This window comes from uncultured Methylibium sp., from assembly GCF_902826655.1.
GTDB lineage: Bacteria > Pseudomonadota > Gammaproteobacteria > Burkholderiales > Burkholderiaceae_C > Methylibium.
The window spans coordinates 1-55,174 of the sequence record NZ_CADEFR010000005.1; the positions used below are offsets into that span (position 1 = coordinate 1).

Here is a 55,174-nt window from a genome sequence, read left to right on the forward strand (position 1 = left end):
AGGAGAAGCAGGACATGAGCCGCTTCATCCTCGACGTCAACGACGAGTTCGGCACGACCATCGTGCTGATCGAGCACGACATGGGCGTGGTGATGGACATCTCGGACCGCGTCGTCGTGCTCGACTACGGCAAGAAGATCGGCGACGGCACGCCCCAGGAAGTGCGCCGCGATCCCGAGGTCATCAAGGCCTACCTGGGCACGTCCCACTGATCCGCAACCGAGAACGCGATGGGCTTTTTCCTCGAGACCCTGTTCGGCGGCCTGATGGCCGGCATGCTGTATTCGCTGATCGCGCTGGGCTTCGTGCTGATCTTCAAGGCCAGCGGCGTCTTCAACTTCGCGCAGGGCGCGATGGTGCTGTTCGCCGCGCTGGCGATGGCGCGCTTCGCCGAGTGGATCCCGCGCTGGACCGGGCTCGAGTCGAAGTGGCTGGTCAACGTGCTGGCCTTCGCGGTGGCCGTGGCGGTGATGATCGCGCTGGCCTGGGCGATCGAACGCCTGGTGCTCGGCAAGCTCGTCAACCAGGAGGGCGTCACGCTGCTGATGGCGACGCTGGGCATCACCTACTTCCTCGACGGCTTCGGCCAGACGCTGTTCGGCAGCGACATCTACAAGATCGACGTCGGGCTGCCGAAGGACCCGCTGTTCCTGTTCGAGAAGGTGTTCCAGGGCGGCGTGCTGATCAACAAGGAAGATCTCTACGCCGCGCTGATCGCCGCGGCGCTGGTGGCGCTGCTGAGCCTGTTCTTCCAGAAGACCGCCACCGGCCGCGCCCTGCGCGCGGTGGCCGACGACCACCAGGCCGCGCAGTCCATCGGCATCCCGCTCAACCGCATCTGGGTCATCGTCTGGAGCGTGGCCGGCTTCGTCGCGCTGGTCGCCGGGATCATCTGGGGCAGCAAGCTCGGCGTGCAGTTCTCGCTGTCGCTGGTGGCGCTGAAGGCGCTGCCGGTGGTGATCCTCGGCGGGCTGACCTCGATCCCCGGCGCCATCGTCGGCGGCCTGATCATCGGCGTCGGCGAGAAGCTCAGCGAGATCTACATCGGCCCGATGCTCGGCGGCGGCATCGAGATCTGGTTCGCCTACGTGCTGGCGCTCGTCTTCCTGCTGGTGCGCCCGCAAGGGCTGTTCGGCGAGAAGATCATCGATCGCGTCTGAGCCTCGAAAGACAAGAACATGCTTTACCGCGAGAACGGCCAGTTCAAGACCTCCTACCGCTCGGACCAGCAGGTCTTTCCCATCCTGCAGGACCGCGTCGCCATCGGCCTGCTGCTGCTCTTCGCCTGCGTCGCCGTGCCGCTGCTCGCGCCCGAGTACCTGTTCCGCGCGATCCTGATCCCCTTCCTGATCCTGTCGCTGGCGGCACTGGGCCTGAACATCCTGGTCGGCTACTGCGGCCAGATCTCGCTGGGCACCGGGGCCTTCATGGCGGTCGGCGCCTACGCGGCCTACAACTTCCAGGTTCGCATCGAGGGCATGCCGCTGGTCGGCTCGCTGCTGATGGGCGGCGTGTTCGCGACCCTCGTGGGCGTGCTGTTCGGCATCCCGTCGCTGCGCATCAAGGGCCTGTACCTCGCCGTCGCGACGCTGGCGGCGCAGTTCTTCACCGACTGGGCGTTCCTGCGCATCAAGTGGTTCACCAACAACTCGGCCTCGGGCTCGGTCAGCGTCGCCGACCTCAAGGTCTTCGGCCTGCCGATCGAGACGCCGGTGCAGAAGTACCTGTTCTGCCTGGCCTTCGTCGTCGTCTTCGCGATCCTGGCCAAGAACCTGGTGCGCAGCCACATCGGCCGCGAGTGGATGGCCATCCGCGACATGGACGTGGCCGCCGCCGTGATCGGCATCCGGCCGGTCTACGCGAAGCTGACCGCCTTCGCGGTGTCGAGCTTCATCGTCGGCGTGGCCGGCGGGCTGTGGGGCTTCGTGCACCTGGGCTCGTGGGAGCCGGCGGCCTTCAGCATCGACCGCAGCTTCCAGCTGCTGTTCATGGTGATCATCGGCGGCCTGGGTTCGATCATGGGCAGCTTCTTCGGCGCGGCCTTCATCGTGGTGCTGCCGATCGTGCTGGACAACATGCCGTACTGGTTCGGCATCCCGATCGACACCGCGCTGGCCGCGCACCTGACCTTCATGATCTTCGGCGCGCTGATCGTGTTCTTCCTGATCGTCGAGCCGCACGGACTGGCCCGCCTGTGGTCCATCGGCAAGGAGAAGCTCCGGCTGTGGCCGTTCCCGCACTAACCCTGTATCCCGAGCGCACGCCGATGCGTTGTTGTTCCCACGTTCCGACCCGGCACTGACGAGTGCTCTTTCACCTCTGGAGGCAGACATGAAGTTCAAGTCCCTGGCCATGGCCGTCGCGATCAGCGCGGCCGGCCTCAGCAGTCTGGCCACAGCGCCAGACGCCTTCGCCCAGGCGAAGGAGCAGTTCTTCCCGGTGCTGGTCTACCGCACGGGCGCCTACGCGCCCAACGGCACGCCCTTCGCCAACGGCTACGTCGACTACCTGAAGCTGGTCAATGCGCAGGGCGGCATCAACGGGGTGAAGATCACCTACGAGGAGTGCGAGACCGGCTACGCCACCGACAAGGGCGTCGAGTGCTACGAGCGCCTCAAGGGCAAGGGCGCGACGGTGTTCCAGCCGCTGTCCACCGGCATCACCTTCGCCCTGACCGAGAAGGCACCGGCCGACAAGATCCCGCTGATCACCGCCGGCTACGGCCGCAGCGAGTCGGCCGACGGCCAGGTCTTCAAGTGGAACTTCCCGCTGCTCGGCACCTACTGGGTCGCGGCCGACGTGCTGATCCAGCACATCGCCAAGAAGGAAGGCGGCTTCGACAAGCTCAAGGGCAAGAAGATCACGCTGGTCTACCACGACAGCCCGTACGGCAAGGAGCCGATCCCGATGCTGACGGAGCGCAGCAAGATCCACGGCTTCGACTTCAACGCGATCCCGGTCACGCACCCGGGCGTCGAGCAGAAGGCGGCCTGGCTGCAGATCCGCCAGAACCGTCCCGACTACGTGCTGCTGTGGGGCTGGGGCGTGATGAACTCGACCGCGCTGAAGGAAGCGGTCGCCACCGGCTTCCCGCGCGACAAGATGTACGGGGTCTGGTGGGCCGGCGCCGAGCCGGACGTCAAGGACGTCGGCGACGGTGCCAAGGGCTACAACGCCGTGACCATCCAGCACGGCCAGGAGTACGGCGCCAAGGTCGTGAAGGACGTGCTCGCGACGCTGCATGGCAAGGGCCAGGGCACGGGGCCGAAGGAAGAGGTCGGCCAGGTGCTGTACATGCGCGGCCTGATCAGCGCGATGCTCGGCGTCGAAGGCGTCAAGCGCGCCCAGGAGCGCTACGGCAAGGGCAAGGTCATGACCGGCGAGCAGGCCCGCTGGGGCTATGAGAACCTCGCGCTCGACCAGAAGAAGCTCGACGCGCTGGGCTTCGCCGGCGTGATGCGCCCGGTGTCGACCAGCTGCGCCGACCACATGGGCGCCAACTGGGCGCGCGTGCACACCTGGGACGGCGCCAAGTGGGTCTTCACGTCCGACTGGCTGCAGAGTGACGAGCAGATCATCAAGCCGATGGTCAAGGCCGCGGCGGACAAGTACGCGACCGAGAAGAAGCTGAGTCGTCGCACGCCCGAAGACTGCCAGACCTGATGAAACCGGGGGCTCCGGAGGGAGCCCTCTTTCAAGCGCCGCGTGCGGCGCTTGAAAGAACGAGGACACGATGAGCGCAACACCGAACATCCTGCTGAACGTCAACGGCATCGAGGTCATCTACAACCACGTGATCCTGGTGCTGAAGGGCGTGTCGCTGCAGGTGCCGGAAGGTCGCGTGGTGGCGCTGCTGGGCGGCAACGGCGCGGGCAAGACGACGACGCTGCGGGCCGTCAGCAACCTGCTGCGCGGCGAGCGCGGCGAGGTCACCAAAGGCGCGATCGAGCTGCGCGGCGAGCGCATCGAGGCGCTGTCGACCTCCGACATGGTCGAGCGCGGCGTGGTGCAGGTGATGGAGGGCCGGCACTGCTTTGCCCACCTGACCATCGAGGAGAACCTGATGACCGGCGCCTACACGCGCAAGGACGGCAAGGCCGCGGTCGCGCAGACGCTCGAGAAGGTCTACAACTACTTCCCGCGCCTGAAGCAGCGCCGCGGCTCGCAGGCCGCCTACACCTCCGGCGGCGAGCAGCAGATGTGCGCGATCGGCCGGGCGCTGATGGCCAATCCCAAGATGGTGCTGCTGGACGAGCCGTCGATGGGCCTGGCGCCGCAGATCGTCGAGGAGGTGTTCGAGATCGTGAAGGACCTCAACACCCGCGAGAAGGTCACCTTCCTGCTGGCCGAGCAGAACACCAACATGGCGCTGCGCTACGCCGACTACGGCTACATCCTGGAGAACGGCCGCATCGTGATGGACGGCGAGGCCCGGGCGCTGCGCGAGAACGAGGACGTCAAGGAGTTCTACCTCGGCGTCGGCGGCGGCGACCGCAAGAGCTTCCGCGACGTCAAGAGCTACAAGCGGCGCAAGCGCTGGCTCGCCTGAGATCACGATGAGCGACGAATTCGGCTTCGCACCGCCGCCGTTCAAGGCCGACGAGGCCCTGGCGATGCTGAAACGCCATCTGCGCGACATGCGACTGCTCGAGCGCGCCGGGCGCTTCGAGTGGAAGGGCGATCCGCTGGTCGAGCTGACGCTCGAGGACGGCGCGATCCGCGCCCGCACCGTCAAGCGGCCGGCGCGCTCGCCCGAGTGGACCGTGAAGCTGCTGAAGAGCGCCGCCGACGTGCGGCACTACACCGAGGAATTCAAGCGCCAGTTCGCGCGCTGGAGCGACAGCGATGACTGAGTTCTTTGACGCGCTGGAGACGCGCGACCCCGCGCAGCGCGAGCAGGCGCTGATGGCCGCCCTGCCGGCGCAGGTGGCGCAGGCGCAGCGCGCGAGCACCGCCTTCGCCGAGATCCTGCGCGGCGTCGACGCCGCCGCCGTCACGGGCCGAAGCTCACTGGCCGCGCTGCCCGTGACGCGCAAGCACGAGCTGCTGGAGCGGCAGCAGGCCGCACGTGCCGATCGACCGGCCGGCGACCCGTTCGGTGGCTTCGCCGGCGTCGGCTGGCGCGGCCTGGTGCGGCCGCAGGGCGCGCGCCGCGTGTTCCAGTCGCCCGGCCCGATCTACGAACCCGAGGGGCTGGCGCCCGACTACTGGCGCGCCGCGCGCGCGCTGTTCGCCGCGGGCTTCCGTGCCGGCGACCTGGTGCACAACAGCTTCAGCTACCACCTCACCCCGGCCGGCTCGATGATGGAGACCGGCGCCCATGCGCTGGGTTGCACCGTCTTCCCCGGCGGCATCGGCAACACCGAGCTCCAGCTCCAGGCCCTGGCCGAGTTGCGCACCCACGGCTACGTCGGCACGCCGAGCTTCCTGAAGATCCTGCTCGACAAGGCCGCGGAGACCGGCGTCGCACTGCCCTCGCTGACCCGGGCCCTCGTGTCCGGCGAGGCCTTCCCGCCCTCGCTGCGCGACGCGCTGCGCGCGCGCGGCGTCGACGCCTACCAGTGCTACGCCACCGCCGACCTGGGCCTGATCGCCTACGAGACCGCGGCCCGCGAGGGCTTGGTGCTGGACGAGCAGGTGATCGTCGAGATCGTCCGCCCCGGCACCGGCGACCCGGTGGCGACGGGCGAGGTCGGCGAGCTGGTCGTGACCACGCTCAATCCCGACTACCCGCTGATCCGCTTCGGCACCGGCGACCTGTCGGCCGTGCTGCCCGGTCACTGCCCGACCGGGCGCACGGCCCCACGCATCAAGGGCTGGATGGGGCGCGCCGACCAGACCACCAAGGTCCGCGGCATGTTCGTCCACCCGTCCCAGGTCGCCGAGGTCGTGCGACGCCACCCCGAGCTGCGCAAGGCGCGGCTGGTGGTCAGCGGCGAGATGGCGAACGACCGCATGACCCTGAGAGCCGAGGCGCCGACCGCGGCCGAAGATCTCGCTGCGCGCATCGCCGAGAGCCTGCGCGACGTGACCAAGATGCGCGGCGAGGTCGAGTTGCTGGCGCCCGGCACCCTGCCCAACGACGGCAAGGTGATCGAGGACGCGCGGCGCTACGAGTAAGCCCCGAGCGCCCGCGACCGCGGGCGCTCAGGCGTCGGCCTTGATGCCGCCGGCCTTCACCACCTGCGACCACTTCGCGATCTCGGCGCGGATGAACTCGGCGAACTTCTCGCGCGAGCCGCCGCCGTCCTCGGCGCCGTAGCTGTCGAGCTTCTCCTGCACGTCGGGCATCGCCAGCACGGTGTTGATGTCGGCGTTCATCTTGTCGGCCACCGGCGTCGGCAGCTTGCCGGGACCGACCAGGCCGTACCAGGTGGTGGCCTCGAAGTCGGCGTAGCCCTGCTCGACCATCGTCGGCACCGTCGGATGGCCCTTCGCGCGCTTGGCGCGGGTCTGCGCGATCGCCAGCAGCTTGCCGCCCTTCACGTGCGGCGTGGCGGCGGTCATGGTCTCGAAGCCGTAGTTGATCTGGCCGCCGATCAGGTCGGTGATGACCGGCGCGCTGCCCTTGTAGGGCACGTGGATCGCGTCGACCTTGGCGCGCTGCTTGAAGAGCTCCAGCGCCAGGTGCTGCGCCGAGCCGTTGCCGGCCGAGCCGAAGCTCACCTGCCCCGGCCTGGCCTTGCACAGCGCGACGATCTCCGGCACGGTCTTGGCCGCCTGCGCGGCGTTGCACACCAGCAGGTTGGGCGTGACGCCGACCAGCGCGATCGGCACGAAGTCGCGCTCGACGCTGTAGTTCAGCTTGGGCTGCAGGCTGGGCGCGAGCGCGTGGCTGTTGATGTGCGCCATCAGCAGCGTCGTGCCGTCGCTCGGCTGCTGCGACACGTACTCGGCCGCCAGCACGCCGGCGACGCCGGCCTTGTTCTCGACGACGATCTGCTGGCCCCACATCACGCTGAGCTTCTGGCCGACCACGCGGGCCAGCGCGTCGGTGCCGCCGCCCGGCGGGAAGCCGACGATGATGCGGATCGGTCCGCTCGGCCAGGGCTGGGCAAACAGGCGCGGCGCGCCCAGCGTGGCGGCCAGGCCGGTGGCGGCCTTGATCAGGGAACGTCGTTGCATGTTCGGGTCTCCGTGGGTGGTCGTCGTGTGCGTCGTCGTATCAGGCGGCGGCCTTCAGCGGCTGCTGCTGCGGGTGGCTGGCGAAATACTCCATCGCGGCCTGCACGCCGCTGCCGGCCAGCGCGACGCCGCCGAGCTTGAGGCCCATCTCGCAGCCGGCCAGCGCGGCCATCAGCGTGAGGTCGTTGCAGTCGCCGAGGTGGCCGATGCGGAACATGCGGCCCTTGAGCTTGCCCAGGCCGGTGCCCAGCGACAGGTCGAAACGCTGGTGGATCAGCTTGCGCAGCGCGTCGGCGTCCACGCCCTGCGGCGTGACGACGCCGGTCAGCACCGGCGAGTGCACGGCCGCGTCGGCGCACTGGATGGGCAGGCCCCAGGCGCGCACCGCGGCGCGCACGCCCTCGCCCCAGCGCCGGTGCCGCGCGAAGACCGCCGGCAGGCCGCCGTGCAGCGGGTCGAGCAGCATGTCCAGCGCCTCGTTCAGCCCGTAGAGCAGATTGGTGTTGGGCGTGGTCGGCCAGTAGCCGCCGGCGTTCATCTCGAAGATCTCGTCCCAGGCCCAGAAGGCCTTGGGCAGCGTCGCGGTCTTGCTGGCCTCGAGCGCCTTCTTCGACACCGCGTTGAAGCTGATGCCGGGCGGCAGCATCAGGCCCTTCTGCGAGCCGCTGATCGACACGTCGACACCCCATTCGTCGTGGCGGTAGTCGGCGCTGGCCAGGCCCGAGATCGTGTCGACCAGCAGCAGCGCCGGATGCCGGGCCGCGTCGATCGCGCGGCGCACCGCGGCGATGTCGGAGGTGATGCCGGTCGAGGTCTCGTTGTGGACCACGCAGACCGCGCGGATGCCGTGGCCGGCATCGGCGCGCAGGCGCTGCTCGATCAGGTCGGCCTGCACGCCGCGGCGCCAGCTGGCGGGCAGGCCGGTCTCGGCGTCGATGCCGGGCAGCGCGATGAACTCCGGCTTCAGGCCCAGGCGCTCGGCCAGCTTCTTCCACAGGCTGGCGAACTGGCCGCCTTCGTACATCAGCACCGTGTCGCCGGGGCTCAGCGTGTTGGCGAGCGCGGCCTCCCAGGCGCCGGTGCCCGACGCGGGATAGATCGCGACCGGCTGGCGGGTCTGGAAGATCTCGCGGATGCCGGCCAGCACCTTGAGGCCGAGCTGTGCGAACTCGGGCCCGCGGTGGTCGATGGTGGGCAGGCTCATGGCCCGCAGGATCCGGTCGGGCACCGGGCTGGGCCCCGGGATCTGCAGGAAGTGGCGGCCGCTGGGATGCAGGTCGAGGGCGATCATCGGTCTCTCCTTGGAACCCGTATTTTTGCATACAAAACATGAATGTCAAGCAGATTACCCAGGTAACTCGGGTTTGACCGGGGTACTTTTTGGATACAAAATGGCTTTCGATGAACAAGACGCTGCCCGACAACGTGGTCCCGCTGGCCGGCCAGGTCCTGCACCAGCAGGTGGCGCAGCGGCTGCGCCAGCGCATCGTCGAGGGCCGGCTCGCGCCCGGCGCCAAGCTCAACGAGCGCGAGCTCTGCGAGCAGCTGAACGTGTCGCGCACGCCGCTGCGCGAGGCCATCAGGATGCTGGCCGCCGAGGGCCTGGTCGAGCTGCTGCCCAACCGCGGCGCGGCGGTGCTGCAGCTGTCCGAGCGCGACGTGGCCGATACCTTCGAGGTGATCGCGGGGCTGGAGGGCCAGTCGGGCGAGCTGGCCGCGACGCGCATCACCGAGACACAGCTGGCCGAGATCCGCGCGCTGCACTACGAGATGCTGGCCGCGCACCTGCGGCGCGACCTGTCGACCTACTACCGGCTCAACGCGCAGATCCACACCGCGATCAACGCGGCCGCCGGCAACGCGGTGCTGACGCGGACCTATGGCCAGGTGAACGCGCGGCTTCAGGCGCTGCGCTTCCGCTCCAACTTCGACGAGCGCAAGTGGGCGCGTGCGGTCGATGAGCACGAGCGCATGGTCGCTCTGCTGGCGGCGCGCGACGGGGCCGGCCTGCGCGCGCTGATGGTGCAGCACGTGCTGAACAAGCGCGACGCGGTGCTGGAGCTGATGCGCGCCGGCGAGGTGAGCGCATGACCGGCGAGCTCGCACGGCGCCTGGGGCGCGAGACCCGCGGCGAGGTCCTGTTCGACATCGCCGCGCGCGGCCGCTACGCGACCGACGCGTCGATCTACCAGCAGATCCCGATCGGCGTCTTCGTCCCGACGACCCCGGAGGACGTCGCGACGGCGATCCGGATCGCGCGCGAACTCGGCGCGCCGGTCCTGCCGCGCGGCGGCGGCACCTCGCAGTGCGGCCAGACCACCGGCCCCGCGCTCGTGGTCGACTGCAGCAAGCACCTGCGGCGCGTGCTGGCCGTCGATGCCGAGGCGCGCACCGCGGTCGTCGAGCCCGGCCTCGTGCTGGACCACCTGAACGCCCGGCTCAAGACCCATGGCCTGTGGTACCCGGTCGACGTGTCGACCAGCGCGCAGGCCACGCTGGGCGGGATGGCGGGCAACAACTCCTGCGGCAGCCGGTCCATCGCCTACGGCAACATGGTGCACAACGTGCGCGGCATCGAGGCCTGGCTGGCCGACGGCAGCGAGGTCGCGCTGGGCCCGCTCGCCGGGCTCGGGCCGCGCGAACGCGCGATCGCCGACTTCGTGCGCGGCCTGGCCGAAGCCCACGCCGCCGAGATCGACGCGCTGTGGCCCAAGGTGATGCGGCGCGTCGGCGGCTACAACCTCGACATCTTCCGGCCGCAGAGCGAGCGCCCCTACACCGGCGACGGCAGCGTCAACCTCGCGCACCTGCTGGTCGGCGCCGAGGGCACGCTGGCGTTCACGAAGTCGCTGACGCTGCAGCTCGCGCCGTTGCCGCGCCACAAGCTGCTGGGCGTCGTCAACTTCCCCACTTTCCGCGCCGCGATGGAGGCGGCGCAACACCTCGTGAAGCTGGGCCCGACCGCGGTGGAACTGGTCGACCGCACGATGATCGAGCTGGCGCGCGCGAACCCGGCGTTCCGGCCGGTGATCGAGACGGCGCTGATCGCCATCGACGGAAAGCTGCCCGACGCCATCCTGCTGGTCGAGTTCGCCGGCGACGACCGCGCGGCGCTGCTGCCCCGGCTCGACCGCCTGGCCGAGCTGATGGGCGACCTCGGCCTGCCCGGCAGCGTGGTGGCGATGCCCGACGAAGGCCCGCAGAAGGCGCTGTGGGAAGTGCGCAAGGCCGGCCTCAACATCATGATGAGCCTCAAGGGCGACGGCAAGCCGGTCAGCTTCATCGAGGACTGCGCGGTGCCGCTCGAGCACCTGGCCGACTACACCGACGCGCTGACCGAGGTCTTCGCGCGCCACGGCAGCCGCGGCACCTGGTATGCCCACGCCTCGGTCGGCACGCTGCACGTGCGGCCCATCCTCGACATGCGGCGCGACGGTGCGCAGAAGATGCGCGCGATCGCCGAGGAGGCGGCTGCCCTGGTGCGCCGCTACAAGGGCGCCTACAGCGGCGAGCATGGCGACGGCCTGTGCCGCGGCGAGTGGATCCGCTGGCAGTTCGGGCCCAGGATCGACGAGGCCTTCCGCGCCATCAAGCAGCACCTCGATCCGCTGAACCTGATGAACCCCGGCAAGATCGTCGATCCGCCGAAGATGGACGACGCGAGCCTGTTCCGTTTTGCGCCCGGCTACCGCACGATCCCGCTGAAGCCGGTGTTCGACTGGTCGGCCTGGGACGTGCAGAACGACCCGGTCACCGAGGCGACCACCGCGCCCGGCACCGGCGGCGACACCACCGGCGGCCTGGCCAAGGCGGTGGAGATGTGCAACAACAACGGCCACTGCCGCAAGTTCGACGCCGGCACGATGTGCCCGAGCTACCGCGTCACGCGCGACGAGCAGCACCTGACGCGCGGCCGTGCCAACACGCTGCGGCTCGCCCTCTCCGGCCAGCTGGGCGACGAGGGCTTCACCGGCCCGGCGGTGCAGGAGGCGCTGGCGCTCTGCGTCGGCTGCAAGGGCTGCAAGCGCGACTGCCCGACCGGTGTCGACATGGCGAAGATGAAGCTGGAGTTCACCGCCCAGCACCGCGCCAGGCACGGCCACACGGCGAAGGACCAGCTGATCGCGCGCCTCCCCGACTACGCGCACTGGGCCGGCCGCCTGCCCTGGCTCGCCAACCTGCGCGACACGCTGCCCGGCGCCGCGCGCCTGAGCGAGCGCTGGCTGGGCCTGTCGGCGCGGCGCCGGCTGCCGCGCTTCCGGCGCGACAGCTTCCGCCGCGCTGCGCCCGCGCTGCCGCTGGCGACACGCGACGAAGCGCTCGCGGCCGGGAAGGCCGTCGTGCTGTTCGTCGACACCTTCAACGGTGCCTTCGAGACCGAGAACGCGCTCGCCGCACTGCGCGTGCTGCGCGCCGGCGGCTACGCGGTGCATGCGGTGCACAAGCCCGGCGCCGCGCTGTGCTGCGGTCGCACCTACCTGGCGGCCGGCATGGTCGACGAAGCCAGGGCGAAGGCGCGCGAGCTGCTGGACGCACTCGGGCCCTTCGCCGAGCGCGGGATCGCGATCGTCGGCCTGGAGCCGTCCTGCCTGCTGACGCTGCGCGACGAGTACCTGGTGATGGGCCTGGGCGAGATCGCGCAACGCGTGGCCGACCAGGCCCTGCTGTTCGAGGAGTTCCTGGCGCGCGAGGCGAAGGCCGGACGCTTTGCTGCGCGCTTTCGGCCTGCGACACGGCCGATCAAGGTCCACGGCCACTGCCACCAGAAGGCCTTCGGCGCGATGCCGCCGGTGATGGACACGCTGCGGCTGATCCCCGGCGCGACGCCCGAGCTGATCGAGAGCTCCTGCTGCGGCATGGCCGGCAGCTTCGGCTACGAGGCGGCACACCACGCGGTGTCGATGCAGATGGCCGAGCTGAGCCTGCTGCCCGCGGTGCGCGCGGCGCCCGACGCCATCGTCGTCGCCGACGGCACCAGCTGCCGCCACCAGATCGCCGACGGCGCCGGCCGCGAAGCGCTGCACGCGGCGCGGGTGCTGGCAGATCACCTGGCCGACGACGCCGACACCTCGACGCCGCGCTGAACGGGCCGGCGCCGCCGCCGGCTTACGTAGTTTCCGGCATGGCTGGGGCCGACCCGCGCTCCTAGCATCCTCGCATTCGCACATTCCGCTGCGGAAGGAGACATCATGAAGCGCATCCTGCTGGCGACCGTGGCCGCCTTCACCGTCACCGGCGCCTGGGCCGAGTACCCCGAGAAGCCGATCACCATCGTCGTGCCCTTCTCGGCCGGCGGCCCGACCGACAAGGTGGCGCGCGACTTCGCCGAAGCGGTCCGCAAGCCGCTGGGCAACGCGACGATCGTGATCGAGAACGTCGGCGGCGCCGGCGGCACGCTGGGGGCGACGCGCGTCGCCAAGGCGGCGCCGGACGGCTACACGCTGCTGCTGCACCACATCGGCATGGCGACCTCGCCGGCCCTGTACCGCAACCTCCAGTACAAGACCGAGGAGTTCGAGTACCTCGGCCTGATCAACGAGGTGCCGATGACGCTGATCGGCAAGCCCACGCTGCCGGCCGCGAACTACGCCGAGCTGCTGAAGTGGATCGACGCCAACAAGGGCAAGGTCAACCTCGCCAACGCCGGCCTGGGTGCCGCCTCGCACCTGTGCGGCCTGCTGTTCCAGAGCACCCTGAAGGTCGACATGACCACGGTGCCGTACAAGGGCACCGGCCCGGCGATGACCGACCTGATCGGCGGCCAGGTCGATCTCATGTGCGACCAGACCACCAACACCACCGGCCAGATCGAGGGCGGCAAGGTCAAGGCCTTCGCGGTGACGACCCCCAAGCGTCTGACGACGCCCACGCTCGCCAAGCTGCCGACACTGGACGAGTCGGGCATGAAGGGCTTCAACGTCAGCATCTGGCACGGCCTGTACGCGCCCAAGGGCACGCCGAAGGCGGTCATCGACAAGGTGAACGCGGCGCTGAAGGTCGCGCTGAAGGACCCGGACTTCGACAAGCGCCAGGAAGCGCTGGGCGCGGTCGTTGTCACCGATGCGCGCACCAGCCCGGCCGAGCACAAGAAGTGGGTCGCGGCCGAGATCGACAAGTGGGGCCCCGTCATCAAGGCCGCCGGCCAGTACGCCGATTGATGACGACCCCCCGCTGCGGGGCGGCGGCTAGCTGAACCGGCAGTGGTAGGGGGTGTCGCCGAGCTGGACCAGCCACACCGGCTGGCCGCTCGGGCCGATGCCGTTGCGCAGCACGAAGCTCGCTGACTTCAGCGGCAGGCCCTGGGCCAGCAGGTCGGCCATCACCGCGTCGGAGTCGCGGAAGTTCATCGGCAGGTCCGGCGTGCGGCGGCGCTCCTCGCGCCAGGCGATGGCGCGCTGCGCATAGGCCAGCTTGCCTTCGGCGATGCCCTGGGCGAGCGGGCTGTCGGGCAGCGGAAACGGCTTGAGGACCGCGTCGAAGCACTCGCGGCCGAAGCGGCCGAACTTCGCGTCGCCGTCCAGGTACCACTGGCTCATCATCTTGGCGCGGCGCTCAGGCAGGTCGAAGACGAACTCCCAGCGCCGCGCGGCGCCGTCAGCGGCGGCACCCTGCGGCGCCAGCACATGCTTCAGGCGGGCGTCGCCGTCGTGGCGGTGGGCTTCGCGCACCGCACGCTCCAGCGCCACCGACACGACGCAGGGCACGCCGCCACCCGGCGGCCGGTCGCTGACCGTCACGGCCTCGTGGAGACTGCTGCGGTCGAGCCAGCGGTCGATGTGGTTGAGAAGCTTCCTCGGAGCGCTCATGCCTCGGTCCTTGCCCGATCGATCCTCGTGCCGGCACCGAGCGCACTGCGCAGGGCCGTACCGGCCCTGAGCCCGCCGACCTCGATGCCATTCCAGTTGCGCAGCGTGACTTCGCTCAGCGAATGCACGAAACGCGCCTCCTCGCCGGACAGGCTCACGCAGGCCTCGATCACTGCGGCCATCGCCACCTCGGCCGCGCGCGCGGTGTTGCCGTCGTCGATCTTCAGCGCCACGCCCAGGCCCCGCCCGGGCAGCGCCGCGCAGTAGACGCCCTCGGCGCCGACCTTGACGAAGGCGCGCTCGCCCAGCCGTTCCATCACGCGGGTATCGAAGCGGCCGGTGCCGCCCACCATGAAGGGCGTGGCCGCGACGGCCTGGCGCAGCCGGCGCGCCGCCGCCGCGCGCCGTGGGGCCAGGCCGACGCCGCTGCCGAAACGGGCGAAGCCTCGCGCCAGGTCGCGCAGCGCGATGCCGTAGGTCGGGATCGAGCAGCCGTCGGTGCCGCGTGGCGCGCGGTCCAGGTCGGCGCCGGTGACGGCGGCCAGCGCGCTGCCCACCTCGCGCATCAGCGGGTGCCCGGCCTTCACGTAGCCGCGCAGCCAGCCGGCCACGTCGCCGCTCGCGAGGCCGCAGCCGAAGCAGACGAAGCCGGCGTGCTTGCCCGAGCAGTTGTTGTGCAGGGCGCTCGGCAGCTCGCCGCGGGCCGCGAGCTCGCGCTGCGCGGTGTCGAGACCGGGCCAGTGCGTGCCGCACTCCAGTACCGCGGCATCGAGCCCGGCGCGCGCCAGCATGTCGCTCGCCACCTCGACGTGCCGCGGCTCGCCGTTGTGCGAGGCGCAGGCCAGCGCCAGCGCCTCGTCGCCGAGCTGCAGGCGCTCGGCTGCGCCGCTTTCCACCAGCGGCAGCGCCTGCAGGGCCTTCACGGCCGACCGCGGGAAGATGGGTCGCTCGACGTCGCCCAGCGCGCACAGCAGCGCGCCGTCGGCATCGATCACGGCGAGCGCGCCGCGATGCGCCGACTCGACCATGCCGCCGCGCAGCAGTTCCACCAGCACCGGATTCGTCGTCATCGCAAGGAGTCTGTCATGGGGCCACGAGCATCGGGATCGTCACCGGCCCGTCGTTCACCAGGTGGATTTTCATGTCCGCGCCGAACACGCCCGCTTCGACTTGGGGATGGCGGGCGCGCGCCGTGGCGAGTACGCGCTCGTAGAGCGCGCGACCCTGCGCGGGCGGCGCCGCGCCACTGAAGCCGGGCCGGTTGCCGCTGGCCAGGTCGGCCGCCAGCGTGAACTGGCTGACGACCAGCAGACCGCCCCGCACGTCGACGACGCTGCGGTTCATCTTGCCGGCCTCGTCGGAAAAGATACGCAGCTTGAGCAGCTTGTCGACCAGCTTGTCGGCCACGGCTTCGGTGTCGGCGGGCTGGGCGCACACCAGCACCAGCAGGCCGCTGCCGATCGCGCCGACCGCCCGGCCGTCGACGACGACGCGCGCCTCGCTCACGCGCTGCACCAGCGCGATCAAGGCCGGTCCTCCGTCTCGTCCACATCCACCGCGTCGACATGCGCCTCGACATCGCTGGGCAGCAGCTGGATGCTCGCGCGCAGTCCCGGCACGGCGCTCATCAGCGCCTGCTCGACCGCGTTGCGCAAGGCCGCGGCGCGGTCGAGCGTCCAGCCTGCCGGCAGGTGCAGGTGGAGGTCGACGAAGCGCCGCTGGCCGGCGCGCCGGCTGTGGACATGGTCGAAGCGGATCGCCGGGCCGCGAAAGCGCGCCAGCACCGCGTCGATGTCGCGCAGGACCTCGGGCTCCAGCCTCGCATCCATCAGGCCGTCGACCGAGCGGCGCACCAGCGAGCTGCCCTCGCGCAGGATGTTGATCGCGACCGCGATCGCCGTCACCGGGTCCAGCCACAGCCAGCCCGTCGCCTGCACCGCCAGCACGCCGGCGACGACGCCGGCCGAGGTCCAGACGTCGGTGAAGAGGTGGCGCGCATCGGCTTCGAGCGCCATCGAGCGCTGCTTGCGCGCGTGGCGCAGCATCGCGAAGGCCAGCGCGCCGTTCATCACGGATCCGGCCACGGTCAGCACCAGCCCCAGGCCGACCGCCTGCAGCGGTTGCGGGTCGAGCAGCCGCAGCACCGCGGCCCAGACGATGCCCAGCGCCGCGGCGAAGATCAGGATGCCCTCGAAGCCGCTCGAGAAGTACTCGGCCTTGTGATGGCCGTAGGGATGCTCGGCGTCGGGCGGCCGGCTTGCCACCGTCACCATCCACAACGCGAACATCGCGCCGGCCAGGTTGACCAGCGATTCCAGCGCGTCGGACAGCAGGCTGACCGAGCCGGTGAACCACCACGCGCCGGCCTTCAGCGCGATCGTGGCCAGCGCGACCGCGATCGACAGCTGGAGGTAGGCACCGACCGACATGCGCCGATTGTCGTCGGCGCCCCGGCCGGGGCCGGACTCAGCGCCAGCTCGGCTTCAGGCGCTCGAGCGTCTTCGGGTGGAACAGGCCTTCGACCTTCCAGCCGTCCTTGTCGTAGGCCTCGACCTCGTAGCAGCCGTCGTCGATCTCGATCTTGCGGATGCGCCAGCCCTGGGCCGTGAGCTGCTTCTCCAGGTCGGCCATCGGACGCCACTGCGACTGCGGCCCGGCCTGGCAGCGGTCGCGGTCGTCGTCGGCCAGGGCGGGGACCGCCGCGAGGGACAGCGCGGCCAGCAGGGCGGCACGCGGCAACAGGGACGTCTTGGTCATCGTGAAGCTCCGGTCGATGGGATGGCCGGATGCTGCCGCCGCACCGTGAACCGGACCTGAACCTGGCACGGCCCGCGTTCAGACCCGGTTCAGGGCGCACCGGCACGCTGCGAGAATCCTTGCCACGCATCGCCATGCACCTGCTGCTCCTCGAAGACGACATCGACCTCGGCCAGGCGGTCGTCGACCACCTCGAAGCCCACGGCCACGCCGTCTCGTGGTTCAAGCTGTGCGCGCAGACCGAGGCCGCACTGGCCCAGGGGCTGCCCGCCGACCTGCTGCTGTTCGACCTGCAACTGCCCGACGGCGAGGCGCTGGAAGTGCTGCGCCGGCTGCGCGCCCGCGGCGACCGCCGGCCGGTGATCGCGCTGACCGCACGCGACCAGGTCAGCGACCGCATCCGTGGCCTGCAGGCCGGCGCCGACGACTACCTGGTGAAGCCCTTCGACCTGGACGAGATGCTGGCGCGCATCGACGCGGTCGCGCGGCGCAGCGGCGCACTGGACCCCCAGGCGGTGCAGGCGCGGCAGGCGACGCTGGACTTCGAGTCCAAGCGCGCGCTGCGCGACGGCGCGGCGGTCACGCTGACGGCGATGGAGTGGGCGCTGCTGGGCCGCCTGGCCAGCCGGCCCGGCCGCATCTGGAGCCGCGCCGAGCTGGAGCAGGCGCTGCACGCGCAGGCCGGGCGCGACGAGGTCGAGAGCAACTCGCTCGAGGTCATCGTCAGCCGTCTGCGGCGCAAGCTGGGGCCGGAGCTGATCAGCACCCACCGCGGCCTGGGGTACCGGCTTGAGCACTGAGCGCGGCGCCTGGCAGCTCGAGCGGCGGCTGCGGCGCCAGCTGCTGCTGGCCCTGGCCGGCCTGTGGCTGGCCGGCGCGATCACCGCGCTGGTCGGCCAGCAGCTCGAGCTGCACGACGTGCTGGACGACGCACTGGAGGACACGGCGCAGCGCGCGCTGAGCCTGCCGCTGCGCGACGACGCCGGCGTCGAGGCGCCCGGTCGTCGCGGCGATGACGACGACGAGCACGCGCGGCTGCAGATCTTCGACGGCGGCGGCCGCCTGCTGTGGCGGTCTGCCGAGTCGCCCGACGCGCCGCTCGCCGACCTGCGGCGCGAAGGCACGCGCAACGAAGGCACCTGGCGCGTGTCGGTGCAGCGGCTGGACGACGGCGATCGTGTGGCCGTGGCCGCCGAGCCGCTGGAGACGCGCTACGAGGCGCTGGGCCAGGCCGTCCTGTGGCTGCTGGCCCCCCTGCTCGCGCTGCTGCCGCTGGCCGCGCTGCTGGTGTCGATGGTGCTGCGGCGCGGCTTCCGCGCGCTGGAGCCACTGCGCGAGGGCCTGGCGCGACGCCAGGCCGCGGACCTGTCGCCGCTGCCGGCGGCCGGCCTGCCCGGCGAACTGCAGCCGCTGGTCGAGACGCTGAACGCGCTGCTGGCGCGCGTCGATGCGGCGCTCAAGGCCGAGCGCCAGTTCGCTGCCGCCGGTGCCCACGAACTGCGCACGCCACTGGCCGCGGCGCGCGCGCAGGCTCAACGTCTGGCACAGGAGGCGCGCGGCGAAGGACTGGCCGAGCGCGCCGAGGCGCTGGTGCGTCAGCTCGACCGCCTGTCGTCGCTGGCGAGCCGGCTGCTGCAGATCGCGCGCGTCGAGTCCGGCGTCGCTTTCAAGCGCGAGCCGGTCGACCTGGCGCAGCTGGCGCGGCTGGTGGCCGACGAGTTCGCCGAAGCGCAGCCGGGCGGACGCCTGCGGGTCGAAGGCCTGGCGTCGGCATCGGTCGCGGCCGATACCGACGCGCTGGGCATCGCCGTGCGCAACCTGATCGACAACGCGCTCAAGCACGGCGGTCCCGACGCCCGCGTCACGGTGCAGGTCGGCACTGCCTCGATCGCCGTGCGCGACGACGGCCCGGGCGTGCCGCCCGACAGCCTGGGCCGGCTGGTGCGCCCCTTCGAGCGCGGCACGTCGGCCGCCGAAGGCAGCGGCCTGGGGCTGGCGATGGTCGACACGATCGCCCGCCAGTCGGGCGCGAAGCTGGTGCTGCGGTCGCCGCTCGACGGCGGCCGGGGCTTCGAGGCCGCGCTGCACTTCGGCAGCGCCTGAGCGCTCAGCTCAGCGTCACGCGCGCGAACTTGCGCTTGCCGACCTGGACCACGAAGGTCCCGGCGGCGAGCTTGAGGCCCTTGTCGCTGACCGTGGCACCGTCGATGCGCACGCCGCCGCCATCGATCAGGCGCATCGCCTCGCTCGACGAGGGCGCGAGTCCGGCCTGCTTGATCAACGCGCCGATGCCCAGGGGAGCGCCGGTCAGCGCGATCTCCGCAATCTCGTCCGGGATGCCGCCGCGCGAGCGGTTGATGAAGTCCTGCTCCGCCGCGTCGGCCGCCGCCACGCTGTGGAAACGCGCGGTGATCTCCTTGGCGAGCATCACCTTCGCGTCCTTCGGGTTGCGGCCGGCCTCGACCTCGGCCTTCAGCGCCGCGACCTCGGCCTCGGCGCGCCAGCTCAGCAGCGCGTAGTAGCGCCACATCAGCGCGTCGCTGATCGACAGCAGCTTGGCGAACATGTCGTTGGCCGGCTCGGTCAGCGCGATGTAGTTGCCCTTGCTCTTGGACATCTTCTCGACGCCGTCCAGGCCTTCGAGCAGCGGCATCGTCAGGATGCACTGCGGCTCCTGGCCGTACTCGGACTGCAGCGCGCGGCCGACCAGCAGGTTGAACTTCTGGTCGGTGCCGCCGAGCTCGAGGTCGGACTTCAGCGCCACCGAGTCGTAGCCCTGCATCAGCGGGTAGAGGAACTCGTGCACCGAGATCGGCACGCCGGACTTGAAGCGCTTGGTGAAGTCGTCGCGCTCCATCATCCGCGCGATCGTGTAGCGCGACGCCAGCTGGATCATGCCCCGCGCGCCCAGCGGATCGGACCACTCGGAGTTGTAGCGGATCTCGGTCCGGGCGGGGTCAAGCACCAGGCCGGCCTGCCTGAAGTAGGTCTGGGCGTTGGCCTCGATCTGCTCGCGCGTCAGCGGCGGTCGGGTGGTGTTGCGGCCGGACGGGTCACCGATCATCGAGGTGAAGTCGCCGATCAGGAAGATCACCTGGTGCCCCAGGTCCTGGAGCTGGCGCATCTTGTTCAGCACCACCGTGTGGCCGACGTGGATGTCCGGCGCGGTGGGGTCCAGGCCCAGCTTGATGCGCAGTGGCACGCCGGTTGCATCGGACCGGGCGAGCTTTTGCAGCCAGTCCTCCTGCGGCAGCAGTTCATCGCAACCGCGCAGGCTGATGGCCATCGCCTCGCGAACCCGGTCGGTGACCGGGAATTTCGATGCAGATGAAGGCCGTTGATCGCTGCTTGCAGCGAGTGCCTGATCGGCGGACTGGGACATGGGGAAGATTTCGGGTTTCCACAGTGGCCGCAAGGGGGGTCACCGGTAGAATTTCACGGTCGGAACGCGACGGCATTCTAGAGGACGCCCCGAACCTCGCCGTCGCAGCCAGACCTCACAAGCCGGCCTGCCGGACCGCCCTCGCGGGCTTTCGCGCAGGACCTCCTACACCGTTCGGGACCGTTGGGATTGAAGACCGCTGACTCTCTGCTGCGCCTGGCGCAAGACACCAACGCCATGCTGCAGCGCCATCCCCGGCGCCTGACGGCCGCGGTGGTGACCCTCCTGCTCGGATCGGCCGTGACGGCCTTCGGCGTCGCCCCGCTGGCGCCGGACGCCGCCGACCTGCCGCGCCGCGTGGTGACCGAAAGCGTCACGCTGCTGTCACTCGACGCACAGTTGCAAGCGCTTGAAACGCACGCGGTCGAGCTCTACCGCAGCGACCTGACCCGCAACAGCGACACCGCCGACACCCTGCTGCAGCGCCTCGGCGTGGACGATCCGGAGGCGGCCGCCTTCCTGCGCCGCGACAGCGTCGCCCGCAAGCTGCTCGAGGGCCGTGCCGGCAAGATGGTGCGGGCGCTGACCAGCGAGGGCCGCCTGGCCGAACTGGTGGCCCGTTCGCCCGCCGAGACCAGCGCGCAGTTCTCGACCCACTTCACGCGGCTGACCATCACGCGCGACGCCCTGGGCCTGCAGGCGCGCACCGAGCAGGCCGCGCTGGCCACCGAGGTCAAGCTCGGCTCGGGGACCATCGAGAGCTCGCTGTTCGCCGCCGCCGACGACTCGCGGCTGCCCGATCCGGTGACGATGCAGATCGCCGAGCTGTTCGGCAACGACATCGACTTCCGCCGCGAGCTGCGCCGCGGCGACAGCTTCACGGTGCTCTACGAGGCCCTGACGGCCGACGGCGAGCCCATCACCTGGAACCAGGCCTCGGGTCGGGTGCTGGCGGCGCAGTTCATCAACGGCGGCCGGCAGCACGACGCGGTGTGGTTCCAGGACGCCGCCCCCGGCGGCAAGATGCGCGGCGCCTACTTCGGCCTCGACGGCCGCAGCAAGACCCGCATGTTCCTGGCCTCGCCGATGGCCTTCTCGCGCGTGACCTCGGGCTTCGCGATGCGGCTGCACCCGATCATGAAGACCTGGCGTGCCCACCTGGGCGTCGACTACGGCGCGCCGACCGGCACCGCGGTGCGCGCGGTCGGCGACGGCGCCGTCGAGTTCTCGGGCTGGCAGAACGGCTACGGCAACGTCGTCATCCTGCGCCACCCGGGCGATCGCGAGACGCGCTACGCGCACCTGAGCCGCATCGACGTCAAGCGCGGCCAGCGCGTCGAGCAGAGCCAGACGATCGGCGCGGTCGGCGCCACCGGCTGGGCCACCGGGCCGCACCTGCACTACGAGTTCCGGGTGCGCGGCCAGGTCGTCGACCCGATGACGATCGCCCGCAACTCAGAGAGCTTCACGATCTCGCCGGCGGCGCGCAGCCGCTTCGACGAGATCGCCGGCTCGGCCCGCTCGCAGCTGGCGGTCGCGCCCGCCACCGCAGCAGCCCGCTTCGAGTGATCCACGTCCGCCACGACGCGAAGGCCCGCTCCGGCGGGCTTTTTCGTGGGCGCGGCGCTTAGCATCGACCCATGGACGAGCGCTACATCGGGCTCATGTCGGGCACCTCGATCGACGGGGCCGACGGCGTGCTGATCGATTTCGGCGGCGGTCGCATGCAGGTGCTGGCCCATGCCCACCTGGGCTTCGAGCCTGGCCTTCGCGCCGAGCTGCTGGCGCTGAACGCCGCCGGCGACAACGAGCTGCACCGCGCCGCGCTGGCGGCGAATGCGCTGGCGCGCGTCTACGCCGCGGTGATCACCGAACTGCGCTCGCAGGCGCCGGGCCCGGTGCGGGCCGTCGGCGCGCACGGGCAGACGGTGCGCCACCGCCCCGGCCAGTTCGACGGCACCGGCTACACGCTGCAGATCAACGCGCCGGCCCTGCTGGCCGAGCTGAGCGGCCTGACGGTCGTCGCCGATCTGCGCAGCCGCGACGTCGCCGCCGCCGGACAAGGTGCGCCACTGGTGCCGGCCTTCCACCGCGCGCGCTTCGCGCTGGCCGGGCAGGACCTGGCGGTCGCCAACATCGGCGGCATCAGCAACCTGAGCCTGCTGCCCGCCGACGGCCCGGTGCGCGGCTTCGACTGCGGTCCCGGCAATGCGCTGATGGACCTGTGGTGCCAGCGGCATCGGGGCCGCCCCTACGACGACGCCGGCGCCTGGGCGGCGGGAGGCCGGGTGATCCCGGGCCTGCTGGCCGCGGCGCTGGCCGACCCGTACTTCGCGCTGCCCCCACCCAAGAGCACCGGCCGCGACGACTTCCACGCCGACTGGCTGGACGCCCTGCTGGCCGGCCAGCCGACCGCCTCGCCGCAGGACGTGCAGGCCACGCTGTGCGAGCTGACGGCCCGGGCGATCGCCCGCGACCTGCGCGCGCAGCTTGCGGGTGCCGGCGAGCTGCTGGTGTGCGGCGGCGGCGCCTTCAATGTCGAGCTGATGCGGCGCCTGCAGCAGGCGCTGCCGGGCTGCAGCGTGGCATCGACCGCGAGCCGCGGCCTGCCGCCGCTGCAGGTCGAGGCTTCGGCCTTCGCCTGGCTGGCCCGTGCCTGCCTGCGCGGCGAGGCAGGCAACCTCGCGTCGGTCACCGGCGCCCGCGGTCCGCGCGTGCTCGGCGCGATCTACCCGGCCTGAGCGCTCCCGGAAACGACGAAGCCGCCCGGAGGCGGCTTCAGCGGGACGGGACCGACGCGGATCAGACCGAGAAGCTGGAACCGCAGCCGCAGGTGGTGGTGGCGTTCGGGTTCTTGATCACGAACTGCGCACCCTCCAGATCTTCCTTGTAGTCGATCTCGGCGCCGGTCAGGTACTGCAGGCTCATCGCGTCGATCAGCAGCATCACGCCGTTCTTCTCCATCTTCGTGTCGTCGTCGTTGACGATCTCGTCGAAGGTGAAGCCGTACTGGAAGCCCGAGCAACCACCGCCCTGCACGAAGACGCGCAGCTTCAGCTCCGGATTGCCTTCCTCGTCGACCAGTTGCCTGACCTTGTCGGCAGCGCTGTCCGTGAAGACGATCGGGGCGGGCATTTCGGTCGCGATGGATTCGGCAACGGCGCTCATGAGGACTCCTGGGACTGACGGTCGCCCGCCACCTTCGTATTGTGACCGACGGCTGCGACGTTCGCATTCGCTGCCAGACGAAGTGCGGGCTTGTCCTCCGCATTCAAGGGCTTGAGCTCGCCGTGGACCTGGGCGCCCTGGTGCATCTCGAGGCGCTCGTAGCGCACGTTGCCCTCGATGCGCGCCCGCGGCTGCAGTTCCAGCAGCTCGTCCGACTCGACCGGCCCGCGGACCTCGCCGTTGACGATCACGTGGCCGGCCTTGACCCTGCCGGCGATGCTGGCTTTGTCGCCGATGACCAGCAGGTTGCGCCCGTCGCCGAGCGCGATCACGTTTCCCATGACCCGGCCGTCGATGCGCAGGCCCTCGGTGAAGCGGATCTCGCCCTCGATCACGGTGCCCTCACCCACCAGGGTGCGGATCGGCGGTTGCTTGCTCATTCCGAACATCTTGACCTCCAAGAACCCGGGCCGCCGCGGCGACCGTTCACAGATTGACGTCCTGGCTGGCGCGGATCGCCCCCTGGGCGTCGACCACGCTGACCTGCAGAGCCTCGACCACCACCGCGGCCGGGAACTCGATCACGCCATCCACACGTTGATACTGACGGAACTGCAACGCACGGGCCGTGCCCGCCGGTGCCTGTGACCAAGCCCGTCCGTCGAGCCGCCCCCGCAGCGTCAGCTCGTAGCGCCCCTTGAACTCCGCCGGCGACTTGCCCGGCTGCATCACCAGCAGCTGGTAGCGCAGCTGCCCCTGACCGACGACCTCGGCCTGCAGGCCGCGCACCATCAGGCCCTGCCGGCCGCTGGTCGGCAGCAGGCGCTCGAAGAAGCCCAGGTCGCCCTTGAGTGCCATGTTCTCGGCCTCCAGCGCCCGCACCTGACCGGCCAGCCGGTCGAGCGTCGTCCGCTCGGTCTTCAGCAGGCTCTCGGCCGTGTTGGCGATGCTCTGGGCCTTGTCGCGCTCGCTGCGCAGTTGCTCGACTTCGTCGGCCGCACTGGCAGATTCCGCGCGGCCCCCGCCCCGATCGAGCCCCGCGATGTCCTTGCCGAACTCGAAGGCCCACACCGCGAGCGCGGCCGAGAAACCCAGCGCCAGCGCCATCACGGCCCAGCGCAGCGGCCAGGGCAGATGGCTGCGCACGATCATGCGCGGGGCGCTGATCGACAGACGGCGGCGCAGCAGCTTCCAGCGCATGGTGGGTTCGAGAGGAAAGCCGGATTCTAGGTAGCGAGCTTGGTGCCTCCGGCTCCAAGTTGCAACGGCTGATGAAGTCGGCACGCGAATGAAAAAGCCGCCCGAAGGCGGCCTTTTGTCTCGCTTGCAGCGCGATCAGCGCTTGCTGAACTGCTTGCGACGGCGCGCGCCGTGCAAACCGACCTTCTTGCGCTCGACTTCGCGCGCATCGCGGGTCACGAAACCCGCGCGGCTGAGCTCGGGCTTGAGCGCCGCGTCGTAGTCGATCAGCGCCCGCGTCACGCCGTGGCGCACCGCACCGGCCTGGCCGGACTCGCCACCACCGTGCACGTTGACCTTGATGTCGAAGGCTTCGACGTTGTTGGTCAGGAACAGCGGCTGCTTGACGATCATGATCGAGGTCTGGCGGCCGAAGTACTGCTCGACCGGCTTGCCGTTGACCGTGATCTGGCCCGAGCCCTTCTTCAGGAAGACCCGCGCCACCGACGACTTGCGGCGGCCGGTCCCGTAATTCCAATTGCCAATCATCGTCTTCCCCTCAGATCGCCAGCGGCTTGGGCTGCTGGGCGGTGTGCGGGTGCGAGGCACCGGCATAGACCTTCAGCTTCTTGATCATCGCGTAGCCCAGCGGGCCCTTCGGGAGCATGCCCTTGACGGCCTTCTCCAGCGCGCGGCCGGGATGCTTGGCCTGCATGTCCTTGAACTTGGTCGCGTAGATCCCGCCCGGGAAGCCCGAGTGGCGGTAGTAGATCTTGTCGTTGGCCTTGTTGCCGGTGACGCGCAACTTGTCGGCGTTGACGATGACGATGAAATCGCCGGTATCGACGTGAGGCGTGTAGATGGGCTTGTGCTTGCCGCGCAAACGGAGGGCCACTTCGCTGGCAACCCTGCCGAGAACCTTGTCGGTCGCGTCGATCACAAACCACTCGTGCGTCACTTCGGCCGGTTTGGCGCTGAAGGTTTTCATGAGGGTCCTGACGGTAAATCCCGGCTCTTTGCAGCGGTCGGTGCCTCTTGTGAAGCCCGTCTCGCGACGGACCCGAGGCCTCTTAGGCTGCATGATCGGCAGCATGGCTGCCGCTGACTTTTCCCGGAGCCGGACGGCGGGAAAGCCGCGGAGTATATCCGCGATCGTCGCGCCCGAGCAACGTCCGGGACCGGCGGCTGGAGAGCCGTTCGAGGCCGGCCTTCACCCGGCCATCCATCGGCAGCGGCAACAGGTCTTGGCGTCTACAATTCAGGGTAAACCCTAGTCTTCTTCCATGGGCTTCCCCGGCGACATCCTCCATCGAAGCTCCCTTTCCGCCAACCGGCACGCCGGTCCGGACTCGGAGCCGCCCCCGGGCGCGGGCGCCTTTCGCTGGGTGCCGATCCGCTCGTTGGCACAACGCCACCGCGAACGCATCGTCGCCCACCTGCTGGCCCTGCCCGCCCACGACCGCTACCTGCGCTTCGGCTACTCGGCCAGCGATGCCCAGATCGTCGCGTACGTCGACACCATCGGCTTCGAGCGCGACGAGGTGTTCGGCATCTTCAACCGCCGCCTCGAGCTGATCGCGATGGCGCATCTGGCCTACGAGCGGCCGGCGCAGCTGCAGTCGCGCCCGCCGATGGTCGAGTTCGGCGTCTCGGTGCTGCCCCAGGCGCGCGGCCGCGGCTACGGCGCGCGGCTGTTCGAGCATGCGGTGATGCACGCGCGCAACCGCGGCATCGACACGCTGTTCATCCACGCGCTCAGCGAGAACACGGCGATGCTCAAGATCGCCCACCGCGCCGGCGCCGTGGTCGAGCGCGACGGTGGCGAGGCCAGCGCCTGGCTCAAGCTGCCGCCCGACACGCTGGCCAGCCAGGTCGAGGAGCTGGTCGAGACCCACGCCGCCGAGGTCAACTACCAGTTCAAGCGCCACGCGATGCGCCTGGAGCAGCTGATCGACGCCGTGGGCGAGGTGCGCGCGCAGATCGCTCGCAGCACCGGCGCCGCGAGCGAGTGACGCGTCGCCCGGCAGCGACGGCCCCCAGGTGGGGGGGCGCTGCACTGCGGCCCCGGGCTAGCATCCCTGTCCGACTGCGCCCCGCCTCGGCCTAGACAGTCTCTCGGCCGGCCTCGCTGATGACCTCGTCCCCCTGGATGCTTCTGCTGCTTGCCGGCGTTGCCGTGATCGGCGCGTTCTGGCTCGGCCGCAGGTCGAACGCGCGCAACACGCAGACGCCGCTGCCCGGCGACTGGGCGGTGATGGCGCGGCCGGTGCTCAACGCCGACGAGCGCCGCACGATGCGCATGCTGCGCGACGCGATGCCCCAGTACGTCGTGCTCGCCAAGCTGCCGCTGGTGCGCCTGTGCCAGCCGCGCGACCCGCAGAAGGTGCGCTACTGGTTCGACCTGCTCGGCCCGTTGCACGTGAGCTTCGCGGTCTGCAGCCCCAACGGCCGCGTGCTGGCCGTCATCGACCTCGAACCCGAGCGCGGCTTCTCGCGCCGCGCGGCAAAGATCAAGCAATCGGTCCTCGACGCCTGCCGCATCCGCTACCTGGCCTGCCGCGCCGACAACCTGCCGCCGGCCGGCGAACTGCAGCTGCTGCTGCGCCCCCAGGGCGTGGTCAGCAGCCCGGTGCCGCTGGCCCCCACGCCCACCTTCGTCGCGGCGCGCAGCACGCTGTCGGACACCGTGCGCACCAAGCGCGCCGAACGATCCGCGCGCTGGGCCGACTCCAACTTCCCGCAGGATTCCTTCTTCGCACCGGACAGCCGCCACGACGGCAGCCCGAACAGCGAGTTCTCGCCGCTCAGCATGGCGCGCGAGGACCTGCGCTGAAGCCTGCGTGAGACCATCGCGGCATGGAAGATGCCGCGAGCGCCCCGCAACCCTTTGCCGACCTGACACCGCACGCGGTGCTGGACGCGCTCGCCGATGCCGGCCTCTACGGTGACGGCCGGCTGCTGCAGCTCAACTCCTACGAGAACCGCGTGTTCCAGGTCGCGCTGGAAGACGGCGGCTTCGTCGTCGCCAAGTTCTACCGGCCGGGCCGATGGAGCGACGCGCAGATCCTCGAGGAGCACGCCTTCGCCCTGGAACTGGCCGCCGCCGAGGTGCCTGCGGTCGCGCCGCTCCCGCTCGATGCCGGCCGCATCGTGGCCGGCACCACCCTGCTCGGCACCCCGCCCACGCTGGCCTGCCGCGGCGACATGCGATTCGCGGTCGCCCCGCGTCGCGCCGGCCGCGCGCCCGAGCTCGACGACCCCGAAGTGCTGGAGTGGATCGGCCGCTTCATCGGCCGCCTGCACATGGTCGGCCGCAAGCAGCCCTTCACCCACCGCCGCACGCTCGACGTCGACACGCTCGGCCGCCAGCCGCGCGCCTGGCTGCTCCGGCACGAGGTGCTGGCGCCCGCCGAATCCGCACGCTGGGCCGAGGTCGCCGACCAGGCCCTGGCGCTGGCCGAGCAGCGCTTCGCCGCCGTCGCCCCGCGTCGCCTGCGCCTGCACGGCGACTGCCATCCCGGCAACCTGCTGTGGACCCCCGAGGGCCCGCACTTCGTCGACCTCGACGACGCAATGACCGGCCCGGCCGTGCAGGACCTGTGGATGCTGCTATCGGGCGACCCGGCCGAGGCGCGCCGGCAGCTCGCCTGCCTGCTCGAAGGCTACGAGAGCTTCTGCGACTTCGACCGCCGCGAGCTCGCGCTCGTCGAGGCGCTGCGCACGCTGCGCATGATCCACCACAGCTTCTGGATCGCGCAGCGCTGGGCCGACCCGGCCTTCCCGGCCGCCTTCCCGTGGTTCGGCGGCCCGAGCTACTGGTCGCAGCAGACCGCCGACCTGCGCCAGCAGATCGAGGCCATGAGCCAGGACTGAGATTCGCTCAGGTCAGCAAGCGGTTCACCCGCTGCACGTAGGCCGCCGGATCTTCCAGCTGCCCGCCCTCGGCCAGCACCGCCTGGTCGAACAGCACATGGGCCAGGTCGTCGAAGCGCTCGCTGCCGTCCAGGCGCTTCACCAGGGCGTGCTCCGCGTTCACTTCCAGGATCGGCTGGCCGGCCGGTGCGGCCTGCCCGGCCTGCTTCAGCAGCCGCGCGAGGTGGCCGCTCATGTCCCCTTCTTCCACCACCAGACAGGCCGGCGAATCGACCAGGCGCGTCGTCACGCGCACGTCCTTCGCGCGGTCCTTCAGCGCGTCCTTCAGCCGGTCGAGCACCGGCTTGAAGGCTGCGGCCGCAGCTTCGAGCTGCTGCTTCTCGGCCTCGTCCTGCAGCGTGCCCAGGTCGACCGCGCCCTTGGCCACGCTCTGCAGCGGCTTGCCCTCGAACTCGAACAGGTGCGCCAGCATCCACTCGTCCACACGGTCGGCCAGCAGCAGCACCTCGATGCCCTTCTTGCGGAAGAGCTCCAGTTGCGGGCTGCTCTTCGCCGCCGCCAGCGTGTCGGCGGTGATGTAGTAGATGGCTTCCTGGCCGTCCTTCATGCGCCCGGCGTAGTCGGCCAGGCTCACGCCGGCCTCGGCCTGCGTCGACGCGAAGCGCAGCAGCTTCGCCAGGCGCTCCTGGTTGGCGTGGTCCTCGCCGACGCCCTCCTTCAGCACCGCGCCGAACTCCGCCCAGAAGCTCGCGTACTTGTCGGCATCGTTCGCGGCCAGGTCCTCCAGCATGCCCAGCACGCGCTTCGTGCTGCCCTCGCGGATCGCCTTCACGTCGCGGCTCTCCTGCAGCAGCTCGCGGCTCACGTTGAGCGGCAGGTCGCTGGAGTCGATCACGCCCTTGACGAAGCGCAGGTAGCTCGGCATCAGCGCCTGCGCGTCGTCCATGATGAAGACGCGCTTCACGTAGAGCTTCACGCCGCTCTTGCGGTCGCGGTTCCACAGATCCTGCGGCGCCTTGGCCGGCAGGTAGAGCAGCTGGATGTACTCGCTGCGGCCTTCGACGCGGTTGTGCGTGTAGGCCAGCGGCGGCGCGCTGTCGAAGGCGATCTGCTCGTAGAAGCTCTTGTACTCGGCGTCGGTGATCTCGCTCTTGGCACGCGCCCACAGCGCCGCCGCCTTGTTGACGGTCTCCCACTCGTCCAGCGTGACGTACTCGCTCTTCTCGGCGCTCCACTCCTGCCTGCGCATCAGGATCGGCAGCGAGATGTGGTCCGAGTACTTGGCGATCGTCGACTTGATCTTCCACTGCGACAGCCACTCGTCCTCGCCCTCGCGCAGGTGCAGGATCACGTCGGTGCCGCGCTGTGCGCGTGCGATGCGCTCGACCTCGAACTCGCCCGTGCCGGCGCTGCTCCAGCGCACGCCCTCGTCGGCCGGCAGGCCGGCGCGGCGCGTCTCCACCGTGATGCGGTCGGCCACGATGTAGCCGCTGTAGAAGCCCACGCCGAACTGGCCGATCAGCTGCGTGTCGCGCGCCTGCTCGCCCGAGAGCTTGCCCACGAACTCGCGCGTGCCGCTCTTGGCGATCGTGCCCAGGTTCGCGATCGCCTCGGCCTCGTTCATGCCGATGCCGTTGTCGCTGATGGTGACCGTGCGCGCGGCGGCGTCATAGCTCACCCGCACCTCCAGCGTCGGTGCGTCTTCGAACAAAGCGGCCTCGTTCAGCGCTTCGAAGCGCAGCTTGTCGCAGGCATCCGACGCGTTGGAGATCAGCTCGCGCAGAAAGATCTCCTTGTTAGAGTAGAGCGAATGCGTCACCAGGTGCAGCAACTGTTGCACCTCGGCTTGAAAAGACAGGGTCTGCTTGTTCATGGCGGACTGAAGATTCGTTGGGATGGTCGCTACCGCGATGCCTCGATCGCGCGCGGCGTGGATTGTGGGGCCGCTCGCGCGGCTTTCAAGCCCGGCATCGCCCGCGTCCCGTGACCGGAACTCATGCCCCATCCCCGCGCTCCCACGGTCGGGCCCAGAGGAGACCAGAACAAGATGAACGACAACCCGCTCGCCAACGCCGACGTGCTGCGCGCCCCGCTGTGGACGCTCGAGGGCCTGCGCAGCGCCGACCCGGTGCTGGGCATCGCGCTGCTCATCATCGTCGCGGTCGTGGCCGGCGAGGCCGTGCGCCGCTGGACCCGCCTGCCGCGCGCCTGCGGCCACATGCTGGTCGGCGTCATCGCCAGCCCGCTGGCGCTGCGCCTGCTGGAGCGCACCGACCTCGACCCCTGGAAGCCGCTGCTCGACCTGGCCGTCGGCGTGCTGGTCTTCGAACTCGGCACGCGCATCCGCCCGCGCTGGCTCATCCACAACCCCGCGCTCGCGCTGCAGGGCGTGGCCGAGGCGCTGCTCGCCGGCGCCGCGGTGACCGGCGCGCTCGTGCTGCTGGGCGTCGCCCCGATCTCCGCGGCGCTGGCCGGCGCGGTCGCGATGGCCACCTCGCCGGTCATCACGATGTCGGCGGTGTACGAGTGGCAACCGCGCGGCCAGGTCACCGAACGCCTGCTGATGATGACCGCGCTCAACAGCGTGCTGGCGGTGCTGGCCCTCAAGGGCTGGCGCGTCGTCGCCACCGCCGACGGCCCGCTGCGCGCCGAGTGGCTGCCCGCGCTGGCCAATGCGATCTACGTGCTGTGCGGGTCCTTCCTGCTCGGCGCGCTGCTGGGCCTGCTGCTGACCTGGCTGTCCAAGCCGATGCGCCGCACCACCGCCAGTGCGGTGCTGCAGATCGGCCTGCTGGTGCTGGGCGCGCTGCTGGCCACGCAGTGGACGCTGTCGCCGCTGCTCGCCCTGCTGATCGCCGGCATCGTCGCGCGCGAGCGCATGGGCCACGGCCTCACCGTCGAGCCGCAGCTCGGCACCGCGGGCACGGCACTGACGGTGCTGCTGTTCGTGAGCCTCGGCCTCGTCAGCACCGTCGAGAACATCCTCAGCCTGTGGCCCTGGGTGCTGGCGATCATCGTCGCGCGCGCGCTCGGCAAGGGCCTGGCCATCGTCGCGATGTCGCGCCACAGCGGCCTCAGCCTCAAGCAGGCGCTGGCCCTGACGCTGGCGCTGCAGCCCATGGCGCAGTCCGCGCTGCTGCTGGGCGCCAGCACCTACGGCTGGCCAGGCGACGCACCCCTGGTCGAGGCCGGCCTGCTGCAGGCCCTGCTGATCGCGGTGACGCTGATGCAGCTCAGCGGACCGATCTGGGCCCAAATCGCACTGCGCCAGATCGCCGGCGAAGTGCCGCAACGGAGCTGAGCCATGCCCCTGCAGGACTTCACCCCTTCCGAGGCGCTGACCCTGGGCGTCGAGCTCGAGCTCCAGCTCCTCAGCACCCACGACTTCGACCTCGCCCCGCAGGCCGAGGACCTGCTGCGCGAGACCGCCAGGCATTCCGGCGCCTGGGACATCAAGCCCGAGATCACGCGCAGCATGATCGAGATCGGCACGTCCATCCAGCGCCGCCACGGCCCGCTGCGCGACGAGCTGCGCGACATGCGCAACCAGCTCGCGCGCGCCGCCCGCAAGCTCAACATCTCGATCGCCGGCGGCGGCACGCACGCCTACCAGCACTGGAGCGAACAGCAGATCTTCCCCGGCGAGCGCTTCCACTACATCAGCGAGCTCTACGGCTACCTCGCCAAGCAGTTCACCGTCTTCGGCCAGCACGTGCACGTCGGCTGTCCCGACGGCGACCAGGCGCTGTGGCTGCTGCACGCGCTGAGCCGCTACGTGCCGCACTTCATCGCGCTGTCCGCGTCCTCGCCCTACGTGCAGGGCCAGGACACCGGTTTCGACTCGGCGCGGCTCAACTCGGTGTTCGCCTTCCCGCTGTCGGGCCGCGCACCCTTCGTGCGCAGCTGGGACGAGTTCGGCGGCTACTTCGACAAGATGACCGCCACCGGCGTGGTCCAGTCGATGAAGGACTTCTACTGGGACATCCGGCCCAAGCCCGAGTTCGGCACCATCGAGCTGCGCGTCTGCGACACGCCGCTCATGGTCGACAAGGCCGCGGCGCTGGCCTGCTACCTGCAGTGCATCTGCCGCCAGCTGCGCGAGGAAAAGCCCTTCGAGCCCAGCGAGGACGACTACCTCGTCTACACCTTCAACCGCTTCCAGGCCTGCCGCTTCGGTCTCGACGGCGAGATCGTCGACCCCAAGACCAAGCAGCGCTCGCGGCTGCGCGACGACATCCTGCGCACCCTCACGCGGCTCGACGAGCACGCGCTGGACCTCGAGGCGCTGGACGCCACGCAGCTGCTGCGCGATTCGCTCTTCGAAGGCAACGACGCGCGCTGGCTTCGCAGCCAGCGCGCGTCGTCGCTGCCCTTGTCGGCGGTGGTCGAGGCGGCCGCGCAGCGCTGGGTCGTCTGACCCGCGGCGCTGGCCGTCGCCGGCTCAATGCCGGCCAAAGCGCAGGTGCACCGGCAGGTCGTTGAGATTGACCTTGGGCTCGGCCTGCATCGCCGTGTCGGCCGTCGCGGCCTTCTCGGTCTTCATGCCCATCGAGAAGCCCTCGCCGGCGGCCACGCGCAGGTCGCCCGACGCGGCGGTCGACGCGGCGGCCGGCTTGAACACGCCCACGTAGCGCAGGCTGTTGCCGCCGCCGACCTCGGCCCAGCCATCCGAGTACACCGGGTTCTTCTTCCACGCCTCGAGCTCGGCGAGCACTTCGGCGCGGCTGCGGCCCGGGCCGGCGTGGCCCACGAAGCGCAGGCTGTCGCCGCCGTTGACTTCGGCCCAGCCGTCGGCATGGACCGGGTTCTTGCGCCATGCGGCCAGTTCGGCCAGCACGTCGGCGCGGGTCTTGCCGCTGGCGCCGGGCTGCTCGACGCGCACCAGCGTGTCGCCGATCAGCTGGAAGCCGTCGTGCGACGGGATGCCCTGGGCCGACACGGCCAGCGGCGAGAGGGTGGCCACGGCAGCCAGGATCAGGGTGTTGAGGCGGAAGGACATGATGAACTCCTTGTGGGATGTTGAGGGTCGGTTGCAGCGCTGATTCGTTTCAGCGTGGAGGGAACTTTAGAAATCGACCCCCGACGCGAAGCGCACCGCTCGATTACCTTTGTGCAAGGAAAGTCGCCCGCGGCCGACTGCAGTTCACGCGACACGAATCGGGGAACTGCGATGCGACTGCTGGTGGTGGAAGACGAGCCCAAGCTGGCCGAGTACCTGCGCAAGGGCCTGGGCGAGAACGGCTATGTGGTCGACGTGGCGCACGACGGCATCGACGGCCGCCACCTGGCCACCGAAGGCCAGTACGACCTGCTGGTGCTCGACGTCATGCTGCCCGGCGTCGACGGCTTCGGCGTGCTGGATGCCGTGCGCAAGGTACGCGACACGCCGGTCCTGATGCTCACCGCCCGCGACAAGATCGAAGACCGCGTGCGCGGCCTGCAGGGCGGCGCCGACGACTACCTCATCAAGCCCTTCTCCTTCTCGGAGCTGCTGGCGCGCGTGCAGGCGCTGCTGCGCCGCGGCCGCGCGCCGCAGGAGAGCAGCACGCTGCAGCTCGGCGAGCTGGAGCTCGATCTCCTCAAGCGCAAGGCCAGCCGCGCCTCGCAGCGCCTGGACCTCACGGCCAAGGAGTTCGCGCTGCTGAGCCTGCTGCTGCAGCGCCAGGGCCAGGTGCTGTCGCGCACCGTGCTGGCCGAGCAGGTGTGGGACATGAACTTCGACAGCGACACCAACGTCGTCGAGGTCGCCGTGCGCCGCCTGCGCAGCAAGCTCGACGACCCCTACGCCACCAAGCTGCTGCACACCGTGCGCGGCATGGGCTACGTGCTGGAGCAGCGCGCGTGAGCCTGCCCGGCCCGCGCCGGTCCATCGTCGTCCGCCTGACGCTGGCGCTGGCGGCCATCGCGGTGCTGGTGTTCGGCGCCGCCGGCAGCGCGCTGTACTGGACGCTCGAGCGCGAGCTGATGCGCGTCGAGTTCGACGAGGTGCAGGGCAAGATCGAACAGGTGCAGCAGATGCTGGCCGACAGCCCCAGCGGCATCGACGACGCCTTCCGCACCCGCCTCGACGGCGTGCTGGCCGGCCACGGCAACCTGCTGGTCGCGATCCGCTCGCGCCAGGGCGAGCTGCTGTTCAGCAACTCCGACGACCCGCTGCGGGCCGTCAACGCCGCCACGCCGTCGATGTTCACCCTGCAGAACGGCAGCGCCACGGCCGGCTGCAAGGTCGAGATCCGCGAGCCCGGCCCGGTGCAGGGTGCGCAGGTCACGGTGGCGCTGGCCCACAGCATGCGCGGCGGCGTGCTGCGCATGTACCGCGGCACGGTCGTGTGGATCTGCGTGGCGGGCTTCGCGGCCACGCTGCTGCTGGCCGCCTGGGCCACGCGACGCGGTTTCCGGCCGGTGCGCAAGCTGGCCGAGCAGGCCGCGCGCATCACGCCCGAGTCGCTGTCGCTGCGCCTGCCCGAGGCCGGCGAAGACCAGGAGCTGCAGGCCCTGGCCGGGTCCTTCAACCAGGCGCTCGACCGGCTGCAGCAGGCCTATTCGCGGCTGGAGGGCTTCAACGCCGACGTGGCCCACGAGCTGCGCACGCCGCTGGCCACGCTGATCAGCGGCATCGAGGTCACGCTGGCGCAGCCGCGCGGGCGCGACGAGCTGGAGCAACTGCACCTGTCCAACCTGGAGGTGCTGGAACGCATGCGCAGCATCGTCAACGACATGCTCTTCCTGGCCCGCGCCGACAACGGCGAGCAGGCCGCCGACCGCCAGGAGGTGTCGCTGGCCGACGAAGCCGGCAAGGTGCTGGAGTTCTACGACGGCCTGATCCAGCAGGCCGGCGTGCAGGTGCTGCTGGAGGGCGACGCGCGCGTGCGCTGCAACCCCGGCCTGGTGCGGCGCGCGGTGTCCAACCTGCTGTCCAACGCGATCAAGTACTCGGCCGACGCGGCCCGCGCCGTCCGCATCCGCATCGCCGACGGCGAGGGCAATGCCTCGCTGACCGTCAGCAACCGCGGCCCGACCATCCCGCCCGACACGCTGCCGCGCATCTTCGACCGCTTCTACCGCGCCGAGCCGTCGCGCGGCCGCAGCGAAAGCCACGGCCTGGGCCTGGCCATCGTGCGCGCCGTCGCCACCATGCACGGCGGCAGCGCGCTCGCGCGGTCCGAAGACGGCCTCACCGAAGTGGACTTTCGCCTCGCCAAGTGACCGGTTCCGCTCGGGCTGAGCCTGTCGAAGCCACCCTGCTAGAGTGGCCCGACCCAGGCCCAGCTGCCGCACGAGCAGCCTCCCGCCATGGGCAGGAGACAAGCCATGCAGATGCCGCTGCGGCAGCACCGCCAGGACCAGCGCGAGCACATCGCCACCGTGATGCAGGTGGCCGAGGCCGGCCTCGCCGCGGATGCGGCACGCAAGCACGACCAGATCATCCGCGCCTCCTGGTCGCGCTGCGTGCACGAGCACCGGCTCGACCCCACGCGCATGCAGGAGGCGGTGATCCTGCCCAGCCACCAGCTGCGCGAGCACCAGGACCGCATCGAGGACTTCCTGCACATCGCTCGCCACGGCCTGGAGACGCTGTACCAGCAGGTCGCCGGCCTGGGCTACTGCGTGCTGCTGACCGACGCGCGCGGCGTCACGGTGGACTTCATCGGTGACCTGCAGCTCGACGCCAGCCTGCGCAAGGCCGGCCTCTACCTGGGCGCCGACTGGAGCGAGCAGCATGCCGGCACCTGCGGCGTGGGCACCTGCATCAGCACCGGCGAGTCGCTCACCGTGCACCTGGACGACCACTTCGACGCCACCCACATCCCGCTGACCTGCACCACCGCGCCGGTCTACGACGCGCAAGGCAAGTTGAACGCCGTGCTCGACATCAGCCAGCTCAGCAGCGCCCAGCCCAAGGCCAGCCAGCACCTCGCGCTGCAACTGGTGCGTACCTATGCCCAGCACATCGAGGACGCGAGCTTCCTGCACAGCCACCGCCACGCCTGGATCCTGCGCCTGAGCGCCGCGCCCGCCTTCCTCGACGTGAACCCCGACTACCTGCTGGCGCTGGACGACGCCGGCCGTGTGATCGGCCACAACCGCCGCGCCCAGCTGCTGCTGGAGGCGCAGTGGAAGCAGGCCGGTGTGGGCTCCGTCATCGGCCTGCCCTTCGAGCGCCTGTTCAACGCCACGCTGGCCGAGCTGGGCCGCTACACGCTACCGCGCGCCAACGACCAGCGCGCCATCACGCTCTCCGGCAGCGGCCGCGTGCTGTTCATGCTGGCCAGCCCGCCGCCCCGGCGCGAGCACGGACTGAGCGCCGCGGCGCCGCAACCGCAAGCCGGCAGCGAACGCAGGATCCCCAAGCCGCTGGCAGCCCTCTCGGGCGGCGACCCGGCGCTGGACCGGCAGATCGAGCGCGCGGCCAAGCTGGTCAACTCGCCCGTCAGCGTGCTGCTGACCGGCGAAACCGGCTCCGGCAAGGAGTACTTCGCCAAGGCCCTGCACCAGGCCAGCGAGCGCCGCGGCCGGCCCTTCGTGGCCGTCAACTGTGCTGCGATCCCCGAGACGCTGATCGAGAGCGAGCTGTTCGGCCACCTGCCCGGCAGCTTCTCCGGCGCCGGCCCCAAGGCCAAGAAGGGCCTGATCCAGGAGGCCGACGGCGGCACCCTCTTCCTCGACGAGATCGGCGACATGCCGCGCGATCTGCAGGCGCGCCTGCTGCGCGTACTGGCCGAACGCGAGGTGCTGCCGATCGGCGCGACCCGGCCCACGCCGGTCAACATCCGCGTCATCGCCGCGACCCACTGCGACCTGGAGGCGCTGGTGCGCGAGCGGCGCTTCCGCGACGACCTCTACTACCGCCTCAACGGCGCCCACATCGTGCTGCCGCCGCTGCGCGAGCGCCGCGACCTGGCGTGGCTGATCCAGCGGATGCTGGGCGAGTGCGCGAAGGCGGCGGGGCGGAGCGAGGCGCCGCGCCTGTCCAGCGAGGCCAGCGAGCGGCTGCACGCCCACGCCTGGCCCGGCAACCTGCGCGAGTTGCGCAACGTGATCGACTTCGCCTGCGCGGTCTGCGGCGAGGACAGCATCGCGCTCGGCGACCTGCCCGATGGCATGGCGGCGACGGAGCCCGCGGTGGCGCGGGCAGCGACCGCGCCCGTCGATCCCGCGGCGGGCGCCGACCCCGTGGCCCGCCTGCGCGAGGCGCTGCAGGCCAGCGGCGGCAACGTCAGCGCCGCGGCGCGACGGCTCGGCATCTCGCGCATGACGCTGTACCGCCGCCTCAGGCAGGCCGGTCTGGCCGCCCCACCGCGCGGCGGCGACCCGCCGGCCGACTGAAGGCGCGGCCCGCCTCAGGACCTCAGGACCCGACCGACTCCATCAGGGCCCGGTCGGCCGCCGGCAGCGCGGCCAGCCACTGCAGCTCGCTGCCCGGCTGTGGCAGCACATGGCCGTACTCGACCATGTGGCTCGCCTCCACATCGACGATGTAGCCCCAGGCCTGCGCCGGCTCCAGCCCGGCCGCCGCGCGCACCGCGGCCATCAGCTGCACCAGCAAGGTGGTCTTCAGCTCGCTCGAACGGCCGGCGCGGATCTGTCCGTAGACGAACACATGCTGGTGCGCCATCGGCTTGCCGCCGACGAACCAGTGGCCGGCCGGCACGTCCACGAACAGCACCTGCGCGAAGAAGGTCTGGGCGCCGGTGACTTCCTTGTGCACGCGCGTGATCTCGGCGGCGATGCGGGCGCGCTGGCCGGCGTCGAGGCGGCCGGCGGGGGCGTGGACGGTGTAGGTGGGCATGCAGGTCTCCGTGATGGGCGGGTCGGGAGCGACGATGCTAGAGCCTGTTCGGGCTGTCACAGCGTCACAGCGACACCTGTCTCGCTGTGACAGCGGTACAGACCGGCGCCGGGCCACCGGCGCACCGCCCCAGCCGACTTCGCCCCAGTGACGCCGTGGCTTGCCGTCGCCTGCGCCACCTGCGGCACGCGGCTTGCGCATGCGCTGCCGCCGGCCCCGTCGGGCCCGCGACTGTCATGCCCCAAGAATCCACGGAGACCCTCTCATGACCGAGCTTGCCAACCCCCACACCCAGTCCGCCCAGAGCTGGCTCGCCAGCCTGGGCGCGGCGCTGGAAAAGGGCGACATCGCCGGCGCGCTGGCGCTGTTCGACGACGACTGCTACTGGCGCGATCTGGTCAGCTTCACCTGGAACCTGCACACCGCCGAGGGCAAGCCCGCGATCGAGGCGATGCTGAAGGCCACGCTGGCGAACACCAAGCCATCCAACTGGCAGATCGCCGGCGAGGGCGAGGACGGCGGCGGCTTCACCCAGGCCTGGTTCACCTTCGAGACCGCGGTCGCGCGCGGCAAGGGTCTGGTGCGCCTGAAAGGCGACAAGTGCTGGACGCTGCTGACCACGATGGTCGAGCTGAAGGGTCACGAAGAGGCCAAGGGCGCGACGCGGCCCAAGGGCGTCGCGCACGGCGCGCAGGCCGACCGCCAGACCTGGTCCGAGAAGCGCGCGCAAGAGGCCGCCGAGCTGGGCTACAAGACCCAGCCCGAGGTCGTGATCATCGGCGGCGGTCAGGGCGGCATCGCGCTCGGCGCGCGGCTGCGGCGCCTGGGCGTGCCCACGCTGATCATCGAGAAGAACGACAAGCCCGGCGACAGCTGGCGCAAGCGCTACAAGAGCCTGTGCCTGCACGACCCGGTGTGGTACGACCACCTGCCCTACCTGCCCTTCCCCGACCACTGGCCGGTCTTCGCGCCCAAGGACAAGATCGGCGACTGGCTCGAGATGTACACGCGGGTGATGGAGCTGAACTACTGGAACTCCACCACCTGCAAGAAGGCGAGCTTCGACGAGGCCAGGGGCGAGTGGACCGTCGAGGTCGAACGTGAAGGCAAGGCGGTCACGCTGAAGCCGAAGCAGCTGGTCATCGCCACCGGCATGTCGGCCGTGGCCAACGTGCCCAGGTACCCGGGCGCCGACGGCTTTGCGGGCGAGCAGCATCACTCCAGCCAGCACCCGGGGCCGGACCGCTACGTGGGCAAGAAGGCGGTGGTGATCGGCTCCAACAACTCGGCGCACGACATCTGCGCGGCGCTGTGGGAGAAGGGCGTGGACGTCACGATGATCCAGCGGACCTCCACGCACATCATCAAGAGCGACACGCTGATGGAACTGGCGCTGGGCGGCCTGTACTCCGAGCAGGCGGTGGCCGCCGGCATCGACCACCACAAGGCCGACCTGATCTTCGCCAGCGTGCCGTACCAGATCATGCACGGCTTCCACATCCCCGTGTACGAGGAAGCAAAGAAGCGCGACGCCGACCTCTACGACCGGCTCGCCAAACGCGGCTTCATGCTGGACTTCGGCGACGACGGCTCGGGCCTGTTCATGAAGTACCTGCGCCGCGGCTCGGGCTACTACATCGACGTGGGCGCGTCCGAGCTGGTGGCCGACGGCAAGATCAAGCTCAAGAGCGGCGTGGGCGTCGAGAAGATCAACGCCAGGTCCGTGAGCTTCTCCGACGGCAGCGAACTGCCGGCCGACCTGATCGTCTACGCCACCGGCTACACGTCGATGAACGGCTGGGCCGAGATGCTGATCAGCAAGGAAGTCGCCGACAAGGTCGGCAAGTGCTGGGGCCTGGGCTCAGGCACCACCAAGGACCCGGGGCCCTGGGAAGGCGAGTTGCGCAACATGTGGAAGCCGACGCAGCAGCAGAACCTGTGGTTCCACGGCGGCAACCTGCACCAGTCGCGGCACTACTCGCAGTTCCTGTCGCTGCAGCTGAAGGCCCGCGCCGCCGGCATCCCGACGCCGGTGTACGGGTTGCCGAAGGTGAATCACCTGAGGTGACCCACACCGGTCGTCGTGCGCGGCGGTTCGCTGCCGTCAGATCGCCGCCTCCCAGCCCCCGCCCAGCGCCCGCACCAGCCCCACGGTCGCCTGGTACTGCGCGGCCTTGACCTGCAGCGCCTGGCGGCGGTTGGCGAGTTCGCTGCGCTGCGCGTCCAGCAGGTCGATCTGGCTGACCAGGCCGTTGCGGTAGCGCGAGCTGGACAGCACCGTCGCGCGGCTGGCCGCGGCGACTGCGCGCGACTGCGCGTCGGCCTGCTCGGCCAGCAGGCGCAGCGCGGACAGCTGGTCCTCGACGTCGCGGAAGGCGACGAGCACCTGCTCGCGATAGCCGGCCAGCGCGGCGTCGAGCTCGGCGCTGGCGTTCTGCACGCCGGCCTCGCGGCGCCCGCCGTCGAAGAGCGGCAGCGACAGCAGCGCGCCCACGCCCCAGGACCGCGCCGACCACTTGAACAGATCGCCCAGTTCGGGCGAGGCGTAGCCGCCGTTCGCGGTGAGCGACAGGTTGGGGAACCAGGCGGCCTGCGCCACGCCCACACGCTGCTGCGCCGCCAGCATGGCGTGCTGCGCAGCCGACACGTCGGGCCGGCGCGTCAGCACCGCACTCGGCACACCGGCCGGAATGACGGGCAGCGCGCTGCGCCAGTCGGCCGCATCGACGCGGAAGTCCGACGCGGCGGCGCCGACCAGCACCGCGAGCGCGTGCTCCAGCTCGGCGCGGCGGCGGTCGAGGGCCAGCGCTTCCGACTCGGTCGCGGCGACCTGGGTGCGCACGCGCGCGACGTCGAGCTCGGCCACGTCGCCGGCGCTGTAGCGGCGCTCGATGAGGTTGAGCGTGTCGCGGTAGGCGGTGACGGTGTCGCGCACCAGGCGGCGCTCTTCGTCGACGGCGCGCAGCGCCAGGTAGGTCTGCGCCACGTCGGCCTGCACCAGCAGGCGCGTGCTCTGCAGCAGCGCCTCGCGCGAGCGGGCGTCCAGCGCGGCAGCGCGGCTGGCGGCCTGCAGGCGGCCGAACAGGTCGACCTCGTAGGCCAGCGACGCGCCGGCGCTGACGACGGTGGCCGGACGGTTGCCGTTGGCCGCGTCGGTGCCGCGCGAGGCGCCGGCGCCCACGCCGATCTGCGGCAGGCGGTCGGCGTCCGCCGCGCGCAGGAAGGCGCGCGCCTGCGCCAGCCGCGCCGCGGCGATCTGCACGCTGTGGTTGGCGGTGGCGGCGCGTTCGACCAGGCCGTCGAGCGTGGCGTCGTCGAAGGCCTTCCACCAGGTGCCGCGGGCCTGCGGCTCGGCGGGCGCGGCCTGGGTCCAGCGACCGTCGCCTTCCTTGAAGGCCGCAGGCGCGGCCGGCAGCGCGGCGGGGTCGATGGCGGGGGCGCTCACGCAGCCGGCCAGCAGCAGGGCGGCGAACAGGGGCGCGAGCAGGCGCTTGTTGGCAAGGATCTTCATCGTCTTCTTTCTGTGACTGGTCACTCGTCGGCGCGCCGCGGCGCGGCCGGCACGGGCCTGATCGATGCGCCGCCGGCGCTGCCGTGGCTGTCGCCGTGGGTGCCCGCAAAGGCCTCGACCTGCGGCACCTCGCCATGCAGCTTGAGCGGCTGGTTGCCGGTCAGGCGGCGCAGCAGCACATAGAACACCGGCGTCAGGAACAGGCCGAAGGCCGTGACGCCGATCATCCCGGCGAACACCGCCACGCCCATGGCCTGGCGCATCTCGGAACCGGCGCCGCTGGACAGCACCAGCGGCAGCACGCCCATCACGAAGGCCAGCGAGGTCATCAGGATCGGGCGCAGCCGCAGGCGGCTGGCCTCGATCGCGGCCTGCACCGGCGTGCGTCCGGCGAACTCCAGCTCGCGGGCGAACTCGACGATCAGGATCGCGTTCTTGGCGCTCAGCCCCACCAGCACGATCAAGCCGATCTGCGTGAACACGTTGTTGTCGCCGCCGTCCAGCCACACGCCGGTCATCGCGGCCAGCAGGCCCATCGGCACGATCAGGATGATCGACAGCGGCAGCGTCAGGCTTTCGTACTGCGCGGCCAGCACCAGGAACACCAGCAGGATCGCCAGCGGAAAGACCCACATCGCCGAGTTGCCGGCCAGGATCTCCTGGTAGGTCAGCTCCGTCCACTCGTAGCCGATGCCGGGCGGCAGCGTCTCGGCGGCGATGCGCTCGATCGCGTCCTGCGCCTGGCCCGAGCTGTAGCCCGGCGCCGCACCGCCGTTGATGTCGGCAGCCAGGAAACCGTTGTAGCGCATCGCGCGTTCCGGGCCGGCGGCATGCTCCACCTTCAACAGCGCGGCCAGCGGGATCATCTCGCCGCTGGCCGAGCGCACCTTGAGCTGGCCGATGTCGTCGGCGCGCGCGCGGAACGGCGCATCGGCCTGCACGCGCACGGTGTAGGTCCGGCCGAACTTGTTGAAGTCGTTGACGTACAGCGAGCCGAGGTAGATCTGCAGCGTGTCGAACACGTCGGTCACCGCGACGCCGAGCTGGCGCGCGCGGGTGCGGTCGATGTCGGCATAGAGCTGCGGCACGTTGACCTGGTAGCTGCTGAACATGCCGGCCAGCTCGGGCGTCTGGTAGGCCTTGGCCATGAAGGCCTTGACGGCCTGGTCGAGCGCCTCGTAGCCGAGGCCGCCGCGGTCCTCGAGCTGCAGCTTGAAGCCGCCGGTCGTGCCCAGGCCCTGCACCGGCGGGGGCGGGAACATGACGATGAAGGCGTCCTCGACGGCCGCGTACTTCTGGTTGAGCTGCTGCGCGATCGCGGCGCCGCTGAGGCTGGGGTCCTTGCGCTGGTCGAACGGCGCCAGCGTCGCGAACACGATGCCGGAGTTGGAGCTGTTGGTGAAGCCGTTGATCGACAGCCCCGGGAACGACACCGCGTGCTCGACGCCCGGCTGCGCGAGCGTGATGTCGCCCATGCGGCGGATCACGTCCTCGGTGCGGTCGAGCGTGGCGCCGTCGGGCAGCTGTGCGAAGCCGATCAGGTACTGCTTGTCCTGCGCCGGCACGAAGCCGCCGGGCACCGCCTTGAACAGCGCGCCGGTCGCGGCCAGCAGCACGAGGTACACGCCGACCATCACCGTCTTGCGCGAGATCGCGCGCGTCACGCCGCCGCTGTAGCCCTGGGCGCCGCGCCTGAAGACGCGGTTGAAGGCGGCGAAGAAGCGGCCGAACACGGCGTCCATGCCGCGCGTCAGCGCGTCCTTCGGCGCGTCGTGGCCCTTGAGCAGCAGCGCGGCGAGCGCCGGCGACAGCGTCAGCGAGTTGATCGCCGAGATCACCGTCGAGATCGCGATCGTCAGCGCGAACTGTCGGTAGAACTGCCCGGTCAGGCCGCTGATGAAGGCGAGCGGCACGAACACGGCCACCAGCACCAGCGCGATCGCGATGATCGGGCCCGAGACCTCGCGCATCGCGCGGTAGGTGGCCTCGCGCGGACTCAGGCCCGCCTCGATGTTGCGCTCGACGTTCTCGACCACGACGATGGCGTCGTCGACCACGATGCCGATCGCCAGCACCAGGCCGAACAGGCTCAGCGCGTTGATCGAGAAGCCGAACAGGTGCATCACCGCGAAGGTGCCGATCACCGACACCGGCACCGCCAGCAGCGGGATGATCGACGCGCGCCAGGTCTGCAGGAACAGGATCACCACCAGCACCACCAGCGCCACGGCCTCCAGCAGCGTGTGCACCACCGACTCGATCGAGGCGCGCACGAACTGCGTCGGGTCGTAGACGATCTCGTAGTCCACGCCCTCGGGCATGTTCTTCTTCAGCTCGGCCATGGTCTGGCGCACGCTGTCCGAGATCTGGATCGCGTTGGAGCCGGGCGCCTGGAACACCGGCACGGCCACGGCCTGCTTGTTGTCGAGCAGCGAGCGCAGCGCGTACTCGGACGCGCCGAGCTCGATGCGGCCCAGGTCCTTGAGCCGCGTGACCTCGCCGTTGGCGCCGGTCTTGACGATGATCTCGGCGAACTCCTCCTCGTTCTTGAGGCGGCCCTGCGCGTTGACCGACAGCTGCAGGTCGATGCCCGGCAGGCCCGGCGAGGCGCCCACCACGCCGGCGGCGGCCTGGATGTTCTGCTCGCGGATCGCGCGCACCACGTCGCCGGCCGACAGGCCGCGCTCGGCGACCTTCTGCGGGTCGAGCCAGACGCGCATCGCGTAGTCACCCGAGCCGAACAGCTGCACCTGGCCCACGCCCTCGATGCGCGCCAGCCGGTCCTTGACATTGAGCACCGCGTAGTTGCGCAGGTAGGTCATGTCGTAGCGGTCGTTCGGCGACAGCAGGTGCACGACCATCGTCAGGTCCGGCGAGCTCTTGACCGTGGTGATGCCCATGCGGCGCACCTCCTCGGGCAGCCGCGGCTCGGCCTGCGCGACGCGGTTCTGCACCAGCTGCTGGGCCTTGTCCGGGTCGGTGCCGAGCTTGAAGGTGACGGTCAGCGTCATCAGGCCGTCGGTGGTGGCCTGGCTGCCCATGTAGAGCATGCCCTCGACGCCGTTGATGGCCTCCTCGATCGGCGTGGCCACGGTCTCGGCGATCACCTTGGGGTTGGCGCCGGGGTACTGCGCGCGCACCACCACCGAGGGCGGCACGACCTCGGGGTACTCCGAGATCGGCAGCGTGCGCAGCGCCAGCAGGCCGGCGATCAGCATCAGCAGCGACAGCACGCCGGCGAAGATCGGCCGGTCGATGAAGAATCTGGACAGGTTCATGACGCGCTCCCTCGTGCGCTGGATCGTTCGGACTTGTTGTGAAGAGCGCGGCTCAGGACTGCGTCGCGCCGTCGCGGCGGGCCTGCACCTCGGGCTTGGCGTGCATGTCGACGGACTGCGGCTTGACCAGCGAGCCGGGCCGCACGCGCTGCACGCCGCCGACGACGATGCGCTCGTCGGGCTTGAGGCCGGCGGTGACGATGCGCAGGCCGTCGACGGCCGCACCCAGGCTCACCTCGCGGTAGGCGAGCTTGTTGTCGGCGCCGACCACCAGCACGAACTTCTTGCTCTGGTCGGTGCCGACCGCGCGCTCGTTGATCAGCAGCGCCTGCGCGCTGCGCGCCTGGCCCATGCGCAGCTTGGCGAACTGGCCCGGCATCAGCGTGCCGTCCTTGTTGTCGAAGACGGCGCGCACGCGCACCGTGCCGCTCTTCGCGTCGACCTGGTTGTCGACGAGCTGCAGGCGGCCTTCGAGCGGCGTGTCGGCGGTGGCGGCGGTGCCCATCTGCACGGGGATGCGCTCGATCTGCTGGCGCGCGCTGGCGCCGCCCTGCCCCAGGCCCTTGAGCGCGCGGGCGACGACCTGCTCGTCGGCGTCGAAGCTCGCGTAGATCGGGCTCACCGACACCAGCGTGGTCAGCACCGGCGCGCCGGGACCGGCCGCGACCAGGTTGCCCACCGTCACCTCGAGCCGGCCGACGCGGCCGGCGACCGGCGCGCGCACCTGCGTGTAGGCCAGGCTCAGGCGCGCCGACTGCAGCGCGGCCTGCGCGGCGCGCAGGTTGGCCTCGGCCTCGCGCTGGGCGTTGACGCGCTCGTCGAGCTCGCGCTGCGCGATGGCGCGCTCGTCCCACAGGCGCTGCGCGCGATTGCCCTCGCTCTGCGTGTAGGCGACGCGCGCCTGCGCGGCGACGACCTGCGCCTCGGCGCGGTCGACGTCGGCCGCGTAGGGCGCCGGGTCGATGGTGATCAGCAGCTCGCCCTGCTTCACCAGCGCACCCTCGCGGAAGTGCACCGACTGCACGGCGCCGGCGACGCGCGAGCGCACGTCGACGCGCTCGACCGCCTCGAGGCGGCCCGAGAACTCGTCCCACACCGAGACCTCGCTCTGCACGACGGCCGCCACCGACACCGGCGTGGCCTGGGGTTCGGCGGGCGCGGGGTTGGCCTCGGCGTCGGGCGCCTGCAGGCCGAACAGCGCGGTGGCGACGGCGGTCAGCGCGGTGAGCGCGGTGCCGGCGGCCCACAGGCGGCGGCGGGCACGAAGGGGAAGCGGCTGGTTCATGGGAGGTCCTCGGTCTGGAGTTCGACTAGCGGTGTGCGGAAACAGGAACGGCCGGTGCCGACAGGACGCGGCGGAAGTGCTGGCCCAGCGGCGCGGCCCAGGCGGGGCGCTCGTGGCCGGATTGCATGCAGGCGCACGGCCAGCCGGTCTCGCCGGGCAGCGTGGCCTCGTCGACCGCGACACCGGCTTCGCGCAGGCGCGCGGCGTAGGCCAGGGTCTCGTCGCGCATCGGGTCGTCGTCGGCGGTGACCAGCAGCGTCGGCGGCAGGTCGTGCAGGCGCAGCGCGCGGCCGGGCGCGGCGTAGGGGTGCAGCGCGTCGTCGGGCTGCGACAGGTAGTCGTGCCAGCCGTCGGCCCAGCGGCAGCCGACCGGCCCGGCCTGCGCCTCGCGCAGCGATGCGGTGGCGACGCAGGTGTCGAGCATCGGCGACAGCAGGATCTGGCCGGCCAGCGGCGGGTGCTGGCGGTCGCGCGCCATCAGCGCGACGGCGGCGGCGATGTTGCCGCCGGCTTCCTCGCCCGCGACCCACAGGCCGCTGGCGGTGCCGGCCAGGCGCAGGCGGCGGCGCCAGGTCCATTCGAGCGCGGCATGGCCGACCTCGATGGCCGCCGGGAAGGGCCGCGCCGGTGCCAGCGGGTAGTCGACCGAAACCACCACGGCGCCGGCCTCGGCCAGCAGGCCGGCGACGCGCGAACCGCTGTCCAGGTCGCCGGCGACGAAGGCGCCGGCATGGAAGTGCAGGACCAGCGGCGTCGGGGTCCGGGCCGGGTGGCCGGCGCCGCGATAGACGCGCGCCCGCACCGTGGCGTCGCCGTCGAGCGGGATCAGCTCATCGGTCGTGACGACATCGGGGCGGAGGGAGGTGACGGGAGACATGGCGCTGCGCCCACGGGTGGCGACTCGGCTTGTTGCGATGCAGCGAAAGATAGTGCCGGCCCGCAAACCAATAGATAGCCACGCCGCTCATGCTTTGTTTCACCAAAGCAATAATCGACCGCACGGACAAGCTCCTCGCCATGCAGGTCTTCGTGCGCGTCGTCGAGAGCGGCACCTTCACCAAGGCCTCCGACTCGCTGACCCTGCCCAAGCCGACGGTCACGCGGCTGATCCAGTCGCTGGAGGGGCATCTGCAGACCAAGCTGCTGAACCGCACCACCCGCAAGGTGACGGTGACGCCCGACGGCGCGGCCTACTACGAGCGCGCGCTGCGCCTGCTGACCGAGGTCGACGAGCTGGAGTCCAGCATGTCGCACGCCAAGGTCAGCCCGCGCGGGCGGCTGCGCGTCGACGTGCCGGCCGCGCTGGGCCAGCTGGTGCTGATGCCGTCGCTGCCGGACTTCTGCGCGCGCTACCCCGACATCCAGATCGACCTGGGCGTCGGCGACCGGCCGGTCGACCTGATCGGCGAGAACATCGACTGCGTGATCCGCGGCGGCACGCTGACCGACCAGTCGCTGGTGGCGCGGCGCGTCGCGGAGTTCCACATGATCGCGGCGGCCAGCCCGGCCTACCTCAAGCGCCACGGCATGCCGCGACACCCGAGCGAGCTGGAGGACGGCCACGAGGTCGTCGGCTACTTCTCGGCGCGCACCGGGCGGCTGATCCCGATGGACTTCAACAAGGACGGCGAGCGCGTCGAGGTGACGGGGCGCTACCGGGTCGCGGTCAACGATTCCAACGCCTACACCGCCGCGGGGGTGGCCGGGCTGGGCGTCGTGCAGACGGCGACCTTCATGCTGCAGGACCACATCGGCAGCGGCGCGCTCGAGCCGGTGCTGGCGGACTGGTGCTCGGACCCGGTGCCGATCCACGTCGTCTACCCACCCAACCGCCACCTCAGCGTGAAGCTGCGCGTCTTCGTCGACTGGGTGGCCGAGCTGTTCGCGCACCACGACCTGATGCAGCGCTGCAGCAGCCTGCCGCCGCGGCAGGCCACGGCGCGCTTCGCGCGCTGAACGCCCGGCGCGGGCCGCCTCAGGCGGCCGGCGCGTCCGGCCCGGGCAGCGTCATGCCCATCGCCTTGGCCGACATGTAGAGCGTCTTGGTCAGCAGCTCCACGCCGCCGGCGTTGAGCTCCAGCGGGAAGATCTGGCCGTTGGCCATGAGCAGCTCCAGCAGCACGGCCTGGCCGTCGTCGGACAGCACGGCCTGCTTCAGGCCGACGCAGCGCAGGGGTTCCATCGTGGAGCTCATCGTCGTTCTCGTCATGTCGGTTCGCGGAGCCGCGATGCTGCCATGGCGGCGCGGCGGCGCCATCGGGCTCAGCCCTCGGTCGGCCGGAGCATCCGTCGCGCGTCGACCCAGGCGTCGAACTGCTCGCCGCTGACGCCGCCGACCGCGAGCGCGGCCTCGCGCAGGCTGCTGCCGCTCCGGTGCGCGTGCTTGGCGATCTTCGCGGCGCGGTCGTAGCCGATGTGCGGCGCCAGCGCGGTCACCAGCATCAGCGAGCGCTGCAGCAGGTCCTCGACGCGCGCCGCGTCGGGCTGCAGGCCGGCGACGCAGTGCCGCGCGAAGCTGCCCATCGCGTCGGACAGCAGGCGCAGGCTGTCCAGCACGTCGTGCGCGATCAGCGGCTTGTAGACATTGAGCTCGAAGTGGCCCTGGCTGGCCGCGAAGCCGATCGCCGCGTCGTGGCCCATGACCTGCGCGCAGACCATGGTCAGCGCCTCGACCTGCGTCGGGTTCACCTTGCCCGGCATGATGGAACTGCCGGGCTCGTTCTCGGGCAGGCGCAGCTCGCCCAGGCCGGCGCGCGGGCCGCTGCCCATCAGGCGGATGTCGTTGCCGATCTTGGTGAGTGCGACCGCCAGCATGCGCAGCGCGCCGTGGAAGCCGACCAGGGCCTCGTGCCCCGCCATCGCGGCGAACAGGTTGTCGGCCGGCGCGAACGGCAGGCCCAGGCGCTGCGACAGCTTCGCGGCCACGCGCGTGCCGAACTCGGCGTGCGTGTTGAGCCCGGTGCCGACCGCCGTGCCGCCGATGGCCAGGCGCTGCACCGGCGCGAGCGACTGCGCGAGCGCGGCCTGGCACAGGTCGAGCTGCGCGACATAGCCGCCGAACTCCTGGCCCAGCGTCACCGGCGTCGCGTCCTGCAGGTGGGTGCGGCCGATCTTGACGACGTCGGCGAAGGCGCCGGCCTTGTCGTGCAGCGCCGCGCGCAGCGTCGCCAGCGCCGGCTGCAGACGCTCGCGCGCCTGCAGCGCGACGGCGACGTGCATCGCGGTCGGGAAGACGTCGTTCGACGACTGGCCCAGGTTCACGTCGTCGTTGGGGTGCACGCGGCGGTCGCTGCCGCGGCGGCCGCCCAGGGCCTCGGACGCGAGCGTCGCCACGACCTCGTTGACGTTCATGTTGCTCTGCGTGCCCGAGCCGGTCTGCCACACCGACAGCGGAAAGGCCTCGGCATGCTCGCCGGCCGCGATGCGGGCCGCGGCGTCGGCGATGGCGCGGGCCTTGTCGGCGGGCAGCAGGCCGAGCTCGTGGTTGACCTCGGCCGCGGCCCACTTGACCCAGGCCAGCGCGCGCACCACCTCGGCCGGCATGCGCTGCTCGCCGATGGCGAAGAAGTGCAGGCTGCGCGCGGTCTGCGCGGCCCACAGCGCGTCGGCCGGGACCTCGATGGGCCCGAAGGCGTCGGATTCGGTGCGGGTGGCGGTCATCGCGGGCTCCAGGTGAGCCGCTAGCTTAGGCGAGGCCCGCATCGCCCTGGCGACGTATCCTCCGCCCCATGTATGCGCCGTTCTTCGGGCTGAAGCAGGAGCCGTTCTCGATCGCGCCGGATCCGCGCTATCTCTTCATGAGCGAGCGCCACCGCGAGGCGCTGGCGCACCTGCTGTACGGCGTCAAGGGCGGCGGCGGCTTCGTGCTGCTGACGGGCGAGATCGGCGCCGGCAAGACCACCGTGTGCCGCTGCTTCCTGGAGCAGATTCCCAAGCGCTGCAACGTCGCCTACGTCTTCAACCCGCGGCTGACGGTCGAGGAACTGCTGCGCTCGGTCTGCGACGAGTTCGGCATCCCCAATCCGCACCAGGGACCGGGCGCGACGACGGTCAAGGACTGGGTCGACGCGCTGAACGAGTTCTTGCTGCGCACGCACGCGGTCGGCCAGAACAACGTGCTCATCATCGACGAGGCGCAGCAGCTGTCGGCCGACGTGCTGGAGCAGCTGCGGCTGCTGACCAACCTCGAGACCAACGAGCGCAAGCTGCTTCAGATCGTGCTGATCGGCCAGCCCGAGCTGCGCCAGATGCTGGCGCGGCCCGACCTGGAGCAGCTGGCGCAGCGCGTCATCGCGCGCTACCACCTCGAGCCGCTGTCCGAGAACGAGACGCTGCAGTACATCCGCCACCGCCTCGCGATCGGCGGGCTGACCACCGCGGCGCCTTTCGGCCGCGAGGCGATGCAGCGTGTGCACCAGCTGTCGCGCGGCGTGCCGCGACGCATCAACCTGCTGTGCGACCGCGCGCTGCTGGGCGCGTACGCGACCGGCCGCAACCGCGTCGACGCGGCCATCGTCGACAAGGCCGCGAGCGAGGTCTTCGACAAGACGCCGCCGCGGCGCCGCTGGCGGCCGGGCCGCGTCGAGACGCTGGGGCTGGGCCTGGTCGGCGGCGCGGCGCTGTGGGGCCTGGTGTCGTGGGCGATCGACGGGCGCACGGCCGCGCGACCCGACGCGGCCAGCGCGCAGGCGGCGGCGATGCCGGCTGCATCGGGGCCGGCGCCGGCAGCGAGTGCGGCTTCGGCGCCGACGGCAGTGCAAGCCGCCGCTGCGGGCCAGACGACGGCCGCCGCGATGATCGACCTGAAGGCCGGCCTGCAGCGCATGCCGCGCGACGAGGCCGGCGCCTGGCGCGCGCTGGCGCCGCTGTGGAAGCTGGAGCTCGGCGAGGGCGAGCCCTGCCGCGCGGCGCAGCGCCAGCAGGTGCTCTGCTACAAGGCCAGCGGCACGCTGGCGCTGATCCGCCAGCTGGACCGGCCCGCCATCCTGACGCTGCGCGACGACGAGGACCGGCCCGGCTACGCGCTGCTGACCGGCCTGAACGCGCGCAACGCGACGCTGCTGCTGGACGGCACGCCGCAGAGCGTGCCGCTGGTGGCGCTGGCGCAGCGCTGGCGCGGCGAGTTCGCGACGCTGTGGCGCGCGCCGGCCGGCTACTCGCAGCTGCTGGTCGACGGCAGCGCCGGCCCGCTGGTCGACGGCCTGGCCGCGCAGCTGGCCGGCCTGCAGGGCGAGCCTGCGCCCGCCGCGCCGCAGGCCTACGGCGCCGCGCTGCGCGCGCGCGTCGTCACCTTCCAGGTCGCGCAGGGCCTCAAGCCCGACGGGCTGGCCGGCCCGACGACCTTCATGCAACTGAACCGGCTCGTCGGCGTCGACGAGCCGCGGCTCCACACGGAACACTGATGACGACCCCCAACGCACCTTCGGTGCTGCCCCCCGCGGGGGCGCTCAGCCCTCCTGGGGCGGCCCGGCGAGGGCTGAACTGATGTCCTACATCCTCGACGCCCTGAGGCGCGCCGACTCCGAACGCGAGCGCGGGGCGGTGCCGGGCCTGCATGCGCAACCGGGCGCCGCGAGCAGCGACGACGACGAGGGCACGGCCGCGAGCGCAGGGACCAATCCGCTGGTGTGGGTGATCGTCGCGCTGGCGCTGGTGCTGCTGGGCTCGCTGGCGTGGAACATGATGAGCGGCGGCGATACGCCGGCGACCGTGGAGCCGGTGGCCGTCGCGCCGATGCCGGTGCCGGCCCCTGCTCCGCCGCCCGTCGCCATCGTCGTCGCGGCGCCGCCGGCACCGGCACCCATACCGGCAATCGCACCGACACCCGCACCCGCACCGAAGGAAGCCGCCCCCGCCCGCGCGACGCCCGAGCTGCCGCTCGACAAGCCGCTGCCCCGACCGCAGCGCCCGGCCGCCGAGCCGCGCAAGGCCGAGCCGGCGCCGGCCGCGTCGAAGCCGGCTGCGGTGCCAGGCAAGCCCGAGCCCGCGACCCCCACCGATACGCCGGCCACCGAGCCGCGTCTCTACGCGGTGAACGAGCTGCCCGACGACGTGCGCCGCGCGCTGCCGCTGCTGGCCTTCGGCGGCTCGGTCTATTCGGAGACGCCGGCCAACCGCATCCTCATCATCAACGGGCAGGTCTACAACGAGGGCGGACGGCCCACGCCCGACGTCGTGCTCGAGCAGATCCGCCTCAAGAGCGCGGTGCTGCGCTTTCGCAGCTACCGCTACGAAGTGGCGTATTAGAAGCAGAGAAGAAAAGGAATGAAACCGGGAAAGCCGGGCCGATGGATCGCGCGCGAAGCGTGACCCAGGATTCAGCTCCGACTCGTTATCCTCGGGGTTCCCGTTGGGACCTTCACTACAAGGAAACGAGAATGACCCGGACCATCGCCCAGATCGAAAAGCAGATCGCGCGCCTGAAGAAGCAGGCCGACGCGATCAAGCAGAAGGAAGTCGGCGGCGTCGTCGCGCGCATCAAGGAAGCGATCGTGCATTACGGCCTGACCGCCGCCGACTTGGGGCTCGCGAAGCGCGCGAAGGCGGCCGTCGCCAGCAAGAAGAAGCCGGGCCGCCGCAAGAAGCGCGCGCTGCCGGTCAAGTTCCGCGACGCCGCCGGCAACAGCTGGAACGGCCACGGCCGCCGGCCGAAGTGGTTCCTCGACGCGCTGGCCTCGGGCAAGAAGCCGGACGACCTGCTGGTCTGAGCGTCCGTCGGGCCGCGCGCGTCCGCGTCCTTTCATCCGCCGCCCGGCGGCTTGCCGCCGCGGCCCGGCACGAGCTTCAGGCGTCGCTGCGCATCGAGGCCGGGCGTGGCGCGCATGTCGGTGTCGACCTGGCCGGCGTCGAGGTCGCGCCGGGCCTGGCGGATCACCGCGTCGGGCTTCTCGGCCACCGCGCCGGCCGACTGGTCGCGCTCGTGCGGCAGGGCCAGGCGCTCGTCGGTCGGCGAGGGCGGCTTCGATCCCGGTGCGCGGGGCGACTTGCCGACCACGGCGAGACCGGCGCGTCGCTTGACGGCCTGCGAGGGCGGAGCGGGAGAGCGGGACATGGCGTTTCCTGAGGGTCAGTGCCGCGTCGAGGCGACGTCGTAGGAGTCGAAGACCTGCCGCAGCGGCCGGGTCTCGGGCAGCACGTAGACGACGCCGCGCTGCGCCGCGAAGGTCGGCCGGACGTGCGCGTCGTAGAACGCCGCCGGCACGTTGATGCAGCCGTACGAGATGCGGTTGTCGTCGATCGACGCACTGGCGAGTCGCTCGGCGCGCCGCTCCGCCGCGTGCGTGGTGCGGACGCGGTGCATCGACACGGCGGCGCCGTAGTCGACCCAGATCACGTCTTCGCCCAGCGCATTGCGCCCCGGCTCGGCGACGAAGCGGCCGGCCGGCGTGGTGCGCTCGTGCGGGCGCACCTGGTCGACGGGGCGCGTGCCGATGCCGGGGACCGAGTCGTCGCCGCGCGCCGACCCCAGCAGCACCGGACTGCTGGCGCGCAGCCGGGCCTGCGCGTCGAACACGTGCACGACCGCATGGGCCTTGTCGACGATGGCGAAGCCGGCGCTGCCGTTGTCGCGCGAGTCGGCGATCCACTCGGCCAGCTGCCGCGCCTGTGCGCTGGGGTTCGCGGCGCCGAAGTCGGGCTGGCGCGGGCTCGCGGATTCGTCCGGCGTCGCGCGGTAGAGAGTCGCGCCGGGCGGCCCGGCCGGCGGAAGCAGCAGGCCGAGGATCGCCGCGCCGGCCAGCGCGCCGCGCCGCAGGTCCGACAGCGCGAACGCGTCGCTCCTCGTGGCCATGGCATCGACGCTCCGTGCCGGCGCGGGGGCTTCAGTTGCGGTCGGCGATCGGCGCACGCTCTTCGGCGGTCGTCATGCCGCTGTCGGCCGGGGGCGCGGCGGTGCTGCCGCTCGTCGTGCCGGAGCTCGTGGCGTCGGGCTGTGCCGGGTGGGTCGGCAGCGTCTCGGTCGTCTGGCCCGGCATGGTGGGCGGTGCGGTGCTCGTCTGCGCGTAGGCGAAGGTGATGCTGCCGACGACCGACAGCGCAGTCACGGTCGTGACGAGGAACTTGGAGGTGTTCATGGCGATGGCTCCTGCAGGGATGAGGGGATGGACGTGGCACCGATCGAGCGGTGCCGAACCCACCGTAGGAGCATCGACGGGCGACGTCTGTGCGTCGGCACACAGTGCCCGCATCGACGAACTCCCGCCGACGCAGCGCCGCCGCCGGCCCGCCGCTACTTCGGGGCGTAGAAGGTCCGCGGAAAGAACACCAGCTCGCCGGGCCGCCTGACGCGGTACAGCTGCGCCGGCCGGAAGTTGCCGGTGCGCATGCGGTCGACCGGCTCGAGCCAGTCGACCGACAGCATGCGGGTGCGGAAGGCGCTCTTCTCGAGCGGCCGGCCCAGCACCGTCTCGTAGCCGCGCTGCAGGTCGGTGAGCGTGAAGGCCGGCGGCAGCAGGTAGGCCGGCAGCGAGGTGTACTCGACCTTGGCGCGCAGTCGCTCGACGGCCTGCTGCACGATGCGGCGGTGGTCGAAGGCCAGCGGCGGCCAGCGCTTCTCGGCGTCGACCGGCCACCACCTCGCCTCTTCGGCATTGCCGCCGGGCTGCAGCTCGATCTCGTCCGACGGCATCAGCGTGAAGTAGACGTGCGTCGCCGACCAGCCGCGCGGGTCGCGCGTCGCGTCGCCCCAGCTGCCCAGCTGTTCCAGGTAGGGCGGCACGACTCCCGTCTTCTCGCGTAGCTTGCGCTCGGCGCAGGCCTCGAGCGAGGCGTCGCGCGCCACGTCCACGAAGCCGCCGGGCAGCGCCCAGCGGCCGGGCTGGGGCTCGTCGCGCCCCTCGGGCCGCCGGACCAGCAGCAGGTGCAGCTGGTCCTCGCGCACGGTGAAGACCACCACGTCGACGGTGCACAGCGGCCGCTGGATCGTGGCGGCGGCGCGGGCGGCAGATTCGCTGGATCGTGGCATGGGTCACGACGGGGTGCTTGACAACGCCGATCTTAGTTCTATTATCCAACTTACATAG

At 71.1% G+C, this 55,174-nt stretch carries 52 protein-coding genes and 1 pseudogene; 27 read left to right on the forward strand and 26 right to left on the reverse strand.

The features are described 5' to 3' along the window. The 7 genes and pseudogenes from QZV97_RS03720 to QZV97_RS03750 form a co-directional block, all read left to right on the forward strand. A pseudogene (locus QZV97_RS03720) lies at nt 1-212 on the forward strand (ABC transporter ATP-binding protein); the annotation flags it as partial. An 18-nt stretch (nt 213-230) separates the two neighbouring features. After that, the gene (locus QZV97_RS03725) at nt 231-1,160 is read left to right on the forward strand and encodes a branched-chain amino acid ABC transporter permease (protein WP_295638625.1); all 930 of its coding nucleotides are present in this window, start codon (nt 231-233) and stop codon (nt 1,158-1,160) included. Nucleotides 1,161-1,178: 18 nt separating this feature from the next. Further along, nucleotides 1,179-2,243: a branched-chain amino acid ABC transporter permease gene (locus QZV97_RS03730; protein WP_295638628.1), complete on the forward strand. Its 1,065-nt coding sequence runs from the start codon at nt 1,179-1,181 to the stop codon at nt 2,241-2,243. 88 nt (nt 2,244-2,331) lie between these two features. Next, on the forward strand, nt 2,332-3,663 hold the full coding sequence (locus tag QZV97_RS03735) for an ABC transporter substrate-binding protein (RefSeq protein ID WP_295638633.1): 1,332 nt from the start codon (nt 2,332-2,334) through the stop codon (nt 3,661-3,663). Nucleotides 3,664-3,733: 70 nt separating this feature from the next. Beyond that, nucleotides 3,734-4,549, forward strand: a complete 816-nt coding sequence (locus QZV97_RS03740; protein ID WP_295638636.1) for an ABC transporter ATP-binding protein — start codon at nt 3,734-3,736, stop codon at nt 4,547-4,549. A gap of 7 nt (nt 4,550-4,556) precedes the next feature. Continuing rightward, nucleotides 4,557-4,853 (forward strand): hypothetical protein, encoded by a 297-nt coding sequence (locus tag QZV97_RS03745; protein ID WP_295638639.1) that lies wholly within the window; start codon nt 4,557-4,559, stop codon nt 4,851-4,853. Further along, nucleotides 4,846-6,120, forward strand: a complete 1,275-nt coding sequence (locus QZV97_RS03750) for an AMP-binding protein (RefSeq protein WP_295638643.1) — start codon at nt 4,846-4,848, stop codon at nt 6,118-6,120. The genes QZV97_RS03745 and QZV97_RS03750 overlap by 8 nt, the downstream gene beginning before the upstream one ends. Before the next feature lie 27 nt (nt 6,121-6,147). On the opposite strand, the gene QZV97_RS03755 is transcribed toward QZV97_RS03750, so the two are convergent. Beyond that, nucleotides 6,148-7,125 carry a tripartite tricarboxylate transporter substrate binding protein gene (locus tag QZV97_RS03755; protein WP_295638647.1) on the reverse strand — a complete coding sequence of 326 codons (978 nt, stop codon included), beginning with the start codon at nt 7,123-7,125 and terminating at the stop codon, nt 6,148-6,150. Between the two features lie 40 nt (nt 7,126-7,165). Next, a complete protein-coding gene (locus QZV97_RS03760; protein ID WP_295638653.1) occupies nt 7,166-8,416 on the reverse strand; it encodes an aminotransferase class V-fold PLP-dependent enzyme in 1,251 nt (416 codons plus the stop codon). A 110-nt stretch (nt 8,417-8,526) separates the two neighbouring features. On the opposite strand from QZV97_RS03760, the gene QZV97_RS03765 reads away from it, so the two are divergent. The 3 genes from QZV97_RS03765 to QZV97_RS03775 all read left to right on the forward strand — a co-directional run bounded on the left by QZV97_RS03765 (nt 8,527) and on the right by QZV97_RS03775 (nt 13,283). Then, nucleotides 8,527-9,216, forward strand: coding sequence for a GntR family transcriptional regulator (locus QZV97_RS03765; RefSeq protein ID WP_295638656.1), 690 nt, complete (start codon nt 8,527-8,529; stop codon nt 9,214-9,216). Beyond that, nucleotides 9,213-12,209, forward strand: a complete 2,997-nt coding sequence (locus tag QZV97_RS03770) for an FAD-binding and (Fe-S)-binding domain-containing protein (RefSeq protein ID WP_295638659.1) — start codon at nt 9,213-9,215, stop codon at nt 12,207-12,209. The genes QZV97_RS03765 and QZV97_RS03770 overlap by 4 nt, the downstream gene beginning before the upstream one ends. Before the next feature lie 105 nt (nt 12,210-12,314). Continuing rightward, nucleotides 12,315-13,283: a tripartite tricarboxylate transporter substrate-binding protein gene (locus QZV97_RS03775; protein WP_295638662.1), complete on the forward strand. Its 969-nt coding sequence runs from the start codon at nt 12,315-12,317 to the stop codon at nt 13,281-13,283. Nucleotides 13,284-13,310: 27 nt separating this feature from the next. Here QZV97_RS03775 and QZV97_RS03780 read toward each other — a convergent pair whose 3' ends face one another. Genes QZV97_RS03780 through QZV97_RS03800 form a run of 5 tightly spaced genes read right to left on the reverse strand, consistent with a single transcriptional unit; the run spans nt 13,311 to nt 16,688 of the window. Then, complete coding sequence (locus QZV97_RS03780) at nt 13,311-13,931, reverse strand: hypothetical protein (protein ID WP_295638665.1); 621 nt, start codon at nt 13,929-13,931, stop codon at nt 13,311-13,313. Further along, on the reverse strand, nt 13,928-15,001 hold the full coding sequence (locus tag QZV97_RS03785) for an asparaginase (protein ID WP_295638668.1): 1,074 nt from the start codon (nt 14,999-15,001) through the stop codon (nt 13,928-13,930). Before QZV97_RS03785 ends, QZV97_RS03780 begins: the two co-directional genes overlap by 4 nt. 13 nt (nt 15,002-15,014) lie before the next feature. Further along, the gene (gene dtd / locus QZV97_RS03790; RefSeq protein ID WP_295638671.1) at nt 15,015-15,458 is read right to left on the reverse strand and encodes a D-aminoacyl-tRNA deacylase; all 444 of its coding nucleotides are present in this window, start codon (nt 15,456-15,458) and stop codon (nt 15,015-15,017) included. Then, a complete protein-coding gene (locus QZV97_RS03795) occupies nt 15,455-16,360 on the reverse strand; it encodes a cation diffusion facilitator family transporter (protein ID WP_295638674.1) in 906 nt (301 codons plus the stop codon). The genes dtd and QZV97_RS03795 overlap by 4 nt, the downstream gene beginning before the upstream one ends. Before the next feature lie 37 nt (nt 16,361-16,397). Further along, nucleotides 16,398-16,688 carry a PepSY domain-containing protein gene (locus QZV97_RS03800; protein ID WP_295638677.1) on the reverse strand — a complete coding sequence of 97 codons (291 nt, stop codon included), beginning with the start codon at nt 16,686-16,688 and terminating at the stop codon, nt 16,398-16,400. 134 nt (nt 16,689-16,822) lie between these two features. Here QZV97_RS03800 and QZV97_RS03805 point away from each other — a divergent pair, with 134 nt between their 5' ends. Both QZV97_RS03805 and QZV97_RS03810 read left to right on the forward strand, forming a co-directional pair. After that, entirely contained in the window at nt 16,823-17,488 is a 666-nt protein-coding gene (locus QZV97_RS03805) for a response regulator transcription factor (RefSeq protein WP_295638680.1), read from the forward strand. After that, entirely contained in the window at nt 17,478-18,791 is a 1,314-nt protein-coding gene (locus QZV97_RS03810) for a HAMP domain-containing sensor histidine kinase (RefSeq protein WP_295638683.1), read from the forward strand. The genes QZV97_RS03805 and QZV97_RS03810 overlap by 11 nt, the downstream gene beginning before the upstream one ends. Before the next feature lie 4 nt (nt 18,792-18,795). On the opposite strand, the gene tyrS is transcribed toward QZV97_RS03810, so the two are convergent. Further along, the gene (tyrS, locus tag QZV97_RS03815) at nt 18,796-20,070 is read right to left on the reverse strand and encodes a tyrosine--tRNA ligase (protein WP_295638686.1); all 1,275 of its coding nucleotides are present in this window, start codon (nt 20,068-20,070) and stop codon (nt 18,796-18,798) included. A 189-nt stretch (nt 20,071-20,259) separates the two neighbouring features. On the opposite strand from tyrS, the gene QZV97_RS03820 reads away from it, so the two are divergent. Beyond that, nucleotides 20,260-21,639: a M23 family metallopeptidase gene (locus tag QZV97_RS03820; protein ID WP_295638689.1), complete on the forward strand. Its 1,380-nt coding sequence runs from the start codon at nt 20,260-20,262 to the stop codon at nt 21,637-21,639. Nucleotides 21,640-21,710: 71 nt separating this feature from the next. Next, nucleotides 21,711-22,811 carry an anhydro-N-acetylmuramic acid kinase gene (locus QZV97_RS03825; protein ID WP_295638693.1) on the forward strand — a complete coding sequence of 367 codons (1,101 nt, stop codon included), beginning with the start codon at nt 21,711-21,713 and terminating at the stop codon, nt 22,809-22,811. Between the two features lie 61 nt (nt 22,812-22,872). Here the strand turns inward: QZV97_RS03825 and erpA are convergent, their stop codons facing one another. From erpA to rplM, 5 genes are all read right to left on the reverse strand, one after another. Further along, the gene (gene erpA, locus QZV97_RS03830; protein ID WP_295638695.1) at nt 22,873-23,238 is read right to left on the reverse strand and encodes an iron-sulfur cluster insertion protein ErpA; all 366 of its coding nucleotides are present in this window, start codon (nt 23,236-23,238) and stop codon (nt 22,873-22,875) included. Next, nucleotides 23,235-23,678: a polymer-forming cytoskeletal protein gene (locus tag QZV97_RS03835; RefSeq protein WP_366558885.1), complete on the reverse strand. Its 444-nt coding sequence runs from the start codon at nt 23,676-23,678 to the stop codon at nt 23,235-23,237. The genes erpA and QZV97_RS03835 overlap by 4 nt, the downstream gene beginning before the upstream one ends. Before the next feature lie 46 nt (nt 23,679-23,724). Beyond that, nucleotides 23,725-24,438, reverse strand: coding sequence for a DUF6776 family protein (locus QZV97_RS03840; RefSeq protein WP_295638701.1), 714 nt, complete (start codon nt 24,436-24,438; stop codon nt 23,725-23,727). Nucleotides 24,439-24,573: 135 nt separating this feature from the next. Continuing rightward, nucleotides 24,574-24,966, reverse strand: coding sequence for a 30S ribosomal protein S9 (rpsI, locus tag QZV97_RS03845; protein ID WP_295638705.1), 393 nt, complete (start codon nt 24,964-24,966; stop codon nt 24,574-24,576). A 10-nt stretch (nt 24,967-24,976) separates the two neighbouring features. Continuing rightward, nucleotides 24,977-25,405, reverse strand: coding sequence for a 50S ribosomal protein L13 (gene rplM / locus QZV97_RS03850; RefSeq protein ID WP_295638709.1), 429 nt, complete (start codon nt 25,403-25,405; stop codon nt 24,977-24,979). A gap of 412 nt (nt 25,406-25,817) precedes the next feature. Between rplM and QZV97_RS03855 the strand changes: the two genes are divergently transcribed. The 3 genes from QZV97_RS03855 to QZV97_RS03865 all read left to right on the forward strand — a co-directional run bounded on the left by QZV97_RS03855 (nt 25,818) and on the right by QZV97_RS03865 (nt 28,290). Continuing rightward, a complete protein-coding gene (locus QZV97_RS03855; protein ID WP_366558886.1) occupies nt 25,818-26,429 on the forward strand; it encodes a GNAT family N-acetyltransferase in 612 nt (203 codons plus the stop codon). Between the two features lie 119 nt (nt 26,430-26,548). After that, complete coding sequence (locus QZV97_RS03860) at nt 26,549-27,250, forward strand: hypothetical protein (RefSeq protein WP_295638716.1); 702 nt, start codon at nt 26,549-26,551, stop codon at nt 27,248-27,250. Between the two features lie 23 nt (nt 27,251-27,273). Continuing rightward, the gene (locus QZV97_RS03865) at nt 27,274-28,290 is read left to right on the forward strand and encodes a serine/threonine protein kinase (protein ID WP_295638719.1); all 1,017 of its coding nucleotides are present in this window, start codon (nt 27,274-27,276) and stop codon (nt 28,288-28,290) included. A gap of 7 nt (nt 28,291-28,297) precedes the next feature. Here QZV97_RS03865 and htpG read toward each other — a convergent pair whose 3' ends face one another. Further along, the gene (gene htpG / locus QZV97_RS03870; RefSeq protein WP_295638722.1) at nt 28,298-30,163 is read right to left on the reverse strand and encodes a molecular chaperone HtpG; all 1,866 of its coding nucleotides are present in this window, start codon (nt 30,161-30,163) and stop codon (nt 28,298-28,300) included. A 174-nt stretch (nt 30,164-30,337) separates the two neighbouring features. Between htpG and QZV97_RS03875 the strand changes: the two genes are divergently transcribed. Then, entirely contained in the window at nt 30,338-31,591 is a 1,254-nt protein-coding gene (locus QZV97_RS03875; protein ID WP_295638727.1) for a cation:proton antiporter, read from the forward strand. A gap of 3 nt (nt 31,592-31,594) precedes the next feature. Beyond that, nucleotides 31,595-32,707 carry a YbdK family carboxylate-amine ligase gene (locus QZV97_RS03880; protein ID WP_295638730.1) on the forward strand — a complete coding sequence of 371 codons (1,113 nt, stop codon included), beginning with the start codon at nt 31,595-31,597 and terminating at the stop codon, nt 32,705-32,707. 24 nt (nt 32,708-32,731) lie between these two features. Here QZV97_RS03880 and QZV97_RS03885 read toward each other — a convergent pair whose 3' ends face one another. Next, nucleotides 32,732-33,289 carry a DUF4148 domain-containing protein gene (locus QZV97_RS03885; protein WP_295638733.1) on the reverse strand — a complete coding sequence of 186 codons (558 nt, stop codon included), beginning with the start codon at nt 33,287-33,289 and terminating at the stop codon, nt 32,732-32,734. A 171-nt stretch (nt 33,290-33,460) separates the two neighbouring features. Here QZV97_RS03885 and QZV97_RS03890 point away from each other — a divergent pair, with 171 nt between their 5' ends. The 3 genes from QZV97_RS03890 to QZV97_RS03900 all read left to right on the forward strand — a co-directional run bounded on the left by QZV97_RS03890 (nt 33,461) and on the right by QZV97_RS03900 (nt 37,617). After that, entirely contained in the window at nt 33,461-34,135 is a 675-nt protein-coding gene (locus QZV97_RS03890) for a heavy metal response regulator transcription factor (RefSeq protein WP_295638736.1), read from the forward strand. After that, the gene (locus tag QZV97_RS03895; RefSeq protein ID WP_295638739.1) at nt 34,132-35,496 is read left to right on the forward strand and encodes a heavy metal sensor histidine kinase; all 1,365 of its coding nucleotides are present in this window, start codon (nt 34,132-34,134) and stop codon (nt 35,494-35,496) included. The genes QZV97_RS03890 and QZV97_RS03895 overlap by 4 nt, the downstream gene beginning before the upstream one ends. A gap of 111 nt (nt 35,497-35,607) precedes the next feature. After that, a complete protein-coding gene (locus QZV97_RS03900) occupies nt 35,608-37,617 on the forward strand; it encodes a sigma-54-dependent Fis family transcriptional regulator (protein WP_295639044.1) in 2,010 nt (669 codons plus the stop codon). Nucleotides 37,618-37,639: 22 nt separating this feature from the next. On the opposite strand, the gene QZV97_RS03905 is transcribed toward QZV97_RS03900, so the two are convergent. Then, nucleotides 37,640-38,080: a 4-oxalocrotonate tautomerase family protein gene (locus tag QZV97_RS03905; protein WP_295638742.1), complete on the reverse strand. Its 441-nt coding sequence runs from the start codon at nt 38,078-38,080 to the stop codon at nt 37,640-37,642. 265 nt (nt 38,081-38,345) lie between these two features. Here QZV97_RS03905 and QZV97_RS03910 point away from each other — a divergent pair, with 265 nt between their 5' ends. Then, the gene (locus QZV97_RS03910) at nt 38,346-40,148 is read left to right on the forward strand and encodes an NAD(P)/FAD-dependent oxidoreductase (protein WP_295638744.1); all 1,803 of its coding nucleotides are present in this window, start codon (nt 38,346-38,348) and stop codon (nt 40,146-40,148) included. Nucleotides 40,149-40,184: 36 nt separating this feature from the next. On the opposite strand, the gene QZV97_RS03915 is transcribed toward QZV97_RS03910, so the two are convergent. From QZV97_RS03915 to QZV97_RS03930, 4 genes are read right to left on the reverse strand one after another with little or no spacing between them, the layout of a single operon-like run. After that, the gene (locus QZV97_RS03915; protein WP_295638747.1) at nt 40,185-41,591 is read right to left on the reverse strand and encodes an efflux transporter outer membrane subunit; all 1,407 of its coding nucleotides are present in this window, start codon (nt 41,589-41,591) and stop codon (nt 40,185-40,187) included. 20 nt (nt 41,592-41,611) lie between these two features. Further along, nucleotides 41,612-44,869: an efflux RND transporter permease subunit gene (locus tag QZV97_RS03920; RefSeq protein WP_295638751.1), complete on the reverse strand. Its 3,258-nt coding sequence runs from the start codon at nt 44,867-44,869 to the stop codon at nt 41,612-41,614. A 52-nt stretch (nt 44,870-44,921) separates the two neighbouring features. Then, complete coding sequence (locus QZV97_RS03925; RefSeq protein WP_295638754.1) at nt 44,922-46,154, reverse strand: efflux RND transporter periplasmic adaptor subunit; 1,233 nt, start codon at nt 46,152-46,154, stop codon at nt 44,922-44,924. Between the two features lie 25 nt (nt 46,155-46,179). Beyond that, entirely contained in the window at nt 46,180-47,031 is an 852-nt protein-coding gene (locus tag QZV97_RS03930; RefSeq protein ID WP_295638757.1) for an alpha/beta hydrolase, read from the reverse strand. A 140-nt stretch (nt 47,032-47,171) separates the two neighbouring features. On the opposite strand from QZV97_RS03930, the gene QZV97_RS03935 reads away from it, so the two are divergent. Continuing rightward, nucleotides 47,172-48,110, forward strand: a complete 939-nt coding sequence (locus QZV97_RS03935; protein WP_295638760.1) for a LysR family transcriptional regulator — start codon at nt 47,172-47,174, stop codon at nt 48,108-48,110. 19 nt (nt 48,111-48,129) lie between these two features. Here QZV97_RS03935 and QZV97_RS03940 read toward each other — a convergent pair whose 3' ends face one another. Further along, nucleotides 48,130-48,348, reverse strand: a complete 219-nt coding sequence (locus QZV97_RS03940; RefSeq protein ID WP_295638762.1) for a hypothetical protein — start codon at nt 48,346-48,348, stop codon at nt 48,130-48,132. Between the two features lie 68 nt (nt 48,349-48,416). Further along, entirely contained in the window at nt 48,417-49,814 is a 1,398-nt protein-coding gene (gene fumC / locus QZV97_RS03945) for a class II fumarate hydratase (RefSeq protein WP_295638764.1), read from the reverse strand. A 68-nt stretch (nt 49,815-49,882) separates the two neighbouring features. On the opposite strand from fumC, the gene QZV97_RS03950 reads away from it, so the two are divergent. The 3 genes from QZV97_RS03950 (at nt 49,883) to QZV97_RS03960 (ending at nt 52,861) form a co-directional block, all read left to right on the forward strand. Continuing rightward, the gene (locus QZV97_RS03950; protein WP_295638767.1) at nt 49,883-51,556 is read left to right on the forward strand and encodes an ExeA family protein; all 1,674 of its coding nucleotides are present in this window, start codon (nt 49,883-49,885) and stop codon (nt 51,554-51,556) included. A gap of 82 nt (nt 51,557-51,638) precedes the next feature. Further along, the gene (locus tag QZV97_RS03955; protein WP_295638770.1) at nt 51,639-52,400 is read left to right on the forward strand and encodes a general secretion pathway protein GspB; all 762 of its coding nucleotides are present in this window, start codon (nt 51,639-51,641) and stop codon (nt 52,398-52,400) included. Between the two features lie 131 nt (nt 52,401-52,531). Then, on the forward strand, nt 52,532-52,861 hold the full coding sequence (locus QZV97_RS03960; RefSeq protein ID WP_295638773.1) for an H-NS histone family protein: 330 nt from the start codon (nt 52,532-52,534) through the stop codon (nt 52,859-52,861). Nucleotides 52,862-52,893: 32 nt separating this feature from the next. Here the strand turns inward: QZV97_RS03960 and QZV97_RS03965 are convergent, their stop codons facing one another. The 4 genes from QZV97_RS03965 to QZV97_RS03980 all read right to left on the reverse strand — a co-directional run bounded on the left by QZV97_RS03965 (nt 52,894) and on the right by QZV97_RS03980 (nt 55,116). After that, a complete protein-coding gene (locus QZV97_RS03965; protein ID WP_295638776.1) occupies nt 52,894-53,205 on the reverse strand; it encodes a hypothetical protein in 312 nt (103 codons plus the stop codon). A gap of 15 nt (nt 53,206-53,220) precedes the next feature. Continuing rightward, nucleotides 53,221-53,943, reverse strand: a complete 723-nt coding sequence (locus QZV97_RS03970) for a hypothetical protein (RefSeq protein ID WP_295638779.1) — start codon at nt 53,941-53,943, stop codon at nt 53,221-53,223. 31 nt (nt 53,944-53,974) lie between these two features. After that, nucleotides 53,975-54,226 (reverse strand): hypothetical protein, encoded by a 252-nt coding sequence (locus tag QZV97_RS03975; protein WP_295638782.1) that lies wholly within the window; start codon nt 54,224-54,226, stop codon nt 53,975-53,977. A gap of 155 nt (nt 54,227-54,381) precedes the next feature. Further along, nucleotides 54,382-55,116 carry an NUDIX domain-containing protein gene (locus QZV97_RS03980; RefSeq protein WP_295638785.1) on the reverse strand — a complete coding sequence of 245 codons (735 nt, stop codon included), beginning with the start codon at nt 55,114-55,116 and terminating at the stop codon, nt 54,382-54,384. Nucleotides 55,117-55,174: the final 58 nt, after the last annotated feature.

Coding starts and splice junctions, on each gene's coding strand:
- QZV97_RS03725 (WP_295638625.1), top strand. CDS start 231: ATGGGCTTTTTCCTCGAGACCCTGTTCGGCGGCCTGATGGCCGGCATG.
- QZV97_RS03730 (WP_295638628.1), top strand. CDS start 1,179: ATGCTTTACCGCGAGAACGGCCAGTTCAAGACCTCCTACCGCTCGGAC.
- QZV97_RS03735 (WP_295638633.1), top strand. CDS start 2,332: ATGAAGTTCAAGTCCCTGGCCATGGCCGTCGCGATCAGCGCGGCCGGC.
- QZV97_RS03740 (WP_295638636.1), top strand. CDS start 3,734: ATGAGCGCAACACCGAACATCCTGCTGAACGTCAACGGCATCGAGGTC.
- QZV97_RS03745 (WP_295638639.1), top strand. CDS start 4,557: ATGAGCGACGAATTCGGCTTCGCACCGCCGCCGTTCAAGGCCGACGAG.
- QZV97_RS03750 (WP_295638643.1), top strand. CDS start 4,846: ATGACTGAGTTCTTTGACGCGCTGGAGACGCGCGACCCCGCGCAGCGC.
- QZV97_RS03755 (WP_295638647.1), bottom strand. CDS start 7,125: ATGCAACGACGTTCCCTGATCAAGGCCGCCACCGGCCTGGCCGCCACG.
- QZV97_RS03760 (WP_295638653.1), bottom strand. CDS start 8,416: ATGATCGCCCTCGACCTGCATCCCAGCGGCCGCCACTTCCTGCAGATC.
- QZV97_RS03765 (WP_295638656.1), top strand. CDS start 8,527: ATGAACAAGACGCTGCCCGACAACGTGGTCCCGCTGGCCGGCCAGGTC.
- QZV97_RS03770 (WP_295638659.1), top strand. CDS start 9,213: ATGACCGGCGAGCTCGCACGGCGCCTGGGGCGCGAGACCCGCGGCGAG.
- QZV97_RS03775 (WP_295638662.1), top strand. CDS start 12,315: ATGAAGCGCATCCTGCTGGCGACCGTGGCCGCCTTCACCGTCACCGGC.
- QZV97_RS03780 (WP_295638665.1), bottom strand. CDS start 13,931: ATGAGCGCTCCGAGGAAGCTTCTCAACCACATCGACCGCTGGCTCGAC.
- QZV97_RS03785 (WP_295638668.1), bottom strand. CDS start 15,001: ATGACGACGAATCCGGTGCTGGTGGAACTGCTGCGCGGCGGCATGGTC.
- QZV97_RS03795 (WP_295638674.1), bottom strand. CDS start 16,360: ATGTCGGTCGGTGCCTACCTCCAGCTGTCGATCGCGGTCGCGCTGGCC.
- QZV97_RS03800 (WP_295638677.1), bottom strand. CDS start 16,688: ATGACCAAGACGTCCCTGTTGCCGCGTGCCGCCCTGCTGGCCGCGCTG.
- QZV97_RS03805 (WP_295638680.1), top strand. CDS start 16,823: ATGCACCTGCTGCTCCTCGAAGACGACATCGACCTCGGCCAGGCGGTC.
- tyrS (WP_295638686.1), bottom strand. CDS start 20,070: ATGTCCCAGTCCGCCGATCAGGCACTCGCTGCAAGCAGCGATCAACGG.
- QZV97_RS03825 (WP_295638693.1), top strand. CDS start 21,711: ATGGACGAGCGCTACATCGGGCTCATGTCGGGCACCTCGATCGACGGG.
- erpA (WP_295638695.1), bottom strand. CDS start 23,238: ATGAGCGCCGTTGCCGAATCCATCGCGACCGAAATGCCCGCCCCGATC.
- QZV97_RS03835 (WP_366558885.1), bottom strand. CDS start 23,678: ATGAGCAAGCAACCGCCGATCCGCACCCTGGTGGGTGAGGGCACCGTG.
- QZV97_RS03840 (WP_295638701.1), bottom strand. CDS start 24,438: ATGCGCTGGAAGCTGCTGCGCCGCCGTCTGTCGATCAGCGCCCCGCGC.
- rpsI (WP_295638705.1), bottom strand. CDS start 24,966: ATGATTGGCAATTGGAATTACGGGACCGGCCGCCGCAAGTCGTCGGTG.
- rplM (WP_295638709.1), bottom strand. CDS start 25,405: ATGAAAACCTTCAGCGCCAAACCGGCCGAAGTGACGCACGAGTGGTTT.
- QZV97_RS03860 (WP_295638716.1), top strand. CDS start 26,549: ATGACCTCGTCCCCCTGGATGCTTCTGCTGCTTGCCGGCGTTGCCGTG.
- QZV97_RS03865 (WP_295638719.1), top strand. CDS start 27,274: ATGGAAGATGCCGCGAGCGCCCCGCAACCCTTTGCCGACCTGACACCG.
- htpG (WP_295638722.1), bottom strand. CDS start 30,163: ATGAACAAGCAGACCCTGTCTTTTCAAGCCGAGGTGCAACAGTTGCTG.
- QZV97_RS03875 (WP_295638727.1), top strand. CDS start 30,338: ATGAACGACAACCCGCTCGCCAACGCCGACGTGCTGCGCGCCCCGCTG.
- QZV97_RS03880 (WP_295638730.1), top strand. CDS start 31,595: ATGCCCCTGCAGGACTTCACCCCTTCCGAGGCGCTGACCCTGGGCGTC.
- QZV97_RS03885 (WP_295638733.1), bottom strand. CDS start 33,289: ATGTCCTTCCGCCTCAACACCCTGATCCTGGCTGCCGTGGCCACCCTC.
- QZV97_RS03890 (WP_295638736.1), top strand. CDS start 33,461: ATGCGACTGCTGGTGGTGGAAGACGAGCCCAAGCTGGCCGAGTACCTG.
- QZV97_RS03900 (WP_295639044.1), top strand. CDS start 35,608: ATGCCGCTGCGGCAGCACCGCCAGGACCAGCGCGAGCACATCGCCACC.
- QZV97_RS03905 (WP_295638742.1), bottom strand. CDS start 38,080: ATGCCCACCTACACCGTCCACGCCCCCGCCGGCCGCCTCGACGCCGGC.
- QZV97_RS03910 (WP_295638744.1), top strand. CDS start 38,346: ATGACCGAGCTTGCCAACCCCCACACCCAGTCCGCCCAGAGCTGGCTC.
- QZV97_RS03915 (WP_295638747.1), bottom strand. CDS start 41,591: ATGAAGATCCTTGCCAACAAGCGCCTGCTCGCGCCCCTGTTCGCCGCC.
- QZV97_RS03920 (WP_295638751.1), bottom strand. CDS start 44,869: ATGAACCTGTCCAGATTCTTCATCGACCGGCCGATCTTCGCCGGCGTG.
- QZV97_RS03925 (WP_295638754.1), bottom strand. CDS start 46,154: ATGAACCAGCCGCTTCCCCTTCGTGCCCGCCGCCGCCTGTGGGCCGCC.
- QZV97_RS03930 (WP_295638757.1), bottom strand. CDS start 47,031: ATGTCTCCCGTCACCTCCCTCCGCCCCGATGTCGTCACGACCGATGAG.
- QZV97_RS03935 (WP_295638760.1), top strand. CDS start 47,172: ATGCAGGTCTTCGTGCGCGTCGTCGAGAGCGGCACCTTCACCAAGGCC.
- QZV97_RS03940 (WP_295638762.1), bottom strand. CDS start 48,348: ATGAGCTCCACGATGGAACCCCTGCGCTGCGTCGGCCTGAAGCAGGCC.
- fumC (WP_295638764.1), bottom strand. CDS start 49,814: ATGACCGCCACCCGCACCGAATCCGACGCCTTCGGGCCCATCGAGGTC.
- QZV97_RS03950 (WP_295638767.1), top strand. CDS start 49,883: ATGTATGCGCCGTTCTTCGGGCTGAAGCAGGAGCCGTTCTCGATCGCG.
- QZV97_RS03955 (WP_295638770.1), top strand. CDS start 51,639: ATGTCCTACATCCTCGACGCCCTGAGGCGCGCCGACTCCGAACGCGAG.
- QZV97_RS03960 (WP_295638773.1), top strand. CDS start 52,532: ATGACCCGGACCATCGCCCAGATCGAAAAGCAGATCGCGCGCCTGAAG.
- QZV97_RS03965 (WP_295638776.1), bottom strand. CDS start 53,205: ATGTCCCGCTCTCCCGCTCCGCCCTCGCAGGCCGTCAAGCGACGCGCC.
- QZV97_RS03970 (WP_295638779.1), bottom strand. CDS start 53,943: ATGGCCACGAGGAGCGACGCGTTCGCGCTGTCGGACCTGCGGCGCGGC.
- QZV97_RS03975 (WP_295638782.1), bottom strand. CDS start 54,226: ATGAACACCTCCAAGTTCCTCGTCACGACCGTGACTGCGCTGTCGGTC.
- QZV97_RS03980 (WP_295638785.1), bottom strand. CDS start 55,116: ATGCCACGATCCAGCGAATCTGCCGCCCGCGCCGCCGCCACGATCCAG.